52 protein-coding genes, 4 tRNA genes and 1 pseudogene (1 of these 57 cut by a window edge) are annotated in these 40467 nt (G+C 51.1%); 36 read left to right on the forward strand and 21 right to left on the reverse strand.

The window, feature by feature from the left end; genetic code table 11:
• The 5 genes in view from fliJ to fliF are tightly spaced (at most 21 nt apart) and all read right to left on the reverse strand, a layout consistent with a single transcriptional unit that may run on beyond the window.
• On the reverse strand, positions 1 to 238 hold the 5' portion of the coding sequence (gene fliJ / locus ACOTX7_RS13865; RefSeq protein ID WP_006811155.1) for a flagellar export protein FliJ. It extends 206 nt beyond the left edge of the window; 238 of the gene's 444 nt are visible here — the first part of the coding sequence; the start codon lies at positions 236 to 238; its stop codon lies beyond the left edge, outside the window.
• 21 nt (positions 239 to 259) lie between these two features.
• Positions 260 to 1630 carry a flagellar protein export ATPase FliI gene (gene fliI / locus ACOTX7_RS13870; protein ID WP_006811154.1) on the reverse strand — a complete coding sequence of 457 codons (1371 nt, stop codon included), beginning with the start codon at positions 1628 to 1630 and terminating at the stop codon, positions 260 to 262.
• Positions 1630 to 2337 carry a flagellar assembly protein FliH gene (fliH, locus tag ACOTX7_RS13875; protein WP_221256181.1) on the reverse strand — a complete coding sequence of 236 codons (708 nt, stop codon included), beginning with the start codon at positions 2335 to 2337 and terminating at the stop codon, positions 1630 to 1632. The genes fliI and fliH overlap by 1 nt, the downstream gene beginning before the upstream one ends.
• Entirely contained in the window at positions 2330 to 3328 is a 999-nt protein-coding gene (gene fliG, locus ACOTX7_RS13880) for a flagellar motor switch protein FliG (RefSeq protein WP_003859608.1), read from the reverse strand. Before fliG ends, fliH begins: the two co-directional genes overlap by 8 nt.
• Positions 3321 to 5003, reverse strand: coding sequence for a flagellar basal-body MS-ring/collar protein FliF (gene fliF, locus ACOTX7_RS13885; RefSeq protein WP_006811152.1), 1683 nt, complete (start codon positions 5001 to 5003; stop codon positions 3321 to 3323). Before fliF ends, fliG begins: the two co-directional genes overlap by 8 nt.
• 228 nt (positions 5004 to 5231) lie before the next feature.
• Between fliF and fliE the strand changes: the two genes are divergently transcribed.
• Together fliE and yedD are read left to right on the forward strand one after the other, a co-directional pair.
• Complete coding sequence (fliE, locus tag ACOTX7_RS13890; protein WP_047353395.1) at positions 5232 to 5546, forward strand: flagellar hook-basal body complex protein FliE; 315 nt, start codon at positions 5232 to 5234, stop codon at positions 5544 to 5546.
• Between the two features lie 74 nt (positions 5547 to 5620).
• The gene (yedD, locus tag ACOTX7_RS13895) at positions 5621 to 6034 is read left to right on the forward strand and encodes a lipoprotein YedD (protein ID WP_003859613.1); all 414 of its coding nucleotides are present in this window, start codon (positions 5621 to 5623) and stop codon (positions 6032 to 6034) included.
• Positions 6035 to 6135: 101 nt separating this feature from the next.
• Here the strand turns inward: yedD and amyA are convergent, their stop codons facing one another.
• The 4 genes and pseudogenes from amyA to fliD all read right to left on the reverse strand — a co-directional run bounded on the left by amyA (position 6136) and on the right by fliD (position 9945).
• A complete protein-coding gene (amyA, locus tag ACOTX7_RS13900) occupies positions 6136 to 7623 on the reverse strand; it encodes an alpha-amylase (protein WP_047353390.1) in 1488 nt (495 codons plus the stop codon).
• 98 nt (positions 7624 to 7721) lie between these two features.
• The gene (gene fliT, locus ACOTX7_RS13905; protein ID WP_006811148.1) at positions 7722 to 8093 is read right to left on the reverse strand and encodes a flagella biosynthesis regulatory protein FliT; all 372 of its coding nucleotides are present in this window, start codon (positions 8091 to 8093) and stop codon (positions 7722 to 7724) included.
• Positions 8093 to 8503: a flagellar export chaperone FliS gene (gene fliS / locus ACOTX7_RS13910; RefSeq protein WP_047063139.1), complete on the reverse strand. Its 411-nt coding sequence runs from the start codon at positions 8501 to 8503 to the stop codon at positions 8093 to 8095. Before fliS ends, fliT begins: the two co-directional genes overlap by 1 nt.
• A 30-nt stretch (positions 8504 to 8533) precedes the next feature.
• Positions 8534 to 9945 (reverse strand): annotated as a pseudogene (gene fliD, locus ACOTX7_RS13915) (flagellar filament capping protein FliD).
• A 269-nt stretch (positions 9946 to 10214) separates the two neighbouring features.
• Between fliD and ACOTX7_RS13920 the strand changes: the two are divergent.
• From ACOTX7_RS13920 to sdiA, 8 genes are all read left to right on the forward strand, one after another.
• Positions 10215 to 11540: a FliC/FljB family flagellin gene (locus tag ACOTX7_RS13920; RefSeq protein WP_221812937.1), complete on the forward strand. Its 1326-nt coding sequence runs from the start codon at positions 10215 to 10217 to the stop codon at positions 11538 to 11540.
• Between the two features lie 163 nt (positions 11541 to 11703).
• Positions 11704 to 12423, forward strand: coding sequence for an RNA polymerase sigma factor FliA (locus tag ACOTX7_RS13925; protein WP_221256166.1), 720 nt, complete (start codon positions 11704 to 11706; stop codon positions 12421 to 12423).
• 54 nt (positions 12424 to 12477) lie between these two features.
• Positions 12478 to 13029 (forward strand): flagella biosynthesis regulatory protein FliZ, encoded by a 552-nt coding sequence (gene fliZ / locus ACOTX7_RS13930; RefSeq protein ID WP_205923638.1) that lies wholly within the window; start codon positions 12478 to 12480, stop codon positions 13027 to 13029.
• A gap of 86 nt (positions 13030 to 13115) precedes the next feature.
• Positions 13116 to 13916, forward strand: coding sequence for a cystine ABC transporter substrate-binding protein (gene tcyJ, locus ACOTX7_RS13935; protein WP_006811141.1), 801 nt, complete (start codon positions 13116 to 13118; stop codon positions 13914 to 13916).
• 103 nt (positions 13917 to 14019) lie between these two features.
• Positions 14020 to 15006, forward strand: a complete 987-nt coding sequence (gene dcyD, locus ACOTX7_RS13940; protein WP_205923639.1) for a D-cysteine desulfhydrase — start codon at positions 14020 to 14022, stop codon at positions 15004 to 15006.
• A 21-nt stretch (positions 15007 to 15027) separates the two neighbouring features.
• Complete coding sequence (gene tcyL, locus ACOTX7_RS13945) at positions 15028 to 15696, forward strand: cystine ABC transporter permease (protein ID WP_003859632.1); 669 nt, start codon at positions 15028 to 15030, stop codon at positions 15694 to 15696.
• The gene (gene tcyN / locus ACOTX7_RS13950) at positions 15693 to 16445 is read left to right on the forward strand and encodes an L-cystine ABC transporter ATP-binding protein TcyN (RefSeq protein ID WP_205923640.1); all 753 of its coding nucleotides are present in this window, start codon (positions 15693 to 15695) and stop codon (positions 16443 to 16445) included. Before tcyL ends, tcyN begins: the two co-directional genes overlap by 4 nt.
• A 223-nt stretch (positions 16446 to 16668) precedes the next feature.
• Complete coding sequence (gene sdiA / locus ACOTX7_RS13955; protein WP_221256165.1) at positions 16669 to 17391, forward strand: transcriptional regulator SdiA; 723 nt, start codon at positions 16669 to 16671, stop codon at positions 17389 to 17391.
• Between the two features lie 65 nt (positions 17392 to 17456).
• On the opposite strand, the gene ACOTX7_RS13960 is transcribed toward sdiA, so the two are convergent.
• Together ACOTX7_RS13960 and ACOTX7_RS13965 are read right to left on the reverse strand one after the other, a co-directional pair.
• On the reverse strand, positions 17457 to 17681 hold the full coding sequence (locus ACOTX7_RS13960) for a DUF2594 family protein (RefSeq protein WP_003859644.1): 225 nt from the start codon (positions 17679 to 17681) through the stop codon (positions 17457 to 17459).
• On the reverse strand, positions 17668 to 17748 hold the full coding sequence (locus ACOTX7_RS13965) for a hypothetical protein (protein ID WP_418235935.1): 81 nt from the start codon (positions 17746 to 17748) through the stop codon (positions 17668 to 17670). Before ACOTX7_RS13965 ends, ACOTX7_RS13960 begins: the two co-directional genes overlap by 14 nt.
• A 398-nt stretch (positions 17749 to 18146) precedes the next feature.
• On the opposite strand from ACOTX7_RS13965, the gene uvrY reads away from it, so the two are divergent.
• The 7 genes from uvrY to ACOTX7_RS14000 all read left to right on the forward strand — a co-directional run bounded on the left by uvrY (position 18147) and on the right by ACOTX7_RS14000 (position 22420).
• Positions 18147 to 18803: a UvrY/SirA/GacA family response regulator transcription factor gene (gene uvrY, locus ACOTX7_RS13970; RefSeq protein WP_006811135.1), complete on the forward strand. Its 657-nt coding sequence runs from the start codon at positions 18147 to 18149 to the stop codon at positions 18801 to 18803.
• Entirely contained in the window at positions 18800 to 20632 is a 1833-nt protein-coding gene (gene uvrC / locus ACOTX7_RS13975; protein ID WP_125357768.1) for an excinuclease ABC subunit UvrC, read from the forward strand. The genes uvrY and uvrC overlap by 4 nt, the downstream gene beginning before the upstream one ends.
• 56 nt (positions 20633 to 20688) lie before the next feature.
• Positions 20689 to 21237, forward strand: a complete 549-nt coding sequence (gene pgsA, locus ACOTX7_RS13980; RefSeq protein ID WP_003859652.1) for a CDP-diacylglycerol--glycerol-3-phosphate 3-phosphatidyltransferase — start codon at positions 20689 to 20691, stop codon at positions 21235 to 21237.
• A 162-nt stretch (positions 21238 to 21399) separates the two neighbouring features.
• Positions 21400 to 21475: transfer RNA gene (locus ACOTX7_RS13985), tRNA-Gly, on the forward strand.
• A 51-nt stretch (positions 21476 to 21526) separates the two neighbouring features.
• Positions 21527 to 21600: transfer RNA gene (locus tag ACOTX7_RS13990), tRNA-Cys, on the forward strand.
• Positions 21601 to 21611: 11 nt separating this feature from the next.
• Positions 21612 to 21698 (forward strand) — tRNA-Leu (locus ACOTX7_RS13995).
• A 278-nt stretch (positions 21699 to 21976) separates the two neighbouring features.
• A complete protein-coding gene (locus tag ACOTX7_RS14000) occupies positions 21977 to 22420 on the forward strand; it encodes a hypothetical protein (RefSeq protein ID WP_032634721.1) in 444 nt (147 codons plus the stop codon).
• Between the two features lie 139 nt (positions 22421 to 22559).
• Here ACOTX7_RS14000 and ACOTX7_RS14005 read toward each other — a convergent pair whose 3' ends face one another.
• From ACOTX7_RS14005 to ACOTX7_RS14040, 8 genes are all read right to left on the reverse strand, one after another.
• On the reverse strand, positions 22560 to 23570 hold the full coding sequence (locus ACOTX7_RS14005) for a tyrosine-type recombinase/integrase (protein WP_048208443.1): 1011 nt from the start codon (positions 23568 to 23570) through the stop codon (positions 22560 to 22562).
• Complete coding sequence (locus tag ACOTX7_RS14010) at positions 23570 to 23797, reverse strand: DUF4224 domain-containing protein (RefSeq protein WP_072207491.1); 228 nt, start codon at positions 23795 to 23797, stop codon at positions 23570 to 23572. Before ACOTX7_RS14010 ends, ACOTX7_RS14005 begins: the two co-directional genes overlap by 1 nt.
• Before the next feature lie 40 nt (positions 23798 to 23837).
• A complete protein-coding gene (locus tag ACOTX7_RS14015; RefSeq protein WP_058652863.1) occupies positions 23838 to 24671 on the reverse strand; it encodes a hypothetical protein in 834 nt (277 codons plus the stop codon).
• A gap of 143 nt (positions 24672 to 24814) precedes the next feature.
• Entirely contained in the window at positions 24815 to 25027 is a 213-nt protein-coding gene (locus tag ACOTX7_RS14020; RefSeq protein ID WP_048208446.1) for a hypothetical protein, read from the reverse strand.
• On the reverse strand, positions 25014 to 26048 hold the full coding sequence (locus ACOTX7_RS14025) for a chromosome partitioning protein ParB (RefSeq protein ID WP_048208448.1): 1035 nt from the start codon (positions 26046 to 26048) through the stop codon (positions 25014 to 25016). The genes ACOTX7_RS14020 and ACOTX7_RS14025 overlap by 14 nt, the downstream gene beginning before the upstream one ends.
• Positions 26048 to 26407, reverse strand: coding sequence for a hypothetical protein (locus ACOTX7_RS14030; RefSeq protein WP_226868919.1), 360 nt, complete (start codon positions 26405 to 26407; stop codon positions 26048 to 26050). The genes ACOTX7_RS14025 and ACOTX7_RS14030 overlap by 1 nt, the downstream gene beginning before the upstream one ends.
• Before the next feature lie 461 nt (positions 26408 to 26868).
• Positions 26869 to 27024, reverse strand: coding sequence for a hypothetical protein (locus ACOTX7_RS14035; RefSeq protein ID WP_165587243.1), 156 nt, complete (start codon positions 27022 to 27024; stop codon positions 26869 to 26871).
• A gap of 316 nt (positions 27025 to 27340) precedes the next feature.
• Entirely contained in the window at positions 27341 to 27997 is a 657-nt protein-coding gene (locus ACOTX7_RS14040) for a LexA family protein (protein WP_032634713.1), read from the reverse strand.
• Positions 27998 to 28096: 99 nt separating this feature from the next.
• Here ACOTX7_RS14040 and ACOTX7_RS14045 point away from each other — a divergent pair, with 99 nt between their 5' ends.
• From ACOTX7_RS14045 to ACOTX7_RS14100, 12 genes are all read left to right on the forward strand, one after another.
• Complete coding sequence (locus tag ACOTX7_RS14045; protein ID WP_032634882.1) at positions 28097 to 28294, forward strand: Cro/CI family transcriptional regulator; 198 nt, start codon at positions 28097 to 28099, stop codon at positions 28292 to 28294.
• Positions 28295 to 28319: 25 nt separating this feature from the next.
• The gene (locus ACOTX7_RS14050; protein WP_032634711.1) at positions 28320 to 28790 is read left to right on the forward strand and encodes a YmfL family putative regulatory protein; all 471 of its coding nucleotides are present in this window, start codon (positions 28320 to 28322) and stop codon (positions 28788 to 28790) included.
• Positions 28791 to 29030: 240 nt separating this feature from the next.
• Positions 29031 to 29210 (forward strand): DUF4222 domain-containing protein, encoded by a 180-nt coding sequence (locus tag ACOTX7_RS14055; protein ID WP_063945205.1) that lies wholly within the window; start codon positions 29031 to 29033, stop codon positions 29208 to 29210.
• Entirely contained in the window at positions 29200 to 30078 is an 879-nt protein-coding gene (locus tag ACOTX7_RS14060) for a conserved phage C-terminal domain-containing protein (protein WP_048208454.1), read from the forward strand. Before ACOTX7_RS14055 ends, ACOTX7_RS14060 begins: the two co-directional genes overlap by 11 nt.
• Entirely contained in the window at positions 30075 to 30569 is a 495-nt protein-coding gene (locus ACOTX7_RS14065; RefSeq protein WP_421626094.1) for a hypothetical protein, read from the forward strand. Before ACOTX7_RS14060 ends, ACOTX7_RS14065 begins: the two co-directional genes overlap by 4 nt.
• Complete coding sequence (locus ACOTX7_RS14070; RefSeq protein ID WP_048229428.1) at positions 30569 to 31228, forward strand: MT-A70 family methyltransferase; 660 nt, start codon at positions 30569 to 30571, stop codon at positions 31226 to 31228. Before ACOTX7_RS14065 ends, ACOTX7_RS14070 begins: the two co-directional genes overlap by 1 nt.
• Positions 31225 to 31452 (forward strand): hypothetical protein, encoded by a 228-nt coding sequence (locus ACOTX7_RS14075; RefSeq protein WP_022650831.1) that lies wholly within the window; start codon positions 31225 to 31227, stop codon positions 31450 to 31452. Before ACOTX7_RS14070 ends, ACOTX7_RS14075 begins: the two co-directional genes overlap by 4 nt.
• Complete coding sequence (locus tag ACOTX7_RS14080; RefSeq protein WP_048229431.1) at positions 31449 to 31769, forward strand: LexA family transcriptional regulator; 321 nt, start codon at positions 31449 to 31451, stop codon at positions 31767 to 31769. Before ACOTX7_RS14075 ends, ACOTX7_RS14080 begins: the two co-directional genes overlap by 4 nt.
• Positions 31766 to 32155 (forward strand): RusA family crossover junction endodeoxyribonuclease, encoded by a 390-nt coding sequence (locus ACOTX7_RS14085; RefSeq protein WP_045326198.1) that lies wholly within the window; start codon positions 31766 to 31768, stop codon positions 32153 to 32155. Before ACOTX7_RS14080 ends, ACOTX7_RS14085 begins: the two co-directional genes overlap by 4 nt.
• A gap of 84 nt (positions 32156 to 32239) precedes the next feature.
• The gene (locus ACOTX7_RS14090; protein WP_040118293.1) at positions 32240 to 32896 is read left to right on the forward strand and encodes a phage antirepressor KilAC domain-containing protein; all 657 of its coding nucleotides are present in this window, start codon (positions 32240 to 32242) and stop codon (positions 32894 to 32896) included.
• Positions 32893 to 33882, forward strand: a complete 990-nt coding sequence (locus ACOTX7_RS14095; protein ID WP_048229433.1) for a DUF968 domain-containing protein — start codon at positions 32893 to 32895, stop codon at positions 33880 to 33882. Before ACOTX7_RS14090 ends, ACOTX7_RS14095 begins: the two co-directional genes overlap by 4 nt.
• Positions 33883 to 33896: 14 nt before the next feature.
• Positions 33897 to 34247, forward strand: coding sequence for an antiterminator Q family protein (locus tag ACOTX7_RS14100; RefSeq protein ID WP_074185088.1), 351 nt, complete (start codon positions 33897 to 33899; stop codon positions 34245 to 34247).
• On the opposite strand, the gene ACOTX7_RS14105 is transcribed toward ACOTX7_RS14100, so the two are convergent.
• Positions 34233 to 35474, reverse strand: a complete 1242-nt coding sequence (locus tag ACOTX7_RS14105) for a hypothetical protein (RefSeq protein ID WP_180256329.1) — start codon at positions 35472 to 35474, stop codon at positions 34233 to 34235. The genes ACOTX7_RS14100 and ACOTX7_RS14105 overlap by 15 nt on opposite strands.
• 12 nt (positions 35475 to 35486) lie before the next feature.
• The gene (locus ACOTX7_RS14110; protein WP_048229437.1) at positions 35487 to 36635 is read right to left on the reverse strand and encodes a nucleoid-associated protein; all 1149 of its coding nucleotides are present in this window, start codon (positions 36633 to 36635) and stop codon (positions 35487 to 35489) included.
• 435 nt (positions 36636 to 37070) lie between these two features.
• Here ACOTX7_RS14110 and ACOTX7_RS14115 point away from each other — a divergent pair.
• The 7 genes from ACOTX7_RS14115 to ACOTX7_RS14145 all read left to right on the forward strand — a co-directional run bounded on the left by ACOTX7_RS14115 (position 37071) and on the right by ACOTX7_RS14145 (position 40426).
• Positions 37071 to 37147 (forward strand) — tRNA-Arg (locus ACOTX7_RS14115).
• An 89-nt stretch (positions 37148 to 37236) separates the two neighbouring features.
• Positions 37237 to 37428, forward strand: coding sequence for a hypothetical protein (locus tag ACOTX7_RS14120; RefSeq protein WP_045344159.1), 192 nt, complete (start codon positions 37237 to 37239; stop codon positions 37426 to 37428).
• Between the two features lie 719 nt (positions 37429 to 38147).
• Positions 38148 to 38537 (forward strand): phage holin family protein, encoded by a 390-nt coding sequence (locus tag ACOTX7_RS14125; RefSeq protein WP_017384387.1) that lies wholly within the window; start codon positions 38148 to 38150, stop codon positions 38535 to 38537.
• On the forward strand, positions 38527 to 38805 hold the full coding sequence (locus ACOTX7_RS14130) for a phage holin family protein (protein ID WP_048229440.1): 279 nt from the start codon (positions 38527 to 38529) through the stop codon (positions 38803 to 38805). Before ACOTX7_RS14125 ends, ACOTX7_RS14130 begins: the two co-directional genes overlap by 11 nt.
• Positions 38805 to 39434, forward strand: a complete 630-nt coding sequence (locus tag ACOTX7_RS14135; protein WP_048229442.1) for a glycoside hydrolase family 19 protein — start codon at positions 38805 to 38807, stop codon at positions 39432 to 39434. The genes ACOTX7_RS14130 and ACOTX7_RS14135 overlap by 1 nt, the downstream gene beginning before the upstream one ends.
• A 7-nt stretch (positions 39435 to 39441) precedes the next feature.
• Positions 39442 to 39711, forward strand: a complete 270-nt coding sequence (locus ACOTX7_RS14140; protein ID WP_047051639.1) for a hypothetical protein — start codon at positions 39442 to 39444, stop codon at positions 39709 to 39711.
• Positions 39712 to 40156: 445 nt separating this feature from the next.
• A complete protein-coding gene (locus ACOTX7_RS14145) occupies positions 40157 to 40426 on the forward strand; it encodes a hypothetical protein (protein WP_421626095.1) in 270 nt (89 codons plus the stop codon).
• Positions 40427 to 40467 lie beyond the last annotated feature (41 nt).

Raw genomic sequence — 40467 nt, forward strand, 5'->3', positions numbered from 1 at the left:
TCGCCTTTTCCAGCGTCTGGATAAACTGCTGATAGTTAATCCAGCGCTGGCTACCAATGCCCTGCGTCATGTCGGTGTTAAGGTTGGTGCGATATTCATGCTGATAGTCGATTAACATTTTCAACTGTTCTTCAGCCTGCTGGCACCCGCGTCGCATTGCGCCAAGCTGCAATGCGGCATCATCAACTTCTTTTTCAGCCAGATCTTTCAGCGTTGATAACGCGCTGTTCTGCGCCATGACCTTCGCCCTCCACCTGTGTTACACCTGCGGGAAAATCAGCTCCAGTGCCTGGAGAGAATCTTCCCAGTCGGCGCGTTCAAAAATACCCTGTTGCAGAAATGCCTCCAGCTGCGGCCAGAGAGCAATCGCTTTATCGAGCATCGGGTCGCTGCCTTTGGCATACGCCCCGACGCTCACCAGATCGCGGTTGCGCTGGAAGCTGGAGAGCAGTTGTTTGAAGTTACGCACGCGGGCGTAGTGCTGCTCGGTGATCAGAGCCGTCATCGCACGGCTGATCGACGCTTCAATATCAATCGCCGGGTAGTGCCCGGCTTCGGCCAGACGGCGCGACAGCACGATATGGCCGTCGAGGATCGCACGCGCGGAGTCGGCAATCGGATCCTGCTGGTCATCGCCTTCGGTCAGGACCGTATAGAATGCGGTGATCGAGCCTCCGCCGCTGATGCCGTTCCCCGCGCGTTCCACCAGCGCGGGCAGTTTGGCGAAGACCGACGGTGGGTAACCTTTGGTCGCGGGCGGCTCGCCGATGGCCAGCGCAATCTCACGCTGCGCCATCGCGTAGCGGGTCAGGGAATCCATGATCAGCAGCACGTGCTGGCCCCGGTCACGGAAATCTTCTGCAATACGCGTGGCATATGCGGCACCCTGCATACGCAGCAGCGGCGACACGTCCGCAGGCGCGGCGATCACCACTGACCGGGCGCGGCCCTCTGCACCGAGAATATTTTCGATGAAATCTTTGACCTCGCGACCACGCTCACCGATCAGGCCGACCACGATAACGTCCGCCTGGGTGTAACGCGCCATCATGCCGAGCAGAACGGATTTACCCACGCCGGAACCGGCAAACAGCCCCATACGCTGGCCGCGTCCCACGGTGAGCAGGGCGTTAATTGGCCGCACGCCGGTATCCAGTACATGCTCAATTGGCGTGCGTTGCAGCGGGTTAAAGGGTTGGGTGATCAGCGCGCCGGTTTCGGTGGTGTCAGGGGAGGGCAGGCCATCGAGCGGTTTGCCGCTGCCGTCCAGCACGCGGCCCAGCAGCGCCGGACCGAGCGGTAGCTGTTTGCCGCTTTGCAGGCCGTCGCCGCTGATGTTTTTCGCGTAGACGCGGGCACCGGGCAAAATCCCTTCCACTTCTTCAAGGGGCATCAGGAACAGGCGCTGACCGTTAAACCCGACCACTTCGCTTTCCACTTCACGCGTGTCGGCCCCGTCCTGACGCTCAATCACGCAGGTGGCGCCGAGCGGAAGTTGCAACCCCGTGGCTTCCAGGACCAGACCGGTGGCGCGCGTCAGGCGTCCATAACGACGAACGGATGGCAGCTGGGCCATCTTCGTTTCAAAATTGTCGAGCGTATTAAGCCAGCGCGTCAGGCGAGCGGTCATCAGACGACTCCCGGTGCCGCCAGACGGCACAGTTCCTGCCAGCGGGTCGCGACGCTGGCATCCAGATCGCCTTCATCCGCGGAGACTTTACAGCCCCCGTGATGGAGCGACGGGTCACCGCGCAGCCGCCAGCCGTGCAGGCTCAGCGTCGCGCCGAGGCTCTCTTCCACGCGCTGCAAATCGTCAGGATGAACGCGCAGCTGCGGTTTGCCGCCGAACAGCGGCTCCTGCTGGAGCAGGCCCTGGATCTGCTTAATCAGCGCGGCGTTATCCACCACCGGCGTCTGGCCGATCACCTGGCGGGCCGCCTCCAGCGCCATCTGCATCAGGCGCGAGGCAATCACGCTGTCCAGCGCATCCAGCGTGTGCTGAAACTCGCTCACCAGCTGCTGCATACGGGCATGCAGCGGCGCCTGCTGCTGGCGCGCCTGCTCGATGCCCTGCTCTAAGCCTTGCGCCAGCCCTTCCTGATAACCCTGCGCGTGGCCAGCCTGACGGCCTTCATTCATCCCGGCGTTGAAGCCCTGCTCGTGCGCCTGCATTTGCATCTGGGCCAGCATCTGGGCGCGCTGTTCCTCTTCACTCAGCTCGAGTACGCCCGCCCCGGTGTCGTCCTCGTCGGACGACACAATGGCAGGGGTGAACTCTGCGGTGGGAGGGGAGAGGTCGTCAGGCGTCCAGCGCTTCCACGACAGTTCATCAGACATAGGTGTCGTCTCCGCTGCCAATCACCATCTCGCCGGTTTCCGCCAGACGACGAACAATAAGCAGGATGGCTTTCTGTTCGTTCTCCACCTGAGACAAACGCACCGGGCCACGGTTGGCGAGGTCGTCGCGCAGGATATCGGCCGCACGCTGGGACATGTTGCGCAGGAACTTCTCGCGCAGCGGCTGTTCGGCACCTTTGAGGGCGATAAGCAGGGACTCCGAATCCACCTCCTGGAGCAGGCGCTGGATGCTGCGGTCGTCCACTTCGACCAGGTTTTCGAACAGGAACATCTCGTCGATAATTTTTTGTGCCAGTTCGCCGTCGAACTCGCGTACCGCCGTAATAACCGCCTCTTCCTGCTGCGTTTTCATCAGGTTGATGATTTCCGCCGCCGTTCTCACGCCGCCCATTTTGCTGCGCTTGAGGTTCTGGCCGTCGAGCAGGTTGTTCAGCACTTCGGTCAGTTCCGCCAGCGCGGCTGGCTGGACGCCGCCGAAGGTGGCGATACGCAGCATCACGTCGTGGCGCAGGCGCTCGTCGAACAGCGCCAGAATATCCGCTGCCTGGCCCCGTTTGAGGTGGACCAGAATGGTGGCGATAATCTGCGGGTGCTCGTCGCGAATAAGATCCGCGGCGCTTTGCGGCTCCATAAAGTTGAGCGTTTCGATCCCGCTGGCGGTGTCGCGCGTTTCGAGAATATCTTCCAGCAGGCTGGCGGCGCGCTCTTCGCCCAGCGCCTTAACCAGCACGGAGCGCAGGTATTCGTTGGCGTTGACGTTGAGCGCCGCAAACTGTTCGGCTTCCTGCTCAAACTCCGCCAGCACTTCGGTCAGCTGCTTGTTGGAGATCTGGCGCACGTTGGCCATCGCCGCGCTGAGGATCTGCACTTCTCGCTGGGAGAGGTGTTTAAACACCTCCGCCGCGCGATCTTCGCCAATGGTCATCAGCAGGATGACGCTCTTATCGGTGCCTGTAAGCGTATTACTCATGTTCGTTACCCATCCAACCGCGGATGACCAGCGCGACGACGCGCGGATCGTTATCTGACATTTCGCGAATGCGCTGGCTCATCACCTCTGCACCCATGCGCTGGTTAGCACGACGCTGCTGCATCTGTTCATCTTTGCTGAGACGAACTTCGACCGCTTCTTCCTCGTCCGGACGCGCGTTCTTCTGTTCCAGCGCGGCTTTCTCGGCTTCAGCACGGCGCTGTAGCTGAGGACGAACACCCTTACGCCACAGCAGCCAGGCGACAATCAGCACCAGCAACCAGCGGCCTGCGGACATCAGCTGATCGAAGAAGGCCTGCTGTTGCCAGAACGGCAGTTCGCCACCGCTTTCATCTACCGGGTTGAACGGTGAGTTCACAACGTTGAGGGTATCGCCACGTTTTTCAGAGAAGCCCATCGCTTCGCGGGTCAAATTCTCGATCTGCTTCATCTGCTCCGCCGTGAGCGGCAGCGGTTTACCGTCCGGCAGCGTTTTGTAGTTCACCACCACGGCCACAGAGAGACGTTCAATATCGCCTGTGTTCAGTTTGGTATGGCGGATAGTGCGGTCGACTTCGTAGTTGGTCGTTTCGTTACGGCTGCTGTTGCGCGGGCCGGTACTGTTCGCGGTCGAGGTCGTCTGCTGATTCGCTTGCTGACCGTTCTGCGGATTGGCCGGTGGCGTGGAGATTGGCGCGGCGTTGGCAGGCGCAGGCTGGTTAGAGAGCGCACCCGGCACACCGCCAGGATACTGGCCGCCGACCTGTTCCGTCTCATTGATCTGACGCGAGCGTAACACAGCGCGAGCGGCATCCCCGTTCGGGGCGTACTGCTCTTCGGTCTGTTCTTTATTCGAGAAATCAATCTGCGCGGTGACCTGCGCGTGCACGTTGCTGTTGCCGACCACCGGGCCGAGAATCGCTTCGATGCGGCGCTGGAGACGGCCTTCCACGTCGGCGGCATATTTCAGCTGGGCGTCGTTGAGATCGCGCCCGGCGGTGTTGGACTGCGTGAGCAGATGCCCACTCTGATCCACCAGCGTGACGTTACCCGGCGGCAGACCGGCTACCGCACTGGAGACCAGGTGCGTGACGGCGCTGATCTGCCCTTCATCCAGCGCACGGCCAGGTTCGAGGTTAACGGTCACAGAGGCAGAAGGGGACTTTTGTTCGCGGACAAATAGGGACGGCTTAGGCATCGCCAGGTGCACACGGGCACTTTTCACCGGGCCTAAGGTTTCAATCGTACGGGCCAGCTCACCTTCCAGCGCGCGCTGGTAGTTAACCTGCTCGCTGAACTGACTGATGCCGAATTTTTCCTGATCCAGCAGTTCAAACCCCACCGCGCCGCCTTTCGGCAGCCCCTGCTGGGCGAGACGCAGGCGCAGCTCGTGCACTTTATCGGCGGGCACTTCGAGCGCACCACCGTTATCGGCAAAGCGATACGGGATGTTCATCTGGGTCAACTGGGTGACGATGGCGCCGCCATCCTGGTCGGAAAGGTTGCTGTAGAGCGTGCGGTAATCCGGGCTTTTTGCCCATAAGACCATCGCGACAACGATCGCAATGGCGGCAGCGCCTGCCACAATCAACGGGATTTTAGGGTTGGCGCGAAGGCGGTTCATCCACTCGAGTGATTTATTCTGTGGCGCTGTCGATGCTGCTGTCGCACTCATTGCGCACCTCTTAAATCCTGGTGGTTTACGTTATTCGTGTAGAGAAACAAAACTGACTCCCGGGTCGGCAAACACGACAAAAGTTCCATACTGATGGCCCTGCCATTATTTGATGATTCGGGATTTTCTATGCGTCAAATAACCTGGTTTTTTAACGCTATTTACCGCCATTATCTTATTGACAAGCTGTTAGTCTTGACCTCGTAAAAAACCATTCAGGGGAGAGTCATGGCTATACAGGGCATTGAAGGGGTACTCAGTCAGTTACAGGCAACGGCGATGACCGCCCGTAATCAGAGCGTGGCTGACCAGCCGCCGGGCGTTAGCTTCGCCGGTCAACTGCATGCGGCGCTGGACCGGATCAGCGACAAGCAAAACGCGGCCCGTACCCAGGCTGAGAAATTTACCCTCGGTGAACCCGGCGTGGCGCTCAACGATGTGATGGCCGATCTGCAAAAAGCGTCGGTGTCATTGCAGATGGGATTGCAGGTGCGTAACAAGTTGGTGTCGGCATACCAGGAAGTGATGGGGATGCAGGTGTAAACCTTCCAATCTTACGCTGGCAGCCTGATGGCTTTAATGCCACAATATTTTTTTCTTCGCATGCAGGAAAGATGATGAAAAAAGTAGCAATTGTGGCTGCGATGCTGACGTTAGCGGGATGTGTTCAGGTCGATAACTATCAGGAAGTGATTAAGCACCCGGTACCTTCGCAACTGGCTGGTTACTGGCAGTCGAAAGGGCCGCAGAGCGCGATGGTCAGCCCGGAGGCGATCGCCACGCTGGTGGTGACGCCAGAGGGGGACACGCTGGACTGCCGTCAGTGGCAGCGCGTTATCGCGGTGCCGGGTAAGATCATGCTGCGTTCAGATGATTATTATAACGTGACGCGCAAGCTGGATGTCTATCCGCTGGAGCGTGACGGGGCGGCGCTGGAGTATGACGGTATGGAACTGTACAAGGTTGACCGTCCAACGGTGGAGTGCGCAGATTACCTGAGCAAGAATCCGCTGGAGAGTAAGCTTCCGTAGCGGTAAAAGCAAAACGGCAATCATATTGCCGTTTTAGGGTTTGCTCCCTCTCCCTGTGGGAGAGGGCCGGGGTGAGGGCATCAGGCCGCACTCTTCCCGCACTACAGCGCGTCCTCAATCACCCATACGCTGACGCTTCCCCCGTTACAGAAGAACGTCCCTTCGCCATCCGCCGCCGTGGTGACGGTTTCCTCACGATTGCCTAAAAAATCCCGCCAGGTTTTATTGCCGTAATTCTCTCCGAGGCAGATGGTCTTTTCGCCATCATCCCCATTCGACAGCACCACCACACAGCCCGGATGATCCTCAGTCCCGCTGCGGCTGAACGCAATGCAGTTTGGATGATCGAAAAAGAGGGTTTGCACGCCGTGGGCAAAACGCTGCCGGGCGAGGATCAGCTCATGGAGCTGTTCAATCACCGGCATATCAATGTGATACGTCTCGCCATCCCCGCCGGTGTCGTCATAGCTCGCGCCAAAAAGATCCGGGTAGAACACGCTTGGCACGCCGTTTTCACGCAGCAGGATGAGCGCATAGGCCAGCGGTTTGAACCAGGCTTCAACCGGGGCTTCCAGCGCCTGCAAGGGCTGGGTGTCATGATTGGCAACCAGCGTCACGGCATGGAACGGATCGGCTTCCACCAGCGTACCGGTGAAAATCTGGCTCATATCGAAGTCGCGTCCCTGGCGTGACGCCTCGTGAAATTTCATTTGCAGCGGCGCATCAAACAGCATGGTTTTGCCGTCCACCTGATTGATGTAGTGCTGCAATTTATCCACTTCGTGCGACCAGTATTCCGCCACAATAAACAGCGGTTGCGGGGCCACCTCCTGGACATGCTCAATCCACTCTTTGTAGAACCAGGCCGGGATGTGTTTTACCGCGTCCAGGCGGAAGCCGTCGCAGTGGGTTTGCTCCATCACCCAGCGTGCCCAGTATTTGATCTCCTCCGTCACCGCATGGTTGCGAAAATCGATATTTTCACCCATCAGGTAATCGAAATTGCCCATCTCATCGTCGACCTGATCGTTCCAGCCTTCGCCGGTGTAGTCGTTCACGATTTTGAAGATACCGTCCTCATTGGGGTTCTCAATGTGGTCGATACCGCTGAAGCATTTGTAATCCCAGATGAACTGCGAATACTGCCCGGCCCGAACGGGGAAGGTGTAGCGCGTCCAGGCTTCACATTCGATGATCTCATCGCTGATTTGAGTGCGATCCTGAGCATCCACGCGCTGCACGCGAACGGGTTCCTTTTCATCGGCGCCCATTTTATGGTTGACCACCACGTCCAGAAGCACCGCAATCTGGTTGCTTTTTAAGGCGTTGATGGCCTCCAACAGCTGGGCTTTATCGCCGTATTTGGTGGCGACGCTGCCTTTCTGGTCAAACTCACCGAGGTCGAAAAGATCATAAGAGTCATACCCGACGGAATAGCCGCCGGATGCCCCTTTGTACGCTGGCGGTAACCAGACCATATTGATGCCGATTTCGTTCAGATTGGGGGCTAATGCCGTGACTTCTCGCCACAATTCACCGCCAGTGGGGTAGTACCAGTGAAAGCACTGTAAAAGTGTTGGGTTGCGCATGCACCATCTCCATGAGGTCGCGAAACTCAAGTATGGAGCAGGTTTGGCAGAAATGCCTGGCGAACGAAACGGTTAACGCTCGCACGCCAGTTAAATGGCTAATTGATATCGCTATTACTTTGCGGAACCAGGACATGACCGCCCTGGTTACCGTAGGTGGAGAGAACGGTTTTCTGGATGGACGATTGCCCAACCAGCTTCGCCAGCTCATCCATTCTGGCTTGCAGCAACGTTTTTACCTGGCCTTCGTTGTCCAGGATCACCCGCAGCGTCGGGCGAAGCTGTTCCTGAATCTGCATCGAAGGTTCACTTTCCTGAGTGAGACGAGCCAGTGAGTGCACCGCATTAACATAGTCGGTTTCACAGATGATCAGATCATCCCATAGTCCCTGCCGGGCCAGTCGCAACATCAACTGGCTCTGCTCAAGGAGTTGCTGATAAAGGGCATAAAGTTGCGGTGCGTTACTCATTAGACGGCGTCCTGCATCAGTTGTGGCGTACCGGCAACCTCCTTCCACCCGTCAGCGATATTGCGCAGCAAGGTTTCCACCTCTTCGATGGCGCTGGCGTCGTTATTCACGTTGGCGTGCAGGAGGCGACGTACCATATAGGCATAAAGGGCAATCAGGTTTTGCGTAAGCTCATCACCGTTATTTTCCACCAGGCCAACCTTCAGCCCGTTTTCGATAATGTTGATGGCTTTTGAGAGCGCCAGCCCTTTTGCCGGGATATTACCGTCTGCCAGGAACAGACGCGCGCGTACCAGCGCGCTGAGGGCTCCATCAAATAGCATGATAACCAGCTGCTGCTGGCTGGCGCTCATCACCGCGCTTTCAACTTCTATCTTTGCGTAGGCTTGCGTGCCTTTTGCGCCGTACATGTTATCCCCCTCGGGTCTGATTAGCGTTTACTACTTGTTGCTGGACGTATTTTCGAACTGCTGCGTCAGGTAGCTGCTGGTGTTGTTCAGCGAGGTCATCAGTACGTCCAGCTGGGTAAACTGGGCTTTGTACTGCGCCACTCTGGCGTCAATACGTTCGCTCACGGCGTTGTATTGATCCGTTAATTTGTTCAGCGTTTTGCTGACGCCATCTTTGGCCGCCTGGATAATGCCTTTACTGGAAAGCCAGTCAGTCAGATGCGTAGCCATGGTGGTGGTGATCCCGGTGGTTTTACCGTCACCCACAACCAGATCTTTCACGGCAGACGGGTTCTCCGTCAGCGTTTTTTTCAGCTTGTCGTTGTCCAGCTCCAGCTTGCCCGTGCTTGGATCGGAGGTAATGCCGACCTGAGACAGCGTTTTATAGGCGGTTCCGCCGACGGAGTTGCCCAGCATGGTTTTCAGCTGCGTCTGGATAGTACGCAGCGTACTGTCTCCGAGCAGGGCACCGTTGCTGGAATCCTGCGCATCTGTACCCGCATCAACCGCCGTATATTTGGTTAATGATGCAAAACTGTCCTGAAGGGTGTTGTAGGCATCCACCCAGGCTTTCATCGCCGTTTCCGCTTTCGATGTATCTTTAGCGATCGTCAGCGTCTGGTTACCGGTGGTGACGTCATTCAGGTTCAGGGTGATATCTTCCAGCGCATCGCTGATGGTGTTGCTGCGTTTTCGATATCGACGTTATTCACCTTCAGCTTGGCGTTCTGCGCGGTGACGCTTTCTGTCATGCCGTTGCTGGCGTCGGTGCTGGCGCCGTTGTAACCCATAAAGGATTGCAGGGCGCTGTCGCCGCTCACGCTGATGCTGACCGCGTTGTCCGCCCCGGTTTCGGTGGAGGTGATTGACAGACGGTACTGACCATTACCGACGTTAATAATACTGGCGGTCACGCCGGCGTCAGCTTTGTTAATCGCATCGCGAATGCCGGTCAGCGAGGAGTTTGCCGCGCTGATATCGACGGTCACCGGATCTTTACCGTTACCGGCGGTAAAGGTGATCTTGCTGTCAGCGGTGGCAATGGCCGTTTTGGTATCCGGCTGCGCGTTTTTGGTCGTCAGGGTTTGCGCCTGCGCCAGCTGCGACACGCTGATGGTGTATTTACCGGCAATCGCGCTGCCGGTAGTGGTGGCGCTGAATGCCGTGGTACTGCTCGACGTGCTGGTCGCTGTAAACAGGTCGGCTTTATTCAGCGCGGTGTTGGCGGTCTGAAACGCTTCCAGTGAACTTTTCAACGTGCCGTAAGCGCTCAGCTTGGCGGTATACGATGTCTGTTGTTTGGAAATTGGCGTCAGCTGTGCTTTTTCGGCCGTGGTCAGACTATCCAGAATGTCTGCTAACTTAAGACCCGAACCAATCCCCAATGATGAAATACTTGCCATATTTATTCCTTAATCTATCGACACGTAGAACGAATAGTGGGGTTATCGGCCTTTATGGGGGAAAGTTTACGGTTAATTTCTTTTTTTTAATGGCAGGAATAACGGTAATAGAGAAGAGCTTTTCCGTGGCTAAAAAAATTAACGCGATCCTGAAAAAATAACTAAAGGTTGGTTTGGACCAGACGATAACACCTTTGACGGCGATGAAGCCGAAGGGTGGAAACCCAAATCTAACCAAACAGATTTGATGAACAACAGGAATCGAAATCATGGCACAAGTCATTAATACCAACAGCCTCTCGCTGATCACTCAGAACAACATCAACAAGAACCAGTCCGCTCTGTCTTCTTCTATCGAGCGTCTGTCTTCTGGTCTGCGTATCAACAGCGCGAAAGATGACGCTGCGGGCCAGGCTATCGCTAACCGCTTCACCTCTAACATCAAAGGTCTGACTCAGGCTGCACGTAACGCTAACGACGGTATCTCTCTGGCGCAGACCACTGAAGGCGCACTGTCTGAAATCAACAACAACCTTCAGCGTGTTCGTGAACTGACCGTTCAGGCAACTACCGGTACTAACTCTGATTCTGACCTGTCTTCAATCCAGGACGAAATCAAATCCCGTCTGGATGAAATCGACCGTGTATCTGGTCAGACTCAGTTCAACGGCGTGAACGTGCTGGCGAAAGACGGCTCCATGAAGATTCAGGTTGGCGCAAACGACGGTCAGACCATCTCCATCGACCTGCAACAGATTGATTCATCTACTCTGGGTCTGAATGGTTTCGCCGTATCCAAAAATTCACTTAACGTAGGTGAAGCACTGACCCAAGTTGGTGACGGCAGTGGTGGAATGAAAGATATCAATCTTTCTGCTGTTGCGACTTCACTGAAGCTGTCATCGACTGATGGACTGACACTGCACAATATTAATGGTAGTTCGAATTATGTAGTTCAGTCAGGAAGCGATTACTACTCTGCATCAGTAGGTAAAGACGGTGTAGTTGCGTTGAACACTACAACTGTTGAATACACTGACGCAGCTAACGGCATTACTGCTACTGCAAGCCAGGCAGGACAACTGGTTAAAGTTGGTGCAGATGCTAATGGTAATAGCGTTGCGTATGTAAATGTTAATGGTAAAAACTATATCTCAGCCGCTGGTACTGGCGGTACTGCAGATATTGACCCATTAGCAAACAAAATGGCTGGTGCAGACAGTACCGGTACTGCAGCTACGGATACCACTCAGTCCACCACTACTCTGGTGTTGGATGGTAACACAGGTGCGTCTGCTCAGTTTGCTGGCGCATCTACTGCAGATCCACTGGCTCTGCTGGACAAAGCTATCGCGTCCGTAGACAAATTCCGTTCTTCTCTGGGTGCAGTACAGAACCGTCTGAGCTCTGCGGTAACCAACCTGAACAACACCACCACCAACCTGTCTGAAGCGCAGTCCCGTATCCAGGACGCCGACTATGCGACCGAAGTGTCCAACATGTCTAAAGCGCAGATCATCCAGCAGGCCGGTAACTCCGTGCTGTCCAAAGCTAACCAGGTTCCTCAGCAGGTTCTGTCTCTGCTGCAAGGCTAATCGCCTGATTACGCTCAAACCCCGCTTCGGCGGGGTTTTTTCTGTCCGCGTACATACGTAACCCCCCAAATAACCCCTCATTTCACCCACTATTCACCCGATTAAAACCCCTCCAGAATCGGATAATCATGCCGATAACTCAACTAACGCAGGGCTGTTTATCGTGAATTCACTCTATAACGCTGAAGGTGTAATGGATAAACACTCGCTGTGGCAGCGTTATGTTCCGCTGGTGCGTCACGAAGCATTGCGCCTCCAGGTGCGTTTGCCGGCGAGCGTGGAACTGGACGATCTGCTACAGGCGGGCGGTATCGGGTTATTGAATGCAGTTGACCGATACGACGCTCTGCAAGGAACGGCATTTACGACTTACGCAGTGCAGCGTATTCGTGGTGCGATGCTGGACGAGCTGCGCAGCCGCGACTGGGTGCCGCGCAGCGTTCGCCGCAACGCGCGCGAAGTGGCGCATGCGATGGGGCAGCTGGAACAGGAACTGGGGCGCAACGCGACGGAAACCGAAGTGGCGGAGCGTCTGGGCATTCCTGTTGAAGAGTATCGTCAGATGTTGCTCGATACCAATAACAGCCAACTCTTCTCTTATGATGAGTGGCGCGAAGAGCATGGCGATAGCATCGAGCTGGTGACGGATGAACATCAGCAAGAAAACCCGTTACACCACTTACTGGAAGGGAATTTACGCCAGCGCGTGATGGAAGCGATTGAAGCTTTACCGGAACGTGAGCAACTGGTGTTAACCCTCTATTACCAGGAAGAGCTCAATCTCAAAGAGATTGGTGCCGTGCTGGAGGTGGGTGAGTCACGGGTGAGCCAGCTGCACAGCCAGGCCATTAAACGCCTGCGCACAAAACTGGGTAAGTTATAGGTGATTGATTCGCCTTGGAAATGCCGCACAACGTATTGACAACCAGGAGTTATCATGACGGTGCAGCAATCTAAAAGACGGCCTTTAAGCCGCTACCTGAAAGACTTTAAACACAGCCAGACGCATTGCGCCCACTGTAAAAAATTACTCGACCGCATCACGCTGGTTCGTCGCGGTGAAATCGTGAATAAGATTGCGATTTCCCGCCTCGACACGCTGATGGATGAAGCCGCCTGGCGTGAAGAGCAAAAAGAGTGGGTAGCGCTTTGCCGTTTCTGTGGCGATCTCCATTGCAAAGAGCAAAGCGACTTCTTCGATATTATCGGCTTCAAGCAATTCCTGTTTGAACAAACGGAGATGAGTCACGGCACCGTGCGTGAATACGTGGTTCGCCTGCGCCGCCTGGGTCAGCATTTGACCGTGCAAAATATCTCCCGCGATCTGCTGACAACCGGATACCTGGATGAAAATCTGGAGCCCTGGCTGCCCGCCACCAGTACTAACAATTACCGCATCGCGCTGCGAAAGTATGCGCAATATAAAGTCCAGATGCCGGGTGTCATAAAGCAGAAAGTCCACGCCGGAACAACTTCTGATATATATTAAAAAAGAATAAGATGTAGCGCAGCCGCCTTTGACGTTGCAGGCGATTTCTCTACACTACTCAAAAATTCCACTGTATCGGAGTACTTATGAAATTAGCACTTCTGGGTCGTCAGGCGCTGATGGGGATGATGGCCGTTGCGCTGGTCGCGGGGATGAGCGTGAAAACGTTCGCGGCAGAGAATCTGCTCAACAAAGTCAAAGAGCGCGGCACGCTGCTGGTTGGGCTGGAAGGCACCTATCCTCCGTTCAGCTTCCAGGGCGACGACGGTAAATTGACCGGTTTTGAAGTGGAGTTTGCGCAAGAGCTGGCTAAGCATCTCGGTGTAAAAGCCTCTCTGAAACCGACCAAATGGGACGGGATGCTGGCGTCACTGGATTCCAAACGTATTGACGTGGTGATTAACCAGGTGACCATTTCTGACGAGCGTAAGAAGAAGTATGACTTCTCCACGCCGTACACCGTGTCCGGTATCCAGGCGCTGGTGAAGAAAGGTAACGAAGGCAGCATCAAATCCGCCGCAGACCTGAAAGGGAAGAAAGTCGGCGTGGGTCTCGGGACTAACTACGAAGAGTGGCTGCGTCAGAACGTGCAGGGCGTGGACATCCGTACTTACGATGATGACCCGACCAAATATCAGGACCTGCGCGTAGGCCGTATCGACGCCATTCTGGTCGACCGCCTGGCAGCGCTGGATCTGGTGAAGAAAACCAACAATACCCTGGCTGTTGCGGGTGATGCGTTCTCCCGTCAGGCGTCCGGCGTGGCGGTGCGCAAAGGCAACGAGGATCTGCTGAAAGCCATCGACGGCGCCATTGCTGAGATGCAGAAAGACGGCAGCCTGAAGGCGCTCTCTGAGAAGTGGTTCGGCGCAGACGTGACGAAATAAGTCTCTGACTGACAAAAAAAGGCGCTTTTAAAAGCGCCTTTTTTATTTCTCGCGCGTCTGCGTGCATAATGAAATAACAATTGTTTGCGTGACCGGAGGAACCATGTCACTACAGAATTTAACGCGCTTTCCTCGACTGGAATTTATCGGCGCACCCACGCCGCTGGAGTATCTGCCGCGATTTTCTGACTATCTGGGGCGCGATATTTTCATTAAGCGTGACGATGTGACACCCATGGCGATGGGCGGAAATAAGCTGCGCAAGCTGGAATTTCTCGCCGCCGATGCCCTGCGTGAAGGGGCGGACACGCTGATCACCGCCGGGGCAATTCAGTCTAACCACGTTCGCCAGACGGCGGCCGTGGCGGCGAAGCTGGGACTCCACTGCGTAGCCCTGCTGGAGAACCCGATCGGGACGCAGGCAGAGAATTACCTGAATAACGGTAACCGTTTGCTGCTGGATCTGTTCAACGTGCAGGTTGAAATGGTCGACGCGTTGACCGACCCGGCTGCACAGCTTGACGAGCTGGCGACGCGTCTGGAAGCGCAGGGTTTTCGTCCGTACGTGATCCCGGTTGGCGGCTCGAATGCGCTGGGTGCCCTCGGCTATGTTGAGAGCGCGCTGGAAATCGCTCAGCAGTGCGAAGGCGCGGTGAGTTTATCCTCAGTGGTGGTGGCGTCCGGCAGTGCGGGTACCCATGCCGGTTTAGCGGTCGGGCTTGAGCAGTTAATGCCGGACGCAGAGCTGATTGGCGTGACGGTTTCCAGAAGCGTTGCAGACCAGAAGCCGAAAGTCGTTACGCTGCAACAGGCGGTGGCTGAACAGCTTGCGCTTCAGGCGAAAGCGGAAATACTGCTGTGGGATGACTATTTCGCACCAGGCTATGGCACCCCGAATGATGAAGGGATGGAGGCCGTTAAGCTACTGGCCCGTCTCGAAGGTATTCTGCTCGACCCGGTCTACACCGGCAAGGCAATGGCGGGCCTGATCGATGGCATTGCCCGCAAGCGCTTTAAGGATGAAGGACCTATTTTGTTTGTTCATACTGGCGGGGCGCCTGCGCTGTTTGCCTATCATCCTCATGTCTAAAAATCAGGTAGAAAAATAATAATGCAAGAAAGTATTCAACTGGTTATTGATTCGCTGCCGTTCTTGCTAAAGGGCGCGGTGTTTACTTTACAGCTCAGTATCGGCGGGATGTTCTTCGGGCTGGTGCTCGGGTTTGTGCTGGCACTGATGCGCATGTCGAACATCTGGCCGGTGCGGTGGCTGGCGCGGTTTTACATCTCCGTGTTCCGCGGAACGCCGCTTATCGCCCAGCTGTTTATGATTTACTACGGGCTGCCCCAGTTCGGTATCGAACTGGATCCGATCCCGGCGGCGATGATAGGTCTGTCGCTGAATACGGCGGCGTACACCTCGGAAACGCTGCGTGCGGCAATCTCGTCCATTGATAAAGGGCAGTGGGAAGCGGCGGCCAGTATCGGGATGACCCCGTGGCAGACGCTGCGCCGGGCGATCCTGCCCCAGGCGGCGCGCGTGGCGCTGCCACCACTGAGCAACAGCTTTATCAGCCTGGTAAAAGACACTTCGCTTGCGGCGACCATTCAGGTGCCGGAGCTGTTCCGTCAGGCGCAGCTGATCACCTCGCGCACGCTGGAAGTGTTTACCATGTATCTGGCGGCCTCGCTGATTTACTGGGTGATGGCGACGGTACTGTCCGCTCTGCAAAACTATTTTGAAAACCAGCTTAACCGCCAGGAGCGTGATCCCAAATGAGTGCAATTGACGTCAAAAACCTGGTGAAAAAATTCCACGGGCAAACGGTGCTGCATGGCATTGACCTTGAGGTTGAGCAGGGTGAAGTGGTGGCCATTATCGGCCCGAGCGGGTCAGGCAAAACCACGCTGTTGCGCAGCATTAATTTACTGGAGCAGCCCGAAGGCGGGACGATCCGCGTGGGCGATATCACCATTGATACCGGGAAATCCATTAATCAGCAAAAAGGGCTGATTCGCCGCCTGCGTCAGCATGTCGGCTTCGTGTTCCAGAGCTTTAATCTTTTTCCGCACCGCACGGTGCTGGAAAACATTATTGAAGGCCCGGTCATCGTCAAGGGTGAAGCTAAGGAAGACGCGACGGCCCGCGCCCGCGAGCTGCTGGCGAAGGTTGGCCTGGCCGGGAAGGAGACGAGCTATCCGCGTCGCTTATCGGGCGGGCAACAGCAGCGTGTCGCCATTGCGCGCGCGCTGGCGATGCGCCCGGATGTGATCCTGTTTGACGAACCCACATCCGCGCTCGATCCTGAGCTGGTCGGGGAAGTGCTGAACACTATCCGCCAGCTGGCGCAGGAGAAACGCACGATGGTGATTGTGACGCATGAGATGAGCTTCGCGCGCGATGTTGCCGATCGGGCTATTTTCATGGATCAGGGGCGAATAGTCGAGCAGGGGCCAGCTAAAGCGCTGTTTGCCAATCCGCAGCAGCCCCGAACCCGTCAGTTCCTTGAAAAATTCTTAATGCAGTAGCATTTTTGCGCTCAATTTGCTCCAGATGCCGCGTCTGGAGCAAATTATCCTCCCTTTAACGCCAGTCTGTTGCTTTTTTATTCCGCCCGGTGTGGATAAGCCATCGCCAAATTAAAGATAATCTGTCTGTGGCCGATATTTTATATAAATAATCATGCTTTATGTGTTAGGTTATATTCACCATAATAATGATTATCTTTATCAGAGGCTTCATTCAGTAAGTATGAGGGATATAGACTTTTTCACCTGGCGACGGGAATGCTTCCTCCGGTTTCAGGAAATGACCTGTGCCGAAGAGGTATATCAGGAACTTCAGCGACAAACGCAGGCGCTTGAATTCGATTATTATGCGCTTTGTGTTCGACACCCTGTGCCATTTACCCGCCCGCGAACGTCCGTCCATTCCAGTTATCCGCAACAATGGATGGCGCAATATCAGTCCGAGAATTATTTCGCCATCGACCCGGTACTCAAGCCGGAGAATTTCATTCAAGGACATTTGCCCTGGACGGATGAATTATTCGCGGATGCCCAGCAATTATGGGATGGCGCGCGGGACCACGGTTTACGCAAAGGAATAACGCAGTGTCTGATGTTGCCAAATCATGCGCTCGGTTTCCTCTCGGTATCACGTAACAGCTTGCAGGCAAACGCCATATCCAGTGAAGAAGTAGAGCTGCGTTTGCAAATGCTGGTCCAGATGGCGCTCACCACACTGTTGTGCTTTGAACATGAGACGGTGATGCCGCCTGAAATGAAATTCAGCAAGCGTGAGCGGGAAATTCTGAAGTGGACCGCAGAAGGGAAGACGTCGGCAGAAATCGCCATCATTCTCTCGATCTCGGAAAATACCGTGAACTTCCACCAGAAGAATATGCAGAAGAAATTCAACGCACCGAATAAGATCCAGATAGCGTGTTATGCCGCAGCGACGGGACTTATCTGACTGATATCACGTTCTGCGTGTCAGACGAGAAAACGGCTGAATGCTCTGCATCCAGCCGTTTTTTGTTACTGGCGGTAGGCTTGTTTAATTTGCTTAACCGTATTGGCAAAAACAGCGGACTCCGCCTGGTCTTCCATCTGCGCGATCTGTTTTTCCATTTTAATGATCACACGACCAGCATCAGCCTGGCCCATCGCTTGTAGCATAAGCGTCAGCAGCGACTTCAGGCAGTTTACTTCCTGTGCCAGTTCCTGGTTATTCTCGGCAGTGGCAAATTCAGGTGTGCTCATTTATTTTCCTCATTATAAAACAGCGCATGAGCGCGACGATGAAAGTTAAGGCGGCGGAGTATACCACAAGCTATGGCAAAAAATGCAGTGGTTGTTTTTTATACTTTTCCGCGTATTGATTATTGGCGGGGGCGGATTATGAAGGTAATCTGTCCAATATGTTAGCGGCAATTAAATGTTTATCGCCGGTTCGCTATTCGTTAATTGTTGTTACAAAAAATCGCTCGCTCTTTTTCGATTGAGTTAACAACTGTTTTGGTAAATTTTTGAATGTCGATGCTAAAAAATAGCGGTAAAATCGCAGCGTACAAGGGTTTTCTTTCCACTTGCTGTACAGCCTAATTTCCAAAAACGAGACCAGAATCGAATAGCGGGTTTTTTAGCGTTTTAATCTTGCCTGGAAAACCGTTAATATAAACCCAATTAGCAGTCAGTAGCGTTATCCCTATTCTGGAGACATTTCCTTTGATCAACGTCCTTCTTGTTGATGACCACGAACTGGTGCGCGCAGGGATACGACGCATTCTTGAAGATATAAAGGGTATTAAAGTTGCCGGCGAGGCGTGCTGTGGCGAAGATGCCGTCAAATGGTGTCGCGCTAACTCCGCAGACGTGGTGCTGATGGATATGAACATGCCCGGTATTGGCGGGCTTGAAGCCACGCGCAAAATTGCGCGCATGTTCGTTGATACCAAAGTCATCATGCTGACCGTCCATACCGAAAATCCGCTGCCAGCCAGAGTTATGCAGGCGGGTGCTGCCGGGTATCTCAGTAAAGGCGCCGCGCCGCAGGAAGTCGTCAATGCGATCCGCACCGTTTTCGCCGGGCAGCGTTACATCGCTTCTGATATTGCTCAACAGATGGCCCTGAGTCAGATTGAACCGGAAAAAACGGAATCTCCGTTTGCCAGTTTGTCTGAGCGCGAATTGCAGATTATGCTGATGATCACTAAAGGTCAGAAGGTGAATGAGATTTCAGAGCAGCTGAATCTCAGCCCGAAAACGGTCAACAGCTATCGCTATCGAATGTTCAGTAAACTGAACATACACGGTGATGTCGAGTTGACTCACCTGGCCATTCGCCATGGTTTGTGCAATGCGGAGTCGTTAATAAGTCAGTGAGTGAAGCGTTCGATTCAAAAGCATTTCTGAAAACCGTCACCAGCCAGCCAGGCGTCTATCGTATGTACGATGCTGGCGGTACGGTTATCTATGTCGGTAAGGCAAAAGATCTGAAAAAACGCCTTTCCAGCTATTTCCGCAGCAACCTTGCCTCCCGTAAAACCGAAGCGCTGGTCGCACTCATACATAACATTGATGTCACCGTAACGCACACGGAAACGGAAGCGCTGCTGCTTGAGCACAACTACATAAAGTTGTATCAGCCGCGCTACAACGTTCTGCTGCGCGATGATAAGTCCTATCCGTTTATCTTTCTGAGCGGCGACACGCACCCGCGTCTGGCGATGCATCGTGGCGCTAAGCATGCGAAAGGTGAATATTTCGGCCCCTTCCCGAACGGTTATGCCGTGCGGGAAACCCTCGCGCTTTTGCAAAAAATCTTCCCTGTTCGCCAGTGCGAAAACAGCGTTTATCGCAACCGCTCCCGGCCGTGCCTGCAATACCAGATTGGCCGCTGCCTGGGGCCGTGCGTTGAAGGGCTGGTGAGCGAAGAGGAGTACGCGCAGCAGGTGGAATATGTCCGCCTGTTTTTAGCCGGGAAAGACGATCAGGTGCTGACGCAACTGATCGCCCGTATGGAAAAAGCCAGCGCGGCGCTGGAATTTGAAGAGGCCGCACGCATCCGCGACCAAATTCAGGCCGTGCGCAGGGTGACCGAGAAGCAGTTTGTTTCCAATACGGGCGACGACCTTGATGTTATCGGCGTAGCCTTTGACGCTGGTCTGGCCTGTGTTCACGTGCTGTTTATTCGTCAGGGCAAAGTGCTCGGCAGCCGCAGCTACTTCCCGAAAGTGCCGGGCGGCACCGAACTGGGCGAAGTGGTGGAGACGTTTGTCGGCCAGTTTTATTTGCAGGGGAGCCAGATGCGTACGCTGCCATCCGAGATCCTGCTCGACTTCACGCTCGACGATAAAACCCTGCTGGCGGAGTCGCTTTCGGAGCTGGCAGGCCGCCGGGTGAACGTCCAGACGAAACCGCGTGGAGATCGCGCGCGTTATCTGAAGCTGGCGCGAACCAATGCCGCCACGGCGCTGACCACCAAACTGTCCCAGCAGTCGACCGTCAGCCAGCGTTTAACCGCGCTTGCGACACTGCTCAAGCTGCCGGAAGTGAAACGCATGGAATGCTTCGACATCAGCCATACGATGGGTGAGCAGACCGTGGCGTCGTGTGTGGTCTTTGATGCCAATGGCCCGCTGCGGGCAGAGTATCGTCGTTACAACATCACCGGCATTACGCCGGGTGACGATTATGCCGCCATGAACCAGGTACTGCGTCGTCGCTATGGTAAGGCGATTGAAGAGAGCAAAATTCCGGACGTTATTCTCATCGACGGCGGGAAAGGGCAGTTGGGGCAGGCGAAGGCGGTATTTGAATCGCTTGATGTGGAGTGGGATAAACACCATCCGCTGCTGTTAGGGGTAGCGAAAGGGGCGGATCGTAAGGCTGGCCTGGAAACGCTGTTCTTTGAGCCGGAAGGCGAGGGCTTTAGCCTGCCGCCGGACTCCCCGGCGCTGCATGTGATCCAGCATATCCGCGATGAGTCGCACGATCACGCCATCAGCGGGCACCGCAAAAAACGGGCGAAAGTGAAAAATACCAGTACCCTTGAGACGATTGAAGGCGTCGGTCCAAAACGTCGCCAGATGCTGTTGAAGTATATGGGCGGATTGCAAGGATTACTCAATGCCAGCATGGAGGAAATTGCAAAAGTGCCGGGTATTTCGCAAGGGCTGGCAGAAAAGATCTACTACTCGTTGAAACATTGAGGGCTCTGTAGCAACATAGAGCTAAATTTTACTGACAACAGACAGTTACCGTCATCATGCGATTTAATATCCCTACGTTGCTCACTCTCTTTCGCGTTGTGCTCATTCCGTTCTTCGTCCTGGCATTTTACCTGCCGGTCGTCTGGGCACCTTTTGCCTGTGCGCTCATTTTTCTGATCGCTGCCGTTACGGACTGGTTTGACGGTTATCTGGCGCGTCGCTGGAACCAGAGTACCCGCTTTGGCGCGTTCCTCGATCCGGTTGCGGATAAGGTGATGGTGGCAATCGCGATGGTGCTGGTGGCGGAACATTATCATACCTGGTGGGTGACGCTGCCAGCCGCGACCATGATTGGCCGTGAAATCATTATCTCTGCCCTGCGCGAGTGGATGGCGGAGCTGGGTAAACGCAGCAGCGTGGCGGTGTCCTGGATCGGTAAAGTCAAAACCACGGCACAGATGGCGGCGCTGGTGTGGATGCTGTGGCGTCCAAATGCCTGGGTAGAGTGGGCTGGCATTGGTCTGCTGTGGGTTGCGGCGGTGCTGACGCTGTGGTCAATGCTGCAATATTTGAACGCTGCACGCGGTGATTTGCTTGAACAGTGATCGTTTCGGCTTAATTTTCAGCAAACGATCCTGAGATGCAAAAAATAACGTTGACTCATAACGTCATATCAGTAGAATGCAACGCATCGAACGGCGGCACAGTTAGCCGGACGATAATGAAATCAAGTGGTTAGAAGTAGTTAAATAGTTACTTGATAAGATGCGGGAATAGCTCAGTTGGTAGAGCACGACCTTGCCAAGGTCGGGGTCGCGAGTTCGAGTCTCGTTTCCCGCTCCAGATTAAAGCATCGGCAGTTTGCGGGTGTAAGTCGAAAGACAACAGATTTAAGGCGCGTTAGCAAAGCGGTTATGTAGCGGATTGCAAATCCGTCTAGTCCGGTTCGACTCCGGAACGCGCCTCCACTTTCTTCCCTGGCCGGATGGTGGAATCGGTAGACACAAGGGATTTAAAATCCCTCGGCGTTCGCGCTGTGTGGGTTCAAGTCCCACTCCGGCTACCATGGGAAAACTAGAATAAAATCAATGATAAGCAGTGTCGTATAAACCACCGAAAGGTGGTTTTTTATTGCCTAATTTTCGCCATTCACCATTCTTTCGCCATTACGTTTCGCCATTCGAGAATTTTTTTACGGTGAAGTACCTAAGTACAAGTTAAATTTTACTTCAGGTTATTCGTTCTTGCTCTATGATGGTATACGTGTAATTTAACGAGAAGCCGAACTCGATATTCATACAAGTAAAATATCTCTCTAAGCATAAAATTTAAGGAGAATTTTAAATGCGTGCCTTTACTTCAGTAGTTTTGTTCCTTTGTTGTATTCTCAATCCAGTCCATGCTGAAGGCTGGTACATCAATAAACGTGGTGAACCAACAGTCATGTCAGATGATGGCTATTGGTATATGCTTCTTTCAAAGTCTATGAAAGGTGATGTGAATGCCTACCTGTTGCCTCGTAACGGTATCGAATGTAAAGCTTCTGGCAGTTCGTCAAGCATGTATGTTAATGGAACTAAATTGCGTTGGTGGCAGAACTGCGACCCATCTATGGGAATGTATTGGTACGCTTATACACAAGCAGGAATAAATCACCTAATTGGTGAATTCATGCGCCGTCAAACAGTCACCATCCGTGACGGTAGCTTAACAATTGTTTTTTCTGCGGTAGGCTTTAATGACAAAGCTCGACAGTTCATCGACGATGTAGCTGATCCTGGTTTATAAGATGTTTCGCGTCTTCAAGTTTGAAAAATACAAGTAAGAGCACCCTTCCTCGATTTTGAAGATGATAACTGGATCTGATTATTAGAATGAGAATGATTATCTGAAGAGTCTTGGTTCTTATGTGTATTTGAGGAGGGCATTACTGCCCCCCGACCACCGGTACTACAGAAATTTTTCGGTTATATCTCGCCGTTTGTGATGCATTTTTATGCCCTGAAATTTCCTGCTTCTCGTGAAGTGTTCCTTTCAGATCGGATATCCCTTTAGCTTTCAGATCATGGAACGTGAAGTTAAACTCAAGCTCAGAAAATTTTTCAGCAGCTAACTTTTTAGCTTTCATCCACTGCGCATTAAATGCATCTCGTGTGTAACGAGACCCTGACTGCTGGTGGATAACGTACAGACTTACCATGCCACTATTTAACGGAAGGGAATCGGCCAAGGTAATCGCTTTCGATAGGCGTGCTGTCCAGGCCTTAATCTGACTCACTGCCGTCTTGCTTTGCTGAATTAAAATGCCTTCATCAAGTATCTGACTCTTTTTAAGATCAAGAATGTCACCTTGACGTGCGCAGCATAAATACGCCAACTCCATGGCAATCTTCACTGGTAATGACGAAACGCTGAATAGAGCATCATATTCTTTGTCCGTGACGTACCGTGTGCGCGCCTGCTCCTTAAATTGCTTCACACCATGGCATGGATTCATCTTCACCTTGCCACGCTCATATGCCCACCTGAACACCCTCGACATAAACGCTTTCTCTCGGTTCGCCTGAACCCTGCTTTTAACACCTCTCTTATCCATATACTTCCTGATATGCTCAGGCTTAATGTTGTCTGGCTTCATCTTCCCGAAAACAACATTTACTTTTGAACCATATTTTCTGTAGTCCTTTCTGGTTTCGGTGGCCAGTTCATGAAAGTCGCCCGAGTTAAAGAACTCTTCACAAAGTGCGTGAAAGTTGGAACCTGCCCTGATATCGTTGATGAAGTTTTCATAGGCAGCCCAGACCTGAGACTTAGTAAGATCGCGATTGCACAATCTCACAGTTCTGCCGTCTGGCGTTCTGAACTCATAGGCTGATTTGCCCCGGCGAACGCGGGGCGGCATCCAGTTATCTTCCGGGTTTTTGCGGATTCTAGGCATTACATGTCCTTAAAGTTTGGTTCTTCTTCCTCTGGATTGTTGTCTACCTGCTTCAGGCCAGCTGGATTAGTTACATGATCCCATGTAGTTCCCGGCCTGCCATCTTTACGTGGTACAAAAAATACACCGCTTTCTTTCAGCGCTCTGCACTGAAGGGAAGGGCGGCGATAACCAGTAAGTTGATAGAGGTCATCAGGGGTAAGAAAACGTTGGCTTTGTCCGCTCATCGTATAGCTCTCCACTTAACCGGCTGCACCCGGCAAAATATCAATCAGTTTTTAAAACGCTGAATGCCATGAATACTTCTAAGGTGAATCTTCTGTAGAATTTTACGAACCCACAATAGAAAACATATGTCATCAGTAGCATAGATAAAGTTGATAATATGTTAAATCCAAACATTTCGTCTGTTAGGGTATTAATTACAAGTCTGACGAAAGCTACCCAAAAGAACAATAAAAATACCAAGCACACGTTCCTGCAAAATCCATATAATGCTACATAATTCTGTATTTTAGGCTGATGGTTGGAGGAGTGTTCATATGAGTAATGGTAGGCTAATCTAAAAAGATCACCTTGTAAGGCATAACCATTTTTAAGTTGAGATAAATCTACTGAAAAAATCTTCTTATAAGACTTTTCCAGCATGCTCCATAGCGGCGAAGCTAACTCCTTTGTAAGCTCTCGGGAGTACAGTTTATAAAAAGTAATTCTATCAAGAATAAATACTGGTAGTAATATCGTCTTAATTATTAGATACTTAGTTGTTCTGCCGTAATCTTTTTTGACTTCGTCTTTGAAATCATTATTTAACTCCCAAAAAAGATAGATAGAAGGGTACTGTAATGTATCATTCATATACTTTTCAACTAGAAAAGCAGAGCATATTGCTATTGCATGGCCAATGATATATGCAAGTATAACAATTGAAGAATATCCCAACAAACTGAGAGAAGATTCCTGTGCGATTGCAGTTTTCTTTAGTTGGATGATTACATCCCAATCCAGAGTGATCCCGCAAAAATATAGAAGATATAAAAACAATCCTCCTGGTATCAGGTAGCCAAGAAAATCATATATTGAAAAGGGGTTCTGGTTCATATCTTTTCACTCCCAAAATTGTGTTTGCTAGGGGGCAACACTATAAACGATCTACCTCACGAAGTTTATCTACTATTTTTTTTCGATTGGATTACGTTGTAAGTAACCGATTGATTTATTCATAAACCATTAATGTTCTTGATTTAGGCTTGTGCGTGTTTAAGCGACGTAGTATCCGCAACCTGCGCCGCCACGTTAGTACGGAGATTACGCAGTTCCAAAACAGCTACCTGCACTGCATAAGCGAACATAGCAGCAGGGCGGTCACTCACTTTTTCACTATCTCGTTGCATGTTGACAGCAATAGTCATCAGTTCATCCAGCTGTTCACCGGTCATTGGTTTATTGACTGTCATGATTTTGCTCCTGCTGCAATTTGTGTTGCTTAACGAAGTGGGCCACAGCCTTTGACTGGCTGGCGACAATGGTTTTGTCATCCATGTCCAGCCAAACGGTTTTACCGCGATACAGTGAGGCCCGACCAATTTCCTTACCATCGAGCATCACATACAGAGATCGTCCGCGAATTTCTGTTGTCGGTACTGGTTGTGACAAGCGATAGAGTTCACGTGCTTCAGCAATGGCTTTATGTTCGTCAATAATCGACAGCGCCTCGGCTAGGGCAGTGCCTTCAAGAGTGAAGACACCTTCATCACTGATCGTGGCCTGAGCCATCAGCTCAACGAAACGGCGCGCGTTCTTTACGCTCAGCACTGGCGCGATAGAGCTACGGGTAACTTTCGTTTTCCCCTGTGCAGCCGCTACAGCTTTATCGTGTTGGAGTACTTTCCCGGCCTGTTCGCCATACTCCATAACGCGATCAACCGCGACATCGACTGAAACAGCACCGGATTTAACCTCCTGCTGAACGTCATGGTTCGCCGTGCTGAGGAGCAGCAGCTTTTCGACGGTGGCCACAGACTTATTCACCAGCTTTGCTATCTCGCTGGTGGTCTGGTTAAAGGCGTTATGTAGCTCCTGAATAACAGCTGCCTGTTCCATATCGGATAGCGGAAGCTGGTTATTACTGGTCATGATGCGGGCCAGGCGCTGAACATCGTTACCGTTGAACGGCATGATGTGGATGCGGTCTACTGGCTTACCAGCTTCTGCACAACGCGCATAGCAGCGACGACGACGGTGGCCTTCAACAACCCACACTCCACCTTCATCACGGGCGATAACCTCCAGCGGGGGAACGGAGCCACCGTTCATCAGGTAGTTGAAGAGGTCATCATCTGCCTGGCGGGTACGTTCATCATCTTCGCGTTTGTTGAAACCTTCCCGCACATGGATTTGATCAAGGCTGATAAACATCCCGGTGTCGGTGCGCTTGATGGTCCCGTCACGTGTCATTTGCTTGAATGAGTTAGCCATCAGAGAGCCACCTCGTTATTTTGGGAAATGACGATGGGTGACAGCTCACGCAATTCTCGCTGGGCTTCCAGTAAATGCATATTGGTTCTGGTCTTCGTGTAGCGTTCAACAATGCGGTCACACTCTTTGGCCCAGCTTGCGACATCTTCACGCAGAGTAGCGTTCTGAAGAGCCAGTTCTTTACGCTGCGCCATCGCTTCGCAAAGCGCTACGCTTGTATAGTCCAGGCGGTTAGCCAGTTCGGTCATAATTCCGCGATAAGCTGGCGGAAGGAGAGGGGCGGCCTTACCCGCTGCGTCGATCAGCTGCTCCCGGGTCATGCGTGGTTGTAACTCGGTGACGTTCTGTGTGTTCGTCATGGATAGTTTCTCCGTGTTATACGCGCTCTGCACAGCGCTGAATTTTGGTTGCACGAATCCCTCGCCGACTGGCGACAAAAAATAATGGGGTTTCGTTTTAATAAGCACCCAACCAGAGCACTTAGTGAAACGGGCGGCTGCCACCGCCAGTCAGCTTCTCCACAATTGAGAGCGCGTTCTCCTGAGTTGATTTAACGACTACGGCCTCTCAAGTTGAACGCTGAACGCGCTTTCAGTTGCGAAAAAGGGGCGGTCGACATTAAGGACATTCAAAACTGCCGACCGCCAAGACTACACACAGCATCTGGTACCGTTACTACGGTTTACCACCTTCCTAACGTGATTCGTTTGTGGTGGCTGGTGCTGAACTTCAGCTCAGTGGCGCGGTGTTTCAATATCGTAACCGCCCGTTCCATCCGCGTTTGATCAGTCCGTATGCTCGCTTAGAACGTTTCGCCTGCTTATCTTTTCTCAACCGTTTGACGGTCAGCCCCGTCATTCACCACAACTGAAAAAGAGCGGTCCACCTTCACCATGCTTTGCCTGCCACCATTGGGATTGGTTACTACAGCAGTCGAAGGGTACAGTTTTTCATGCCCGCGCTCTTTCAGTTGCATCCTCGTCTCTTCCGAGGTGTCACACCTGATCGCCACGCTGGTGAAACGTCTCTGGCCGTCGTACTTGCCTGGCTTGCACATTCCGGCTACCCGCTGGATCTGGATATTGTCTTGCAAGGAATCCCCGGACCGCTGCGGCACATGTGCCATATGCCGTACTACTTACTACCACACCAACACAGGTAACTGTCAGTACCAGTGGTGTGATTCAAATGTAGGATATCTTACTTTGGTGTGTCAACACTAAAAGTAGGAAAACTTACATTAAGGATGAAAAAAAACCGACACGAATGTCGGTCTTAAGAGGGGAAAGATATTAGAGGTCAGTTACTACTTGTTTTACCACACCGACAATTTTGCAGTTACCATTGACTTCCATTACGCGGTAGTTAGGGTTTAACGGTACCAGGTATTTTAATGGCCCATCAATAACAAACTTTTTGAGAGTGGCCTCAGCAGAACCAACAATCTGAGCGACAACAATTTTGCCATTAACTTCTTGTGGGCTGCCGTAATCGGGGTCCACCACAACAAAGGAGCCTTCAGGAATACTTGGTGCTCCATTCGGGTTTGTCATAGAGTCGCCACGAACACGTAATGCAAAACCTTCATCAGATAAGTTGGCAGTGGTGAATATCCATTCGGAAATATCGTCCTCAGTAATGGGAGCACCACTTTCTGTCCATTCCCCAGCTTGAACCCAAGATAGGATAGGAATTTTCTTTACTCCAAATTTCTCAGTCGGCTTGTAAAGAATTTCGTCACAGTCTGGATCACCTTGTCCGGTAATAATCCACTGAGGGTTAGTTTTTAAGGCAGCCGCCAGCCCCTGTAGGTTAGATCCTCCAGGTTCATAATCACCAGACTCCCATCCTGTGACTGTTACTCGGTTTACACCAACCAACTTGGCGAGAACAGCCTGGGTGAGCTTTAGCTCTTTGCGTCTTGCGCGGATGCGTTCATTCATTTTCATGTAGGCAATCCTACCATTTTATGATGTAGGAATCCTTGACCTTTAAATGTAAGATATCCTACTATCATGATGTGTGTTTCCCTTACATTTGAGGCAAAAATGAAAAAAGATGATGTGGTTTCTTACTTCGGCAGCGTGGGGAACGTAGCCAAGGCTTTAGGGATTTCCCATGCATCAGTATCTGGGTGGGGTGAAGTAATCCCAAAGGGCAGGGCATTCGAGATTCAGGCACTGACTGCTGAAAAGCTGAAAGTTGATCCAACCCTTTACGCTAAGCCTAATCAAAACGCTGCTTAATTTTAACTACCAAAGGAAAAACAACATGGTAGAGCCAAGCCTGAAAGAAGTAGTTAAAGCGATGTGCAAAGCGTATCCAGGAGGCCGTGAGGCTATGGCCGGTGCTCTTGGCATGTCAGTAACGCAGTTCAACAACAACCTGTATGAGAAGAACGGCTGCCGTTTCTTCGAAGTGAACGAGCTGGAGGCGATGGAAGACATCTCGAATACGTCCCTCCTGGCGGATTACTTTGCCCGTCGCCGTGGTGCGCTGCTGGTGGACGTTCCTCAACTTGAAGACCTTGATCGTGTCGACCTGTTTGATCGTGCCATGAGAACGTCAGCAGCGCGTGGACGTGTTGATACCGTGATCCAGAGAGCTCTCGAAGATGGAGTAATCGAACGTCATGAAGCTGAAGAAATCAATGAATACCACCGCCGTCATCTGGCAGCGCGTGAAGAAGAGATCCGCGCGATTGTCGCGCTGTTTAGCCGTAAGAAAAGCCAAAAAAAGTGACGCCCGCGAGTGTGCAGCTCCGGGCGTCGTGGCGTGTCGTATTCAGTGGAGAAACTAACGCATGAACAGTTTAAACCGATTGAGACCAGCGAAGCAATTCAGATGCCTTCCACTGGTAGGGAAAGATTCCCCGTTCGGCTATGTGGAGAGATTAAACAACCAGGCGGATGAGAACAACTACCAGCCTGTGAACGCGATGGTAGAGGCATTTGCACTGATGAACGAGAAGGGGCGTGAGGAATGGCTGAAGTTGACCGGCGATTCAGAGACCACAGAGGCATCACCGTCCACGTCATCAGATGGGAGCCCGAGACTCGACGCGTTATATACCTCCGCGAAGGGTACGATCATGAGTGCTTCAGCCCTCTTGAGCAATTCCAGCGTAAATTTACAGAGTTAAAGGACGACCATGAGCACTAAATTAACAGGTTACGTTTGGGACGCTTGCGCCGCTTCTGGCATGAAGCTGTCCAGCGTTGCCATCATGGCGCGTCTGGCAGACTTCAGCAGTGATGAAGGGGTTAGCTGGCCTTCCATTGCTACCATCGCGCGCCAGATTGGTGCTGGTGAGAGCACGGTACGCACAGCTATTTCTCAGCTGGAAAAAGACGGTTGGCTGACTCGCCAGCAGCGTCGTAAAGGCAACCGCAATGCATCGAATGTTTACCAGCTCAATGTTTCGAAATTACAGGCAGCTGCCTTTTCTCACCTGTCAGAATCTGACGCGTCAAAATCTGATGCATCAAAATCCGACCCGTCAAAATTTGATGCGTCGAAAAACAGTAATAATGGCAGTTTTCACCCGTCAGAATCTGGTGGGGATCCGTCAGTAAAATCAACTACTGATCCATCAGATAAAAAACCTAATTGTCAGGTTGCGTCGCAACCCGACACTGCATGTGTCAATCAGGTTGATTTGATAACTGGTCAGGCAGTCTTAATCCTCAACCATCTCAATGACGTTACTGGTAAGACATTCCGCAAGGGGAAAAGCTCCCTGGATAATATTCGCGCCAGACTTCGAGAGAACTTCACACACGATGAGTTGCTGTTGGTTATTGATTACAAGCACGAGCAGTGGAAAGAGACGAAATACTACGAACACATGCAGCCAACAACTTTGTTCAGGCCGACGAAGTTCGAAGGATATTTGCAGAACGCGTTGCGCTGGAATAGCAAAGGCCGACCTAAGCGTGAGGACTGGGACGCTGTCCGCAAACAAGATCCATTGAAATTCGGTCAGCCAGACAAAGTCATCCCGGCAGGTTTCAGAGGAGCGAACTCATGAGCCTTCTGAAAGATATTCAAATTTTCATCGCTGAAAACCCTGGGTTAACTAACAAACAGATTGCAGCTTCAATGCCTCAATACCGCCTTCATGCTGTTCAGCGCGGTGTATGCCATCTGGTCAAATTGAATCGCGCAACACGGCAGCATAACGGTAAGTGCTACCAGTATTTTGCCAAAGCGCCGGCTGGTGACGTTAGCGAGGGGCGTTCTGCACTGAAAATTAACCGGGCAGATACACCAGTTGTATCGGAACAGGAAGAAGCGCCGAATCCAGCTGTAACCAGGATGATGGATAAGGCTCAAGGCCTGTTTGAAAAAGGGCTCTACCAGCGGGCAGCCACGGTTCTGATGGATGCCTTCAATCGCTCTAAGAACGAAGAGCAGAGGATGAAGATACTGATTGAGCGTCAGCGTTACCTGAGCATGGCGCCGAAAGTGAAAGCACCCTCTAATGCATGGTGTCTGGCTGGCCGAGCGAGGAATGTCTGATGAAATATTCACTGATTTATGCCGACCCTGCGTGGGAATACGGGAACACCATCAGTAATGGCGCTGCAAATAACCATTACGGCACGATGAAGCTTATCGACATGAAGCGCCTCGCGGTTTGGGACCTGGCTGCCGAGGATGCTGTTCTGGCTATGTGGTTCACCGGTACACACACCCGAGAGGCTATCGAGCTGGCTGAAGCGTGGGGCTTTAAGGTCCGCACGATGAAGGGCTTTACCTGGGTAAAGTTCAACCCACTGGCAGAGAAGCATATCAACAAAGTACTTCAGGCAGGCCGTGTGGAAGATTTTTACGACTTCCTCGACCTGCTGAACGCACAGACACGCATGAACGGCGGGAACTACACCCGAGCCAATACCGAAGACCTATTGATCGCCACCAGGGGAAATGGACTTGAACGCAAGTGCGCCAGCATCAAGCAGGTTATTTACAGCCCACTCGGTGAGCACAGCCAGAAGCCAGCAGAGGCGCGTTTCCGTCTGGAGAAGCTTTACGGTGATGTTCCACGCATCGAACTATTCAGCCGTTGCGGTGCGCCTGGCTGGGACCACTGGGGAAATCAATCTGAATCACCAGCTGTTGAGCTTATACCGGCAGTTGCCGTTCCCATGAAAAAACTACAGGAGCGCGCCGCATGAAAAAGCTATCTACCGAGCATGAGAACGCTGTGCGTGATGTAGCCCGTCAATGCAACGATGCCATCAAAAAAGCCCTAAAGCAGAAGCCAAAGCCAAGCTGGAATGTCGTAGTGCCTCCGATCCTGAAGGAGTACCACGAGAAGGTTAAACCTATGGGAGTTAGCCTGGTGATGTTCAATAGCGTAATCGGACGCCTGAACGGGCGTTATGGAGTCGAGTCATGATCGAATTAACGCCGCGTCAGAATGAAGTGTTCGAAGCTATCAAGCTTCATATCGAAAAGGCTGGCTTCCCACCTACGATGCTGGAGCTTGCCGGATTAATTGGCTGCGCATCACCGAACGCTGCTGTAGCGCACGTGAAGTCACTTAAGAAAAAGGGTTACATCACTGTTGCTCCTGGCGCAGCCAGGGGCATTACCGTCGTCAAAACGGAATGGGAAGCAGATCCAGTAACGATCATCAAAGACCTGCTATCCGGCGGAGACAATGCCAGAGATAACGCTGTTGAATGGCTGAAAAAACAGGGAGTGAGTTTATGAAACTGGTGCTCCCGTTCCCACCGAGCGTAAACACATACTGGCGAGCCCCGAATAAGGGGCCGTTAAAGGGCCGCCATTTGATCAGCGCCAAAGGCAGGGCATATCAAAGCGCGGCCTGTGTCGCCATTGTCGAGCAGCTTCGCTTCCTTCCAAAGCCATCAACAGCACCTGCTGCCGTCGAAATTATATTGTACCCACCAGACGAACGCCGCCGCGACATCGACAACTACAACAAGGCGTTGTTTGACGCGCTCACGCACGCAGGCATTTGGGAGGATGACAGCCAGGTGCAGAGAATGCTGGTGGAGTGGGGGCCGAAGGTACCGGGTGGACGTGTAGAAATATCCATCAAGAAACATGAACCTCTGGCGGGTGCAGCCGCCTGATAAGTGGAGAAGAGCATGAATCAGATGAACATCACCGTAACGTGTCCGACGCACCATGCCGCCGCGATAGGCCCTCAGATAACGATGTCCAGTCGTGAAATTGCGAAGCTGGTCGATTCACGTCACAGCAATGTCTGCGTAACCATCGAGCGACTGATGAAATCCGGCGTGATTGGGGGGTATGCTGCAATGCAGTACACCCATCCTCAGAACCAGCAGACTTACCACTACTACGAAGTTAACAAGAGAGATAGCTATGTGATCGTCGCGCAGCTGTGCCCGGAGTTTACCGCCCGTCTGGTTGATCGCTGGCAGGAACTGGAGAGCGGGGCCGGGATGGTTGTTCCCCAAACACTCCCTGAAGCACTCCGGCTCGCCGCTGATCTTGCTGAACAGAAGCAACGTCTGAGTGAAGAGCTGGCAATTGCCGCACCAAAGGCTGAATTTGTTGATCGCTACGTCAAAGCCACCGGGTCAATGACATTCCGGCAGGTTGCCAAGCTCCTTAACGCCAAAGAACCCGAGTTCGCGATGTTCCTCATTGAGAACGGCATCATGTACCGCCTGAACCGCGTGCTTACTCCGAAGAGTAAACACATCGAAGCAGGCCGATTTGAAGTTAAGACCGGGACCACCAACCAGACCAACTATGCGTTCAATCAGTCTCGTTTCACGGCGAAAGGGGTGCGCTGGATAGGTGGACTTTGGGCAGAGTATGTCGCTAAGGGGCAAATTGCGTGAGAGCCATACTGACGCCTGAAATTGCGCCGATGACCGGGGTGGTTCTGTTCCGCCCTGGTAAAGAACTGCTCTGGCTATTCCGTCAGGGAAGGGTAGTTATTGAGCCACCATCCGAAGCCATCCAGCATCTGCCGTCCGGAATAATCCCTGAAGCCCACCAGCCTCTTACTGATGATGCCAATATGCAGGCCATTTTCGTTAACGAGAGGATCATTCAGCGAGCTGGTGGATTGAGTAGCCTTGATGCCTGGCTGGAGAGAAAATTTGAATGTCAGTGGCCTCACACTGACTGGCATGCCAGTGATTTTACGGTTATGCGCCACGCTCCGGGGAGCATTCGTGTTTGCTGGTCATGTGATAACCATTTACGTGAGCAAACCACTGAAAGACTGGCAGGAATTGCCATGCAGAACCTGGTAAAATGGCTGCTGGAAAGGGTAAATATTGATTTAGGTTTCAGCGCTGACCACACTCTTTCGCTTCCTGAGTTCTGCTGGTGGATGGTACGTAATGATCTGGCTGACCTTGTTCCTGAATCGGTGGCGAGTAAAGCACTCAGAATCAAGCCAGAACAGCACAGTTCAGTGATGAGGGAAAGCGACATTGTCCCGTCATTACCGGCTACGCAAATCTTTCAGGAGAAGGCAAAAAAGATAGTGGCGGTGAAGGTCGATCCTGAAACGCCGGAATCTTTCATGCTGAGGCCAAAGCGCCGACGCTGGGAAAACGAGAAATACACCCGCTGGGTGAAGTCGCAGCAGTGCAGTTGCTGCAATAATCCGGCAGACGACCCCCACCACCTGATAGGACACGGGCAGGGTGGAATGGGTACTAAGGCGCATGACCTGTTTGTGATACCGCTGTGCAGAGCGCATCACGACGAGTTACACGCTGATCCCGTGGCATTTGAAGCGAAATACGGCGACCAGTTAACGCTGCTGTTTCGGTTTTTAGATCGTGCGCTGGCAATCGGCGTATTAGCATGAAAAGTGGAGATAACATGCGTGATATGTATGAAGTTTTGGACTTATGGGGAGCATGGGCTGCATCAGAACATAGTGGAGTTGACTGGCAGCCTATTGCAGCAGGATTTAAAGGATTACTTCCTTATGGGAAAAAGTCTCGTTTGCAATGTTACGATGATCAGGGCATAAAAATCGATGGATGTGTTGCAAGACTGAGAAAGCACAAATCCGAACAATATGAACTAATTGTTGCTCATTTTATTCTCGGTATTTCTCTGCGAACTATTGCAAAAAAAAGAAAATGCTCAGATGGAACCATTAGAAAGGAGCTTAATGCTGCCCTAGGTTTTATAGAAGGGGTACTATGCATGTTAGACCTTGACTAATAATTTATATAAAACTACTAGGGTGCCAATTGAAGTTGGCACCCATGAAGCAGAAAGCAAAAAGTATAAAACTTTTTTACAAAATGATTCATTATCCTTTAAGTGAGCCTTAGCTTCGCTGATTCGCGTTTCTAAATCAGAATTTTTCAACAATTCCTCATCTTCACTGTCAATCTTCTTTAATAATGATGTGAACACAATTTCTTTAGCGTGAATTACTCTCTCAAATTGTTTTTGTTGTGAAATAATAACCAAGTGCATAATGATTGAAGTTAAAACAATGCCAATAAATGCAACAATTATTTCTCCAGTTTCAATTAACTTAAACAATGCAATAGAACCCACTAAGGAAATTGGTATGGCCAATACTTTATTAGATAAGTCTAATAGTGTTTTCGAGATTTTTTCTGCGAAATCAATTTCCGCGTCTGCTATTTCTTTTCTTGCTTTGTGAAATGAGAAGGCAGACATATAAACTGCAAGATTATTAGAGTATAATTTGTTTATTGACTCCAGATTTGATACCAAATTAGTGAAGCTGGGTTTATGGTTTATAATGTATTCTATTAGGGTATTTCGGAAGGTGTTTATTTTTTCCTCGTAATGAGCATCTGTGAGTGGGTTTATGGCTACAAGACTATTAATTAGCTGGGATTGAATATTATTAACGTTTAGAATGTCGGCTTGAATAGAGGTTTCTAAAACAGCAGAGGTTGATTTTGACTCAGAATCCATCACAAATACGAGGCGATAGAAGCTATTTCCGCCCTCATGTTTAATATCATGATAATGCGCAATTTTCGCTAGCGAGCAAATGAGTGTTAGGATTTTTTCAAGCTGTAATATGAATGTGGGTTTCTTTTCCTCTTGAGAGTAGAAGTTATCTTCAACAATAAAGTACTCTTCTGGGAAACACCCTTTTGAAAGGCAGTTGGCTTGAATAAAATCATTGCAGTCCAAATAAAATTTGCTTGCGTCGCCTTGGTTAATAATGAAAGTGTAGCGGCATGTTGCCCACGAATTAGGGTAATCATCTGCATGGTCAATGTTAATGTTGTCAAGTTCTAATTCGCTCAATCTGCCTGCCGAAAAGAACTCCTCCATAATATTTTTCAAGATAGTGTCTACTAATGCAGAATAGCCAACTGTGCCCGTAATACAGGCACCGTCAAAATCAACTTGTGTTGAAGTTCTGAATAGTTGAACAATTTTATATAAATCACTCATGTGACTACCTTGTTAATTATTATTCATTTTTTTGCTAAGCGCCGCTTTCCGCTCTTTAATCGCTGCCTCAATCTTGTTTTTTGCTTCGGCCGGAAGTTTATTGAAACTTAAACTTCCGCTTTTTTCATCATAGTAAACCATAGCATCATTTGTCTCTCCGAGCAATTCTTTATCAAAGTTGAAACTTAAGAGTTTATCCTTATATGATACGTTTTTTATTTTATCAAGAGTGGATTTATTGATAACGAACTCTGAGGGAATGCGCATGTTTTCATTATTTAAATGTTGCATGAATCCTTCAATTATTTCGTTTCTTTTATCTTCTTCGAGCGAAGTCAATTGTGCTGCTGCGATATCTGCTATGTCAGTAAGTTTCGCTGGTTGATCGGCACGGTTTGTTTCATCTAAATATCTTATAACTTTATTACGAAATGCTTCAGCAAAGGGTTTTGAATCAACATCTTTTTTAAAAAAGTTTCGTGCTTCTCGAGGTAATGCACGTGTTGCTGCTGAGGATGCTATCCCTTTATCACATCCTAACGCCGAGATAAAATAAGCTGATGCAGATTGCCCCTTAGTTTTACTAACAAAACTTAAGAATGTCAGTTCCGTACGGGCTGTTTCATCTGCGGAGAGATATTGATTGTAAAGATGAAAGTTGATTTTTGCTGCTTGATTAATATTGCTGAGATCTAGATGAATCATTTCCTCAGGCTCAAGTGCCGGACTGATGCGCATTCCACCTTTCTTTTTTATCATGGTCACGAGAAGAAATCTTACGCCATTGGATATGTAATCAGTAAAAACAATATATCCACCTGATGGCCAAGATTGACCTTTTGCGCTTTCAAATAATTGCTTCATAATTGATATGGAAAGGTTTATAAAATCTTTGGAACTATAATTTGTTAATGAAAAATAGTTATTGAATTCATCTGGTATAGGCCCCCTGTCATTATCCTTTTTAAAGATACCGTAATGCGCTGTATTTCCTCTTGAGCCATACAGTTTAATGACATCTTCAACTAACTTATTAACTATCTTATTTTCTTTATCTAGCTCTGTTTTCCTTAAGTTAAACGGATTCTCATAATCAAAATCATTTCCACTTTCTTTAATTAATTCATGGACAATTACATGCTTGATATCAGGTTTGCTCATTTTTTGTGCAGATCCTTGTTGCAAAGTGTTTCGTTCTAGCATAAAGAAACACTAACGCGTACGCAAAATATATCGTAACCTGTTAAGAGTGGTTTCTACGCCACAGACTTAAAACGAGTCGAAAACCTCGCCACGACGAGGTTTTGTCGTATTTGAGGCTGCCTAAAGGTGGCCTTTTTCAAATCCGCGCCACGCTCGGCGCAGTTCATCCACAGAGCCTTTCAGGGGGCAGCCATAGGGAACAGTCGATGTGACTGTCTCTGCGGGCTGATCATTCCTGATGGCCTTTGACAGAGTGATTTTTTTCATCGGTGCTATAGTTAATCTGGCATTCGATAATGCTCTCGATACATAAAACACTTGGTGGGGATACACCAACTTCGCAGAGACAACTGCATGACCCATGACCAGCAACCCAATGCTGGTCTTTTTTTTCCGCCATTAGCTCAACTGGAAAGAGCACGGAGCTTCTACCTCTGTGGTTCGGGGTTCGAATCCTCGATGGCGGACCAGAGAATTACTTAATTAACGATTTAGTATTTCTAACACTATCACTCACACCGCCGCCATATAATCAAATCCTCACACTGAGGAGATAGCAATGAAAGAAGGTTTCTACTGGATACAGCACAACGGCAGAGTGCAGGTAGCTTACTACACCGATGGTGTCACTGAGGATCTTGAAACGGGCCAGACAATAACTGGTGTCTGGCATCTGACACGAGGTGATGATATTTGCCATAACGGTGAGGCTGAAGTGATTGAAGGCCCACTGTCTGTGCCATTGAAATGAATATATTCAACTGATTACTTGGCAGATTCTTTGTACTGCACATATGCTATTTAAGCATCCTGCGGAATGGATGTGTTCTGAAAGCATTTTGGTGGTGAATCCCCCTATGCGGAGGGGCGTTCCAGCAGTTACCTGAAAAGGAAACCTCTCAGACGCGGGAATGTTTGCTGGAGTAATTCTCACCGGGAGGCACCCGGCACCACTCTCTAAGCTATTGCCAACTTAGCAACTATGCCTGCTGTCCGAGCAGGCTTTTTTTTGGCCACACAGATAAACTATTGACCGCATGAATATAACCTGAGTAGGTTATGCATGTGGTGAATCCCATCTAAGCGATGGGGCGTCTGGTTAACTGCTATGTGCAGGTATGCGCGCGACTTTGATAACCAGAGATAAGTCACCGGGAGGCACCCGGCACCACGATAACAATAATATCGAATTGATAATTCCTTGAGAGCCTGCTTTAAACAGCAGGTTTTTTTTGCTCGTTTCCCGAAGTTACGGCTACGCTAAAGAAGAAGGGGATATATCCGCTGGCAGGTGGTTCTCCTGAACCATCAGTGAATCGGCCTCGATACCCGGACGTCACTACCTGTCTTTCGGATGATCTCCTTTCTACCTTCTTGTGATAATCATCACTTTAGCCTGCTCTCGCGAGCGGGCTTTTTTTATTCCCCTCAAATTTCCTGAGAGGGATCACAGCAATAAGAGGGGGCTTAATGTCCGATCCATTAACCGGCACCGGCGCTGTTCTCGGCGGCGGCCTGCTGGGTTCAGTCCTGTACGGCGTCTTTACTCATACAGATTTTGGTGTGGTGTTCGGGGCGTTTGGTGGTGCGGTGTTCTACGTCGCGACAGCCACAAACCTGTCCCGCGCCCGACTGGCAGCATATTTCCTGACGTCGTTTATCGTTGGGGTGCTCGGGGCAGGACTTATTGGCTCACTGCTAAATGCAGCTTCGCACTATGAAAAACCGCTGGATGCACTGGGCGCAGTGATTCTGTCTGCCCTGTGTATAAAAATCCTCACTTATCTTAACAACCAGGATTTGAACAACGTGTTCAAGTTTTTCTCGCGGTTACGCGGGGGAGGGGGAAATGGCAATTGACCCGTCAGCATTCTTTAATGCGTTTATCTGTGCGGCCATAGTTATCGTGCTGATGTTTTACCAGCGACATGGCGCCCGGCATCGCCCCTTTATTTCTGTCATGGCGTATATAACCGTGCTGGTTTACGCCGCGATCCCCTTGCAGTTCATCTTCGGCCTTTATCGTGATTCCAGTTGGCTGGTGGTGGTCGCAAACATTCTTATCTTCGCCGCCATCCTGAAGGTTCGTGGAAATATGGCGCGGCTGGTTGATCGTCTGAGGCACTAATGAACCAAACACAATTTCAGAGGGCGGCTGGTATCAGCGCCGGGTTAGCTGCGCGCTGGTTTCCACATATCGACGCCGCTATGAAGGAATACGGCATCACCGCACCGCTCGATCAGGCCATGTTTATTGCCCAGATGGGGCATGAAAGCACCAGATTTACCCGGCTGGTGGAGAACCTGAATTACGCGGTTGAAAACCTAGTACCGACGTTCGGTAGCCACCGCATCACGCAACAGCAGGCAGCAGCACTTGGCAGAACAGCAACGCAACCGGCAAACCAGAAAGCGATCGCTAATCTGGTTTACGGCGGTGAATGGGGAAAAGAACACCTTGGCAATCAGGTAGCCGGTGATGGCTGGAAATATCGCGGTCGCGGGCTGAAACAGGTTACCGGCCTGAGCAACTACCGCAGTTGTGGCCATGCTCTAAAACTTGACCTTGTTAGCCATCCGGAGCTGCTTGAACAAGATGAATACGCCGCGCGCTCAGCTGCATGGTTCTTTGCCTCCCGCGGTTGCCTGCTTCATTCCGGCGATGTTGAGCGCGTTACGCTGCTAATCAATGGCGGCCGCAACGGGCTGGATAAACGCCGCGCACTATTTAACCTGGCGAAATCCGTTCTGGTGTGAGGTGAATGTGGGGATCGAAACGATAATCGGACTGGTCGCATTGGTTATTTCCGCTATCGCCGGAGCTTTTGGCCTAGGCCATATTCGCGGCACCAGCAAAGCTGAAGTGAAAGCCGACCAGCAGCGCACCGAAGATAACGCAGCGGCAACGGTCGCAGCAGCCGAACGCCGGGTAGAAGCTACGAAAGAGGCCAGCAATGTACAGCAGACTGTTAACCATATGCCTGGCGACGATGTTGATCGCGAGCTGCGGGACAACTGGACCCGTAAGGGTTGAGGTAGTGGATACCGCTTGCGATTGGATTAAACCCATTTACGGCACAGCGCACGACTGGGATGTGCTAGACCGCCAGACGAAGCGCGACATCCTGGCGCATAACAAAGCGTGGCAGGCGAACTGCCAGAAGTAGGAGTTATGCATGCTGCTGTTGATAGTTCCGTTGCCTTCCGCGAGCTGAGGTACCTCCAAGCTGTTCTGTGGATTAATCCTTTAATGTTGACCATTCAAAAGGCGAATAACCAGTTGAGTAGTCTCCGGATCTTGAACGAAGCAGAGGAATAGAGCTGAGAAGAAGCGTGAGACCTAACGTGCGGATTTAACACTTTAAGATTCACATTTTGTAAACTTTTGCTATATTGCATCTGATGCCAGCGGTCGTTTCCTTATTAGAATAAATTGTTATCGTGTTGGCAGTTTTTTTATGACTACACGGAATGATGCTATGTCAGAAGTTGCAGCGGAGCTAGCCGAGCAGACTTGGCCTGATTTTTATCCAAATGGTGTTCCTCCAAAAACGGCTGTAGATGCTGAGGGTGAGTTTTATCGTTTGGTTAGAGCTAACCCTCCGACTCCAAATTGTTTCCTTTCTACCCATGAAGAGTATCCGAATAGACATAAAAAATGTCGCGGAGAAGCTCTCCAGTGCGTATATGGCACATCTTTTTTTTCTGAAGAACGAGGTGCTAAAGATGCAAAGGGCTTTGTTGAATAAATCAGATTTCGGGTAAGTCTCCCCCGTAGCGGGTTGTGTTT

This window comes from Enterobacter cloacae complex sp. IR5418 (assembly GCF_049238105.1).
Lineage (GTDB): Bacteria > Pseudomonadota > Gammaproteobacteria > Enterobacterales > Enterobacteriaceae > Enterobacter > Enterobacter hormaechei.

Excerpts from the sequence above, each read along its gene's own strand:
- ACOTX7_RS14005 (WP_048208443.1), bottom strand. The coding sequence starts at position 23,570 with ATGCCTAGAATCCGCAAAAACCCGGAAGATAACTGGATGCCGCCCCGC.
- fliE (WP_047353395.1), top strand. The coding sequence starts at position 5,232 with ATGGCTATACAGGGCATTGAAGGGGTACTCAGTCAGTTACAGGCAACG.
- ACOTX7_RS14060 (WP_048208454.1), top strand. The coding sequence starts at position 29,200 with ATGAGCACTAAATTAACAGGTTACGTTTGGGACGCTTGCGCCGCTTCT.
- ACOTX7_RS14100 (WP_074185088.1), top strand. The coding sequence starts at position 33,897 with ATGCGTGATATGTATGAAGTTTTGGACTTATGGGGAGCATGGGCTGCA.
- fliH (WP_221256181.1), bottom strand. The coding sequence starts at position 2,337 with ATGTCTGATGAACTGTCGTGGAAGCGCTGGACGCCTGACGACCTCTCC.
- ACOTX7_RS14030 (WP_226868919.1), bottom strand. The coding sequence starts at position 26,407 with ATGACGAACACACAGAACGTCACCGAGTTACAACCACGCATGACCCGG.
- ACOTX7_RS14120 (WP_045344159.1), top strand. The coding sequence starts at position 37,237 with ATGAAAGAAGGTTTCTACTGGATACAGCACAACGGCAGAGTGCAGGTA.
- ACOTX7_RS14040 (WP_032634713.1), bottom strand. The coding sequence starts at position 27,997 with ATGAAAATGAATGAACGCATCCGCGCAAGACGCAAAGAGCTAAAGCTC.
- fliS (WP_047063139.1), bottom strand. The coding sequence starts at position 8,503 with ATGTACGGCGCAAAAGGCACGCAAGCCTACGCAAAGATAGAAGTTGAA.
- fliZ (WP_205923638.1), top strand. The coding sequence starts at position 12,478 with ATGACGGTGCAGCAATCTAAAAGACGGCCTTTAAGCCGCTACCTGAAA.
- ACOTX7_RS14010 (WP_072207491.1), bottom strand. The coding sequence starts at position 23,797 with ATGAGCGGACAAAGCCAACGTTTTCTTACCCCTGATGACCTCTATCAA.
- dcyD (WP_205923639.1), top strand. The coding sequence starts at position 14,020 with ATGTCACTACAGAATTTAACGCGCTTTCCTCGACTGGAATTTATCGGC.
- fliF (WP_006811152.1), bottom strand. The coding sequence starts at position 5,003 with ATGAGTGCGACAGCAGCATCGACAGCGCCACAGAATAAATCACTCGAG.
- ACOTX7_RS13960 (WP_003859644.1), bottom strand. The coding sequence starts at position 17,681 with ATGAGCACACCTGAATTTGCCACTGCCGAGAATAACCAGGAACTGGCA.
- fliT (WP_006811148.1), bottom strand. The coding sequence starts at position 8,093 with ATGAGTAACGCACCGCAACTTTATGCCCTTTATCAGCAACTCCTTGAG.
- fliI (WP_006811154.1), bottom strand. The coding sequence starts at position 1,630 with ATGACCGCTCGCCTGACGCGCTGGCTTAATACGCTCGACAATTTTGAA.
- yedD (WP_003859613.1), top strand. The coding sequence starts at position 5,621 with ATGAAAAAAGTAGCAATTGTGGCTGCGATGCTGACGTTAGCGGGATGT.
- sdiA (WP_221256165.1), top strand. The coding sequence starts at position 16,669 with ATGAGGGATATAGACTTTTTCACCTGGCGACGGGAATGCTTCCTCCGG.
- ACOTX7_RS14070 (WP_048229428.1), top strand. The coding sequence starts at position 30,569 with ATGAAATATTCACTGATTTATGCCGACCCTGCGTGGGAATACGGGAAC.
- ACOTX7_RS14050 (WP_032634711.1), top strand. The coding sequence starts at position 28,320 with ATGGTAGAGCCAAGCCTGAAAGAAGTAGTTAAAGCGATGTGCAAAGCG.
- ACOTX7_RS14015 (WP_058652863.1), bottom strand. The coding sequence starts at position 24,671 with ATGAACCAGAACCCCTTTTCAATATATGATTTTCTTGGCTACCTGATA.
- ACOTX7_RS14080 (WP_048229431.1), top strand. The coding sequence starts at position 31,449 with ATGATCGAATTAACGCCGCGTCAGAATGAAGTGTTCGAAGCTATCAAG.
- ACOTX7_RS14000 (WP_032634721.1), top strand. The coding sequence starts at position 21,977 with ATGCGTGCCTTTACTTCAGTAGTTTTGTTCCTTTGTTGTATTCTCAAT.
- ACOTX7_RS14090 (WP_040118293.1), top strand. The coding sequence starts at position 32,240 with ATGTCCAGTCGTGAAATTGCGAAGCTGGTCGATTCACGTCACAGCAAT.
- tcyL (WP_003859632.1), top strand. The coding sequence starts at position 15,028 with ATGCAAGAAAGTATTCAACTGGTTATTGATTCGCTGCCGTTCTTGCTA.
- ACOTX7_RS14125 (WP_017384387.1), top strand. The coding sequence starts at position 38,148 with ATGTCCGATCCATTAACCGGCACCGGCGCTGTTCTCGGCGGCGGCCTG.
- ACOTX7_RS14035 (WP_165587243.1), bottom strand. The coding sequence starts at position 27,024 with ATGCAACTGAAAGAGCGCGGGCATGAAAAACTGTACCCTTCGACTGCT.
- tcyJ (WP_006811141.1), top strand. The coding sequence starts at position 13,116 with ATGAAATTAGCACTTCTGGGTCGTCAGGCGCTGATGGGGATGATGGCC.
- pgsA (WP_003859652.1), top strand. The coding sequence starts at position 20,689 with ATGCGATTTAATATCCCTACGTTGCTCACTCTCTTTCGCGTTGTGCTC.
- ACOTX7_RS14145 (WP_421626095.1), top strand. The coding sequence starts at position 40,157 with ATGTCAGAAGTTGCAGCGGAGCTAGCCGAGCAGACTTGGCCTGATTTT.
- ACOTX7_RS14065 (WP_421626094.1), top strand. The coding sequence starts at position 30,075 with ATGAGCCTTCTGAAAGATATTCAAATTTTCATCGCTGAAAACCCTGGG.
- amyA (WP_047353390.1), bottom strand. The coding sequence starts at position 7,623 with ATGCGCAACCCAACACTTTTACAGTGCTTTCACTGGTACTACCCCACT.
- ACOTX7_RS14135 (WP_048229442.1), top strand. The coding sequence starts at position 38,805 with ATGAACCAAACACAATTTCAGAGGGCGGCTGGTATCAGCGCCGGGTTA.
- ACOTX7_RS14110 (WP_048229437.1), bottom strand. The coding sequence starts at position 36,635 with ATGAGCAAACCTGATATCAAGCATGTAATTGTCCATGAATTAATTAAA.
- ACOTX7_RS14045 (WP_032634882.1), top strand. The coding sequence starts at position 28,097 with ATGAAAAAAGATGATGTGGTTTCTTACTTCGGCAGCGTGGGGAACGTA.
- ACOTX7_RS14105 (WP_180256329.1), bottom strand. The coding sequence starts at position 35,474 with ATGAGTGATTTATATAAAATTGTTCAACTATTCAGAACTTCAACACAA.
- tcyN (WP_205923640.1), top strand. The coding sequence starts at position 15,693 with ATGAGTGCAATTGACGTCAAAAACCTGGTGAAAAAATTCCACGGGCAA.
- ACOTX7_RS14025 (WP_048208448.1), bottom strand. The coding sequence starts at position 26,048 with ATGGCTAACTCATTCAAGCAAATGACACGTGACGGGACCATCAAGCGC.
- fliG (WP_003859608.1), bottom strand. The coding sequence starts at position 3,328 with ATGAGTAATACGCTTACAGGCACCGATAAGAGCGTCATCCTGCTGATG.
- ACOTX7_RS14020 (WP_048208446.1), bottom strand. The coding sequence starts at position 25,027 with ATGACAGTCAATAAACCAATGACCGGTGAACAGCTGGATGAACTGATG.
- ACOTX7_RS14055 (WP_063945205.1), top strand. The coding sequence starts at position 29,031 with ATGGCTGAAGTTGACCGGCGATTCAGAGACCACAGAGGCATCACCGTC.
- ACOTX7_RS14130 (WP_048229440.1), top strand. The coding sequence starts at position 38,527 with ATGGCAATTGACCCGTCAGCATTCTTTAATGCGTTTATCTGTGCGGCC.
- ACOTX7_RS13920 (WP_221812937.1), top strand. The coding sequence starts at position 10,215 with ATGGCACAAGTCATTAATACCAACAGCCTCTCGCTGATCACTCAGAAC.
- ACOTX7_RS14085 (WP_045326198.1), top strand. The coding sequence starts at position 31,766 with ATGAAACTGGTGCTCCCGTTCCCACCGAGCGTAAACACATACTGGCGA.
- ACOTX7_RS14075 (WP_022650831.1), top strand. The coding sequence starts at position 31,225 with ATGAAAAAGCTATCTACCGAGCATGAGAACGCTGTGCGTGATGTAGCC.